The organism is Pseudorhodoferax sp. Leaf274 (genome assembly GCF_001422445.1).
GTDB lineage: Bacteria > Pseudomonadota > Gammaproteobacteria > Burkholderiales > Burkholderiaceae_C > Pseudorhodoferax.
Map to the genome: position 1 here is coordinate 392322 of NZ_LMNA01000030.1, position 57276 is coordinate 449597.

Consider the following 57276-nt stretch of genomic DNA (forward strand, 5'->3'; position numbering starts at 1 on the left):
CGTAGGGCAGGTAGCTGAGGTGCCCAGCTTCATGGCGCGCGAGNCAGCGCGGCGGTGCTGGTCTTGTTGATGCGGCCGAAGATCGGCAGCGGCAGGGCCACGCCCGTGCCCGGCAGCGTGACGCCGACGGCGCTGGCGCTGGTGGGGTAGGCGCTGGTCATGCCGGCGTCGCTGTAGACCTCGTAGGGCAGGTAGCTGGAGGTGCCCAGCTTCATGGCGCGCGAGCCGATGCCGACCGAGCCGCCCTGGCCGGCGTTGTTGCCGCCGCTGACGGTGATGGACAGCGACAGGACATCGGGCGAGCACAGGATCTGGGTGGCGCCCGCGCCGCCGGCACCGCCGGAGGCGGTGGCGGCCAGGATGCCGGTGAAGGTGGCCGGCTGGGTGCCGAAGTCCAGGGTGCCGAAGTTCACGCCGGTGGAGCCRGCGCCCGGGGCGCCGGAGACGATGCAGCCGGCYTGCAGCACCATCTTGGTGTTCAGCTGGCCGGCCATGCTGCCCGATGCGAAGGCGGGGATCGCGGCGAAGGCCAGGGTGCTCAGGGCCAGGGCGATCTTGGTGGACATCTTGCGCATGGGGAACCTCGTGTCGGGTGGTGGATCGGGCCGGTTCGTCGTGAACCGATGGGCCTGATTGTTCGGCTTGCCGCCTCCCACATCCTGTAGAGACCGTGACGGATTGCGGCAGGGTTGTTCACGTTCCGTTCACATTTGCGGGCAGCCGGGCAGGGCGTCCGGATGACCGTCGAAGCCGCCTTTCGAGGCCGCTACCGCATGGGCGGGACGCCGCGGCCACGCCGCCCGCGCCGTACCGCCTCGGCGGGATGCCCACCGCGCACCCGACTGCCTACAGTGCGAGCCCTCACCCTCTGCCTCAACACGCTCGCCGGCCGTCGGACACCCGCCCTGTGCCGTCGCCCGACATCAGCTGGCGTCCTGAACCGGAGTCGCCCCCATGTCCATGTTCCCGATCCTGCCGAAGCCCGCGCTGCGCCGGCGCGCCACCCTGGCCCTGGGCGCGGCCGTGCTGGCGCTGTCCGCATGCGGAGGGGGGGGCGACGACCCGCCGCCGGACGGTGGGACGACCCCGCCACCCGGGGTGGTCACGCCGCCCGTCACGCCCCCGGCGCCCACCATCACCCTGCAGCCCGTGGCCGCCACCGCCACGGAAGGCGCGCAGGCCAGCTTCGACGTGGCCGCCACCTGCAGCAGCGGCACGCTCACCACGCAATGGCAGCGCAACAACGGCGCGGCCGGCGACTTCGCCGCGATCGCCGGCGCCACCGCGCCGAGCTACCGCCTGGCCACCGCGCTGGCCGACAACGGCGCGCAGTTCCGCGCCACGCTGTCCTGCGGCGCAGACAGCGCCACCAGCAACGTGGCCACGCTCACCGTCAACGCCGCGCCACCGCCAGCCGGCCCGCTGCTGGCGCCGCTGGCGGTCAACGGGCTGCGCGACCAGGCCGACATCGGCAGCGCGCGCGGCATCGTGCGCGAGGCCTCGGGCAGCTTCGCCTTCGTGTCGGGCAACACCGTGCGCCGGCTGGCGGCCGACCTGTCGTCCATCACGCTCGTCGCGGGCGAAAGCAACGGCGGCGTACCGGGCGCCACCACCGACGGCACCGGCACCGCGGCGCGGTTCAACAACCCGATGGGCATCGCCGCGGACGGCAACGGCAACCTGTACGTGACCGAAGAGCTCGGCCACACCATCCGCCGCATCACGCCCGCGGGCGTGGTGACGACGCTTGCCGGCGCGGCAGGGACGGCCGGCATGGCCGATGGCGCGGGGGGCACCGCGCGCTTCTTCGCGCCGCTGGGCATTGCGTGGGGCCCCGATGGCGACCTGTACGTGGCCGACAGCGGCAACGCCCGCATCCGGCGCGTGAGCCTGTCCGGCGCCGTCTCCACCTACGCCGGCAACGGCGGCTTCGGCTCGGTCGACGGGCCGGCCGCCAGCGCGCAGTTCAGCGTGCCCACTGGCGTCGCCGCGGCGGCCGACGGCACCGTGTACGTGAGCGAGTTCGGCCGCGTGCGCCGCATCGCGCGCAGCGGCGCCAGTGCCGGCAACGTCGACACCTTTGCCGGCAAGGGCCCCGTGCTGCTGAACGACAACGCCGACGGCACCGGCACCGCGGCCGGCCTGCCCACCGCGGGGTTCCTGGCGCTGCAGGGCGACACGCTGTACCTGCGCGACGGCATCGGCCTGCTGCGCGCCATCGACACCGGCACGGCGGTGGTGACCACGGCGGCCGGCAGCCGGCCCCCGACGCCCGAGTACAACGCCACGAACGAGTACCCGCGCCTGGTGGACGGTCCCCCGGGCCGGTCGCGGCTGGGCCGGTTCCGTGGCGGCGTGGCCCCGGTGGGCGATGGCAGCTTCATCCTCACCGACAGCGAGGCCGGCGCGGTGCGCCGGGCCGACGCCACGGGGCTCGTCACCACGGTCGCGATGGCCAATGCGTTCGAGAGCGGCGCCCAGGCGCGCGGCGGCACCGGCGTGCTGGCGCAGCAGCCGCTGGACGGCCCGGGGATCGGCTTTGCGCCGGTCGCGGCCGCGCCCGATGGCAGCGTGGTCATCAGCCAGGCCAACAGCCTCGTGCGCCGCATCGCCGCCGACGGCAGCGTCAAGACCCTGGTCGGCCTGCCCACCAACCGCTGGAACCTCGACGGGACGGGCAGCGCCGCGCTGCTCAATGCCGCCACGGCGCTGGCCGTCGATGCCACGGGCAACATCTTCTTCTTCGACGCCTTCAACATCCGCCGCATCGACGGCACCAACACCACCACACCGGTGGCCGGCGCGGCGTACTTCGGCATCCCCAGCCAGAGCGCGCCACCACCGGAGAACGGCGCCGCCGACGGCGCCGGCACGGCGGCACGCTTTTCCTCGGTCGAGGCGCTGGTCACCGGGGCGGGCGGCGAACTGTTCGCCGCCGACAACCCGAACCGGGCCATCCGGCGCATCGACGCCGCCGGCAACGTGAGCACGTATGCCGGCGCGCTCGGGCAGCAAGGCACCGCCGACGGCCCGGCCGCCACCGCGCGTTTCAGCGGCCCGGTGGGCCTGGCGCGCACGCCGGACGGCGTGCTGTGGGTGCTCGACGGCAGCCGCGGCAATACCGCCCCAACGCTGCGCCGCATCGCACCGGACGGCACCGTCAGCAGCTTCGCCAGCCTGGCCTCGCGCATCGCCGTCGACCCGGCCGGCACGCTCTACGCCATCACCAGCGCGGGCGACCTGGCCCGCGTCGACACCGCCACGGGCGGCTTCACCACGCTCATCCCGCGCGGCACCGCCGTCACGCTCGGCGCCAGCCCGACGCTGGGCGGCACCGGCGCGCTGGTGGCCCCGGGCGTGAGGCGGCTGGTGTTGATCTCCGACGGGCAGCTGCTGCAGGCGACGCTGCCTTGACGCACCCGACCGGCGGCCTGCGATGCATCCGTTCTCAGCGGATGATGGACACGAGCACGCTGCAGTGCGCGTGCTCGATCAGCGCGCCGGAGATGGCGCCCTGCCACCAGCGCGCCGCCCAGTTCTCCAGGTGCTTGTGGCCGACGACGATCAGGTCGGCCTCGATTTCCTTGGCGCGGCGCGTGATCTCGGTGACCGAGTCGCCCGTCACCACCTCGCCGCCCACGTGGTGCCCGGCCGCGCGCAGCCGGGCCAGGCCGGCATCGAGCACGGCCTGGTGGCGCCCGCGCTCGCGTTCCTCGGCGGCCTGGTCGTAGACGCCCACCTCCAGGCCGATGGAGCCCACGTGCAGCGGCATCACGGCGATCAAGGTCAGGGCCGCACCGCTCAGGTGGGCCAGGTCGCCGCAGTCGAGCAGGGCCTTCTGGCCGGCTTCTGACCCGTCATAGGCGAGCAGGATGCGCTTGTACATGGCGGAACTCCCTGGGTTGTGGTGGGCGCAGTCTAGGCAAGCGCTGCGGCGCCGTCGAATCCGGGAATGCCCTTGTCGCCATTGCAGGTGTAGGCTTGGTCCTGCACCCGGGGCAGGCCGGCGCCGACGACGGCAGCGGCGCGGCAACGACGTGCCGGCCCGGCGTGCTGGCCTATGGTCGCGTCTTGCTGTGCGAAGCCGCACAAGAACCTACGAGAACGAGGCCTTGCATGACCGTTTCCTCTCGTCCTGAGCATGCCCCTGCGGTCCCGCAGGAGCGCGAAGGGCTGCTGCGGCGCTTCGTTGCGGTGCGGGCCCATTCGCTGGCCTTGGCCGCGCCGCTGTCGCCCGAGGACCAGTGCGTGCAGTCCATGCCCGACGCGAGCCCGACCAAGTGGCATCTGGCGCACACGAGCTGGTTCTTCGAGGCTGTGGTGCTGCACCCGCTGCACCCGTCCCCGCCGGGCTACGAGGCCTTCGACGCGCGCTTCTCCTACCTGTTCAATTCCTACTACGAGGCATTGGGCCCGCGCCATCCGCGGCCGCAGCGTGGCCTGCTCACGCGGCCTTCGGCAGACGAGGTCGTGGCCTACCGCCGCCATGTGGACGCGGCCGTCGAGCGCTTCATCGCCGAGGCCGACGCCCAGGCCTGGCAGGCTGCGGCGCCGCTGCTGGAATTGGGCCTGCAGCACGAGCAGCAGCACCAGGAACTGCTGCTGACCGACGTGCTGCACGCACTGTCGTGCAACCCGCTGCTGCCGGCCTACGCGCCGGCCGAGACCGCGGCGCTGCGCCTGGTGCGCGAGCAGCCCGAGCCGCTGCGCTGGCTGCGCCGGCCCGAGGCCATCGTCGAGGTCGGCCACGACGGCGACGGCTTCTCGTTCGACAACGAAGGCCCGCGCCACCGCCGCCTGCTGCCGGCCTACGAGATCGCCGAGCGGCTGGTCAGCTGCGGCGACTACCTGCGCTTCATCGAGGACGGTGGCTACCGCCGGGCCGGCCTGTGGCTGTCCGACGGCTGGACCCAGGTGCAGGCGCAGGGCTGGCAGGCGCCGGCCTACTGGCTGGCGCCGGGCGATCCGCGCGCACCGGCGGCCGACTGGCAGGTGTTCGGCCTGGCCGGCGTGCAGCCGCTGGACCCGGCGGTGCCGGTGATGCAGCTGAGCTTCTACGAGGCCGCGGCCTATGCCGAATGGGCCGGCGCCCGGCTGCCGACCGAATTCGAATGGGAGGCCGCGCACGGCGCGCCGGGCCTGCGCGACATGGCGGGCAAGGTCTGGCAGTGGACGCGTTCGTCCTACGAGCCCTACCCGGGCTTCAGGCCGCTGGCCGGCGCCGTGGGGGAATACAACGGCAAGTTCATGGTCGGCCAGATCGTGCTGCGCGGCGCCAGCCTGGCCACGCCGGCAGGCCATGCGCGGCCCACCTACCGCAACTTCTTTCCGCCGCACGCGCGCTGGCAGTTCTCGGGACTGCGGCTGGCGCGCGATCCGCAAGCCCCCGCACCCCAGGACCAGGAGACCGCCGAATGAGCTTTGTCATGCAACCCTCGATACAACCCTATCTGCGCGTGGTGGGCAGCGAGGCCGGCTCCGGCTTCCGCGCCGACATGCACGCCGCACTCGGCGCGGCCCGGCGCAGCATCTCGCCCAAGTACTTCTACGACGCGCGCGGCTCGCAGCTCTTCGACGCCATCTGCGAACTGGTCGAGTACTACCCGACGCGCACGGAGCTGGGCCTGCTGCGCACCCACGCCGGCGAGATCGCGGCGCTGGCCGGCCCGCAGGCCGAGGTGGTGGAGTTCGGCGCCGGCTCGCTGCGCAAGGTGCGGCTGCTGCTGGACGCGCTGGACCGCCCGGCCGGCTATGTGCCGATCGACATCTCGGGCGAGCACCTGGCGCAGGCGGCGCAGCAGCTGCGCGGCGACTACCCCGGCCTGGCGGTCCAGCCCGTGGTGGCCGACTACACCCAGCCCCTGCAGTTGCCCGCCGGGCCGCACAAGACCGGCATGCGGCTGGGTTTCTTCCCGGGTTCGACCATCGGCAACTTCGACCCCGAGCAGGCGCTGCGTTTCCTGCGCATGGCCGCGCGCGTGCTGCGCGGCGGCGCGCTGCTGCTGGGCGCCGACCTCGTCAAGGACCCGGCCGTGCTGCATGCCGCCTACAACGACGGGGCGGGCGTCACCGCCGCCTTCAACCTGAACCTGCTGGCGCGTGCCAACCGGGAACTGGGCATGGACTTCGACCTGGACGGCTTCGCGCACGGCGCCTTCTACAACAGCCCGCGCCGGCGCATCGAGATGCACCTGGTCAGCCGCCGCGCCCAGCGCGTGCAGCTGGACGGCCAGGCCTACCTGTTCGAGGAAGGCGAGACGCTGCACACCGAGAACTCGCACAAGTTCAGCGTCGACAGCCTGCGCGCGCTGGCCGTGGAGGCAGGCTTCACGCCGGGGCCGGTGTGGACCGACCCCAACCGCCTGTTCAGCCTGCACTGGCTCGCGTCTCCGGCATGATGGGGCTTTGAAGGAGAACGGCATGAAAGCTGTCTGGAACGGCAAGGTCCTTGCCGAAAGCGATGACCTGGTGCTGGTCGAAGGCAACCAGTACTTCCCGATGGAATCGCTGAACCGCGAGCACGTCACCTACAGCAACCACAAGAGCACCTGCCCCTGGAAGGGCCAGGCCAGCTACTTCTCGCTGCTGGTCGATGGCGAGCTGAACCAGGATGCCGCGTGGTACTACGCCGATCCCAAGCCCGCGGCGGCCGAGATCAAGAACCGCGTGGCGTTCTGGAAGGGCGTGAAGATCGAACCGTGAACCGCGGTGGCGCGTGCGCGCCGGTCCCGGCGGGCCTCAGGGTCCGGCGGTGACGACGCGGTTGCGCCCCTCGCGCTTGGCGCGGTAGAGCGCCGCGTCCGCGCGCCGCAGCAGTTCGCCCGGCTCCGACAACTGCAGCGCGGCATCGACCGTGGCGACGCCCACGCTGACGGTGATGCGCCCGGCCGCAGCCGTGCCCAGGTCCAGCGCGCCCACCTGGCGGCGCAAGGCTTGGGCCAGCAGTGCAGCCTCCTCCGCGCCAGCGCCGGGCAGCAACAGGACGAATTCTTCCCCTCCCAGCCGGGCGGCCAGATCCCCGGCGCGCTGGGCCAGGCGTGTCATTTCGGCTGCCACGCGCTGCAGCACCTCGTCACCGACGTGGTGGCCATGCGTGTCGTTGAATTGCTTGAAATGGTCGATGTCGACCAGCAGCAGGCTCAGCGGCGCCGCGCCGCGCTGGACCCGGCGGAACTCCAGTTGCAACACCTCGTCGAGTTTGCGGCGGTTGGCCAGGCCGGTCAGCGGATCGGTGGTGGCCAGCGCTTGCAGCCGGCATTGGGCCTGCGCCAGCGCGTCCTCCACCGCCTTGCGCGCGGCGATGCCGCGCAGGTTGACGACGCGCCTGTCCTCGAGCCCACTGCAATCCCCCGGGAGATGCCTGGCACGTGCCTCCACCCAGACGAAGGAGCCGTCCTTGTGCAGCGCCCGGACGCGGTAGTCCTGCTGCGTCTGGCCGCGGCGCACCGAGCGCAGGGCCTTGGCGATGACCGGCACATCGTCGGCATGGCAGAACTCCGCGAGCGCGCGCCCCAGCACCTCGCGCACTTCCCACCCGAGCAACTCGGACAGCGCGGGCGAGGCGTAGGTGGTCACACCGTGTTCGACCGACAGGATGATGTCGCTGGAGAATTCCGCCAGCAGCCGGTAGCGCCGCTCTGCCTCCTCCAAGGCGACCTGCTGGCGCTGCAGGTCGGTGATGTCGGCATGCTCGAAGCAGCCGCGCCCGTCCGCTGTTCCGCGCTGCTCGATGACGCGCACGAAGCGCTCGCCGGGCAGGGCCAGCACGAAGGGGGCGCCTGAGAAACGCTGGTTGTCGCGCAACGTGGCCATGCTCGCGACGAACGCGGCGTCGCCCTCGCGACCGGTCCAGGCGGCGCGGTAGATGCTCTCGAACCTGCGGCCCAGCGCGGCCTCGGCCGTGTCCAGGTCGTACAAGTCCAGGAAGGCCTGGTTGGACCACATCACGCGGTCGGCGACGTCCACGATCACCACGCCGGCGGCCAGGCGCTCCAGCACGGCCATGGCATCGATCTCGGCCAGGCGGCGCGTGCTGCTCACGTGTTCGGACGGGATGGTGGCCAGCGCCGCCACCTTGCGCCACACCCGCAGCCGTCCGAACCGGCCGATCTCGAACGAGGAGACGCGCACGCGGGCGTCCTGGTGGTCGAACTCGTAGGGCCGGCGCTGGCTGCGGTGGCGCGCGATGCCCTCGGCGATGTAGCGGTCGATCGAGGCGCGTTCTTCCCCGCGCAGCCTGCCGTCGTAGAACCTGCGCAGGTTCTCGGCATAGGCTTCGCCGACGTGGATCTTGCCGATGTGCTCCGGAAAGATCGACAGGAAGGTCTTGTTCCACGCCAGCGTACGGTCGTGCTCGTCGAAGGCGCAATAGGCCACTTCGAGCCCGTCCAATGCCACGCCAATCGCCTGCAGCAGTGCGTTTTTCAAGGCAGCCGGTTCCGTTACTTTTGTGCAACTTGTCCAGGCGCAAGATTAACAGCCCCCCTGCGCGCGCCGCGCGCCGTGTTGATGCAGAAAGCCCACGCTGCGGCGCTGTCCGACACGCCGGGGTTGCGCAGCCGCAACCGCGGCTGCCGCCTTCAGCGCGCCGCGCCCTGCCGCAGCGTGGCCAGGCCGATGCCGGCCGCGTCGAAACCGCCGTCCACCGCCAGCAGCTGGCCGTTGACGTAGCTGGCCGCCGGGCTGCACAGGAAGCCGACCGCTTCGGCGATCTCCTCGGGCGTGCCGTAGCGGGCCAAGGGGATCACGTCGTGGTAGTCCTGGCGGATGGCTTGGCTGTGCACCTGCTTGGCCATCTCGGTGTCCACCGGGCCCGGCGCCACGCAGTTCACGCGAATGCCCTGGGTTCCCAGTTCCGTGGCCTGCTGTTTGGTCAGATGGATCAGCGCGGCCTTGCTGGTGCCGTAGGCCACGCGCAGCGTGCTGGCCCGCAGCCCCGAGATCGAGGCGATGTTGACGATGGCGCCGCCGCCTGCCGCCAGCATGTGCGGCACGCAGGCCTGGCTGCACAGGAAGGGGCCGTCCAGGTTCACGGCCAGCACGCGGCGCCAGTCGTCGTACGCGGTCTCGCCGATCGGCTTGAAGATGGCGATGCCGGCGTTGTTGACCAGCGCGTCGATGCGGCCGAAGGCCCGGGCCACGCCGTCGATGGCCGCCTGCACCTGGGCCGGGTCGGACACGTCGCAGGGCAGGCCCAGCACCGCCCCGGAGGTGTGGGGCGCGGCCAGGCCGGCCACCGTGCGCTGCAGCGCTTCGGCCTCGAGGTCCAGCAGCGCGACGCGGTGGCCGCGCGCAAGGAACCAGCGCGCGACGGCCAGCCCGATGCCGCGGGCGCCGCCCGTGACGACGGCAACGGGCGCGGTGGGGGAAATGGGGGAAAGGGGTGTGTCCATGTTGTCTCCGGAAAGTGGTGGCCGCGCTTATACCCCCGCGCCCATAGAATAAGAACAACTCTCAACAACTCCCATGCACGCACCTGCCGTCACCCGCCCGCAACTCGTAGCGCGCATCGCCGCCGCCGTCCTGGGCGGCTATGCCTTTTCCTGGGGGCTCGTCGCGCTTGGAATGGCCGGCCTGTTCGCGCTGGGCATGCCGTTCCACGATGCCGAGCACCTGACCGCCATGCTCGCCATGCTGGCCTATCTGGTGGTGTTCCTGTGGGCCTTCGCGGCGCGCAGCCTGCCGCGCGTGTGGCTGGTGCTGGCGGGCGGCGGGGCGGTGATGGCGGGCGCGGCCTCGCTGCTGCAATCCGCGCTACTGCGCTGAAAGGGCCGACGATGTTCCCCAATTTCCGCCTCGCCATGGCCTGGCTGCACACCTGGTTCGGGCTGGTGCTCGGCTTCGTGCTGATGGTCGTGTTCTTCTTCGGCGCGCTGTCGGTGTTCGACCGCGAGATCGACCGCTGGGCCATCCCGGCCTCGCGCTTCGCGCCGCAGCCCATGCCGTCCTTCGACCGGATGCTCAAGCCGATCTTCGCGGGCATGCAGCCGAACAAGGAGAACGTGGCACTGCTGCAGGGCCGGGTGGACGGCCCCATTCCCGAGCGCTTCGACACCGTGCGCAGCTGGGGCGCCTACACCACCCACCGCGATCCGGTGCTGGGCATCTTTGCCAACTACGAGGTGCCGGGCGCCAAGGACCCTGAAGAAGGCGTCTGGGGCACCCGCACCATCGATCCGCGCAGCGGCGCCGCGCTGCCGGACGACCGGCTCAAGATCGGCAGCCAGTTCTTCTACCCGCTGCACTACAGCCTGAACCTGAACTGGATGAGCCTGGGCACCTGGATCGTCGGCTTCGCCGCGCTGACGATGCTGGCCGCGCTGGTCAGCGGCGTGGTGATGCACCGCAAGATCTTCCGCGAGTTCTTCACCTTCCGCCCGAAGAAGGCAACGCAGCGCAGTGCGCTGGACCTGCACAACATGACGGGCGTGGTGGCGCTGCCGTTCCACTTCTTCTTCGCCTTCACGGGGCTGGTGATCTTCGCGGGCATCTACTTCCCGGTCGGCCCCACCCAGCTGAACCCGCTGCACGAGCTGCACGAGAAGCTCGAAGCCCAGGAGACCGGCCTGCCGCACGAGCGCGCGGGCGTGGCCGCGCCGCTGGCCTCGGTGGATGCCATGGTGGGCGAGGCCCAGCGCCGCTGGCGCGACAAGGGCATGGGCGGCGAGGTCGGCTTCCTGTCGTTGCAGCACGTGGGCGACGCCAACGGCTATGTCAGCGTCTACCGCGCGGGCACCGACCGCATCGCGCTGGTGGGCGAGGGCATCCACTTCAAGGCCTCCACCGGCGCGCTGCTGCGCGAGGACCCGCCGCAGAGCGCGGTCGACAGCGTCAACGAGTTCCTGACCGGCCTGCACCTGCAGCACTTTCGCCACTGGCTGCTGCGATGGTTCTACGTGCTGGGCGGGCTGGCGGGCTGCGTCTGCATCGCGACCGGCTTCGTCTTCTTCGTCGAGAAGCGCAAGAAGCAGCACGCCAGGCAGGGCATCCAGGGCGTGCGCACGGTCGATGCGCTGGCCGTGACCACGGTGACGGGCATGCTGGTGGCCGCGCTGGGCATGCTGATCGCCAACCGGTTGCTGCCCGACAGCCTGCCGGCCGGCTGGCCGGCGCGCGGCGACCTGGAGCGCTATGCCTTCTGGGCCGGCTGGACGTTGGCGCTGGTGCATGCGCTGTGGCGCAGCGCCCCCGTGGCCCAGGGCCGCAGCAACCCGGCCTGGCGCGAGCAGTGCGTGGCCGTGGCCGGGCTCGCGGTGCTGGCCGTGGCGCTGAACTGGCTGACCACGGGCGACCATCTGTGGAAGACCCTGGGCGCGGGCTACTGGCCGGTGGCGGGCGTCGACCTGTTCCTGCTGGCCGGCGCGGGCATCGCCGTGCTGGCCGCGCGCAAGCTGCGCCGCCGCACCGCGGGCCAGGCCGCCGGCGCTGGCCTGGCGCGGGAGACCCTCCATGCGTGATGCCTTGCTGCTGGGCGCGGCGGTGCTGTCGGCGCTGGCCGGCATGGGCTGGCTCGCGCTGGCCATGGAGGTGCATTGGCAACAGGTCTGCGGGGCTGGCGCGCCGCCGCCCGCCGGCGCGCAGTGGCTGCGCGTGCCGGGCGCGGTGGCGCTGGCCGGCTCGCTGGTGCTGTGCCTGGCGGTCGACCATGCGTCGATGGCCGCGCTGGTCTGGGTCATGTCGCTGGCCGCCGCCGCGTTGTGCGTGGCCGCGGCGCTGACCTGGCGGCCGCACTGGCTGCGCGTGCTGGTGCCCGGCGCGGGCCGCCCCGCACGGGCCTGACGGCATCGCTCCACACCGCTCCACGTCGCTCCACACGGTGGCAACATGCATCCCCTGGCTCCGCCGGGGGCCATCCTGGATTTCCACATGACCACGCCTTCGTTCGTCCCTCCGCTGACCCCGCCCGACCAGGTGGTTGCCACCGTGCACCGCCAGGGCTATGCCGTGCTCGCGGCCGCCACCGTGGGCGCGCTGGCCGGCTGCACGGCCGAGGCGCTGCGCGTGCTGGAGCCGTCCTGGTCCGACCTGCCGCCCGACGCCTACCTCAAGGACGGCGGCCGCTACCGCCGCCGCCGCCACGCCAGCTTCATCGCCGACGGCGGCCAGCTGCAGGCGGTGCCGCACCGCGCGCACTGGCAGCCCGTGGCCTACAACGCGCTGCACGGCGGCATGGAGCGCTGGTTCGAGCCCATGCTGGCCGCCGACCTCGTGCAGCCGGCCTGGCAGCAACTGGTGCTGGGCCTGGCCGGCCTGTGCAGCAGCCTGCGCGGCGGCGCGCCCGCGCGCTGGTACGTGGAGGCGCACCAGTTCCGCATCGACACCACCGACGGCATCGGCCGGCCCACGCCGGAGGGTGCGCACCGCGACGGCGTGGACTTCGTGGCCGTGGTGCTGGTGAGCCGGCAGGGCATCAAGGGGGCGGAGACGCGCGTGTTCGAGGCCGACGGCCCCAACGGGCAGCGCTTCACGCTGACCGAACCGTGGTCTCTTCTGTTCCTGGACGACGCGCGCGTGATCCACGAGTCCACCCCGATCCAGCCGCTGGACGCGGGCGGGCACCGCGATACGCTGGTGCTGACGTTCCGGTCCAAAGGCTTCCAGGACGCCTGAGGCTGCGGCCGCGGGGTGCCGGCACGGGCGCCTGCCGGTGCCACTGCAGGCGGCGGTGGGCCGCGATGGCCGTCACGCAACCGCAGCCGACCAGGTTGATGGCGGAGATCAAGGCCAGCGGGCCGTCGTGCGCCACCATCGCCGCATAGGCCAGCGCGCACAGGTTCGAGACGGTCCACGAGCCCCAGGTCAGCAGCGACAGCGTGCGCGCGCCCTCGGTGTCGCGCCACACGGCGCGGATCTGCGGCAGGTAGGTGACCACGCGCACGGCGTTGGTCGACAGGTAGAGCCAGACCACCGCGTTCAGCGTCGGCGACAGGGCTTGCAGGTGGTCGATGGCGGCCATCGTCGGGTTCCTCGCATTCGGCAAGGGGCGAGTCTGTGTCGCGGCCCGGGGCCGCGCATCCACAAGGCGTGGGAATGTCGCGCGTCCCTACCGTGTTTGCGGGATGCCCTGCGTGGCCGTGGCCCGGGTCCGGCGCAGCTTCAGTCGTCCGGCTCCCCTTGCAGCAGGCGCAGGCCGATGCGGTGCGTGAGCGCCTCGTAGGTGATGGGCGGCTGCACGTGGGCGCCAGCGCTGTTGGGCAGCCAGTGCGCCCAGGCCCGGTTCGTGCTGGCGTCATAGACCAGCTTGAACATCGCCTCGGGCACCCAGACCCGGCCCGGCCCCAGCCGCGCGGGCTGCGGGCCGAACACCGGGCCGGTGACCACGTAGACATCGCCGCGGGCGCGGCGGACGTAGCGGCGCGTGTCCTGCTCGATGCGGTTCCACGGCCCCTGGTTGGCGGCCGGCACCTGCGGGACCATGTTGGCCAGCGAGAAGCTCTGCGCGAAGCCTTGCGCCTGCGTCATGTCGCCGGCCGGCACCACGTGCCCGCGGTCCATGCGCTGGCCGTCGGGCAGCGCGGTGCGATAGTCCTGCAGCGTGGCGCGCTCGGCGCGTGGCAGCCGGGCCTCCTCGTAGAACGGGTTGCGGCCGCGCTGGTGCTTCGCCGCGCCCTCGAAGTCGCGGCGGTTCAGCCGCTCGACGGCATAGACCGGCGTCTTGCTGGTGGCCGAGTAGAGGATGGCGAAGCCGTCGAAGCACAGCGGCCGCGTCGCCTGCGCGAAGCCCTGCGGCAGCTGCGGCACATGGCGCTGCGGAAACAGCGCCAGGCAGCCCTCGAATGCGGCCTGGGCCGGCATGCCGGCCAGGGCCAGCCACGCCAGCGCCAGGCCTGCACGCCAAGCCCGCCTCACAGCACGAAGCCGAAGGTGGCCGCCAGCGCGCCCAGGCCCGCGCTGCAGACGGCCAGGGCCCTGGCATCGCGGTGGTTGTCGAGCTGGCGTTCGCGCCAGGCGGCGTGCAACAGGAAAAGGGCGACGAGCCCGAGCAATGCGGTGTAGGCGTTCATGGGAATGGGAGCAAAAGGAAGGGCAGGGGCGCGCCTTCGGGCGGCCCCGTGCCAGGGAAAGTCGGAGGGAAATCGGCGCGCCGGGCCAAGGCCGGGCGCGCGGCGCGTCACGCGCGTGACGGCGGTGCGCGGGCGCGGTAGCCCGCCAGCACCGGTGCGCCGGCGCGGCCGGGCGTGGCGATGCAGGGGCGTGGCTGCGGGCCGGCCGGCAGCAGCGTGGGCGCCCGGCCGCCGGCCAGCATGTCGTCGGCCGACAGGCTGGCCGTGCGCGGTGCGTGCTGGCGCTGGGCGAGCGCGTCGGCGCGGTCTCGCCGCGCGGTGTCGCCATGCCAGTGCGCGGCCGATGCCTCGACGTGCAGCGCCGGGGCATCCCCGCCCTGCAGGCCGCCGAGCAGCAACTGCAGCAGCAGCCACAGTCCCAGCGTGGTCCGTGCGGCGGTCACGCGGGCCGGGACTGCCGCGGGCGGCGGGTCGGGGGTGGCGGCAGGATCAGGAACTCCGGCAAGGCATGGCGGCGGCGATGGTAGGTGCAGCACTGGCGCGGCCGGGCATTTCCCTTCGAACATCCGCCAAATGGCGGACGCGCCGCAGCGCATGCGCGCGACACCGTGCGCGCGCCGGGAGTACAAGTGGCGCGCTGTCCGCCGGGTGGGGGCCCGTCCACAGCGCGGGAGGAACTGCATGCAGATCGGAACCGTGGTGCGCCGTGCGCTGGACGCTGCGCGGCATCTGGATGGCGCGGCGCCGCCGTGGCAGGCGGTGCTGGAGGGCCTGGCCGAGCTGACGGGCGCCGATTCGGCCACCTACACGGCGTTCGACGGCGCCGGCGGCTTGCTGGCCTTCGAGATCCGCGGCGGCGATGCCGCGGCCCAGCGTGCGTATGTGGACCACTACCACCCGCACGACATCATGAGCCCGGTGGCGCGCGGCGCCGCCGCCGGCACCTGGCTCGACAGCGCGCAGTTCTATTCCACCGCCAGCCTGCAGCGCAACATGTTCTATGCCGACTTCATGTGCAAGCACCGGCTGCGCCAGATGCTGGCCTTCATGACCGAGGTCTCTGCGGGCCGGCTCAGCGCGGTGTGCGTGCAGCGCAGCCTGGTGGACACGCGCATCGGCGACGTGCTGGCGGCCGCGCCCATGCGCGCGTTGACGCAGGCGGTGGGCGAGGCGTTGGCGCGCGAACGCACGCGCGCGGTGCAGGCCCTGGCCGTGGTGGAGGCCGCGCTGGACTCGTTCGGCGAAACCGTGCTGCTCGTGGCGCGTTCGGGCGCGCTGGTCCATGCGCCCGGGCCGGCCGCCCAGGCCTGGTTCAGCCGGCCCGGGGCGCTGGTGCCGCGCGGCGGCCTGCTGCAGCACCGTGAGCCGGCCCTGCAGGCCGCCTGGCTGGTCGCCGTGCAGCGGGCCGCGGGCGGCGAGGCCGTGGCGCTGGCGCTGCCGGCCGGCCAGGGTGCGGCGCACCGGCTGGCGCTGGCCCGTGCGCCGGCTGCACTTGCCGGTGCCGAGGCGCTGGTGCTGGTGCGTGTCGCCGCCGACCGGCAACGCAAGCCGGTGCAGGCCGAACTGCTGCGCCTCGCGTTCGGGCTGACCACGGCCGAAGCCGCCGTGCTGGCCGCACTGGCCGAGGGGGTGGCGCCGGTCGACTACGCGGCGCGCCACGGCGTGGCGATCAGCACCGTGCGCACGCAGATCGCGGTGCTGATGGCCAAGATGGGCTGCTCGCGCCAGGTCGACCTGGTGCGCAAGGCCTGCGCGCTGGGCTGATCAGGCGCGTCCGTACAGCAGGGTCAGCGCGGCCAGCCGCTCGGCGTGCTCGGGCCGCACCATGTCCCAGCCGAAGCGCCAGGCCCAGTGGCCTTCGCCCTCGCCGGGCAGGTTCATGCGGTGCTCGGCGCCCAGGCCCAGCACGTCCTGCAGGGGTGCGATGGCGGTGTCGGCCACGCTGGCCCAGGCCAGGCGGATCAGCGCCCAATGGATGGCGGGCGTGATCTGCTCGACGCCCTGGCCCATGTAGGCCGCGGCCTGTTCGCGCTCGGCCATGCCGGCCGTGGCCCACCAGCCGCGCGTGGTGTCGTTGTCGTGCGTGCCCGTGTAGACCACGGTGTCGGCCTCGTGGTGGTGCGGCAGGTAGGGGTTCTGCGCCTTGCCGTCGAAGGCGAAGTGCAGCACGCGCATGCCGGGCAGGTTGGCGCCGCGGCGCAGCGCGTCCACGTCGGGCGTGATGATGCCCAGGTCCTCTGCGATGATGGGCAGCGGGCCCAGCCCGTCGGCGATGGCGTCGAACAGCGCCGGCCCGGGGCCGGGAACCCAGCGGCCGTGGATGGCCGTGGGCTCGCTGGCCGGGATCTCCCAGTGCGCCGCGAAGCCGCGGAAATGGTCGATGCGCACCACGTCCACGAGCGCGAAGGTGTGGCGGATGCGCGCCGTCCACCAGGCATAGCCCTCGGCCGCATGCGCGCTCCAGCGGTACAGCGGATTGCCCCAGCGCTGGCCGGTGGCGCTGAAGTAGTCGGGCGGCACGCCGGCGACCACGCTCAGGTGGCCGTCGGGCTCCAGCTCGAACAGGTCCTGCCGGGCCCAGACCTCGGCGCTCTGCGGCGCGATGAAGATCGGTGCGTCCCCGACGATGGCCACGCCCTTGCCATTGGCGTAGGCCTTCAGGCGCCGCCATTGCACGAAGAACTGCCACTGCACGAAGCGCCAGAACGCGATGCGTTCGGCGTGCAGCGCGGCGGCCTCGGCCAGCGCGGCCGGCACGCGGCGCGCCAGCGGCGCCGGCCAGTCGGCCCAGTCGCGCCCGGGATGGGCTTCGCTGAGCGCCATGAACAGCGCATAGTCTTCCAGCCAGGGCGCGTGTTCGACGCAGAAGGCCTGGTGCGCCGTGCGCTGCGCGGGGCGCGCGTCCGTTGCAAAGGCCTGGGCCGCCTGCGCGAGCAGGGCCATGCGCCAGGGCACCATGGCGGCGAAGTCGATGCGCAGCGCGTCGAAGGCCGGCGGCTGCGCCAGGGCGGCCTCGGGCAGCCAGCCCTCGGCCGCCAGCGCGGCGAGGTCGATCAGCAGCACGTTGCCCGCGAAGGCCGAGGGGCTCATGTATGGCGAGTTGCCGGGGCCGACGCCGCCGAGCGGCAGGATCTGCCAGAGCTTCTGGCCGGCCGTGGCCAGCCAGTCGACGAAGTGGTGGGCCGCGGGGCCGAGGTCGCCGGCGCCGTGCGGGCCGGGCAGGCTGGTGGGGTGCAGCAGGATGCCGCTGGCGCGGGGTAGTCGCATGGAACGTCAGTCGAGTTGGATGTTGGCGCCCTCGGCGGCCAACAGGGAAATGCTCAGCGCAGGCAGCGCGTAGGCCTGCTCGCCCTGGTCGTACCAGCGCGAGCGGCCTTCGGGTCGGGCAGTGTCCAGCCAGCAGCGCCAGACGCCGGCAGGCAGCAGGAAGGCGGTGTCTGCCGTGCCGCCGTTGACCAGCAGCAGCAACGGCGCCCTGGCGCGGCCGGGCTTGCCGATCAGGCAGCCCAGCACGCGCTGGCCGGCGTCCTGCCAGGCGTCGCCCGTCAGCAGGCTGCCGTCGGCCTGCAGCCAGGTCAGGTCGTGCAGGCCCAGCGGGTCCGACAGGCCGCTGTACCAGCGGGCACCGAACGGCAGGGCCTGGCGGCGCAGGGCCAGCACGCGCGCGGTGAAGGCGAGCAGTGCGGCGTCGGCCCGGGACCAGTCGATCCAGGTGGTGGCGTTGTCCTGGCAGTAGGGGTTGTTGTTGCCGCCCTGGCTGTGGCCGAGCTCGTCGCCGGCGGCCAGCATGGGCGTGCCCTGGGCCAGCAGGGCGGTGGCCAGCAGCGCACGCTGCAGCCGGGCGCGCAGCGCCAGCACCTGCGCATCCGTGCTGGGGCCCTCGGCGCCGCAGTTGAAGCTCAGGTTGTGGCCATGGCCGTCGCGGTTGTTCTCGCCGTTGGCGGCGTTGTGGCGCTGGTCGTAGGCCATCAGGTCGGCCAGCGTGAAGCCGTCGTGCGAGACCACGTAGTTGACCGATTCGCCCGGCGCGCGGTTGCGTGGCTGGTACAGGTCGGACGAGCCGCACAGCCGCAGCGCGAACTCGCCGCGGTGGCCGGCCGGGCGGCCTGCGGCGGCCTGGGTCCAGAAGCCGCGCATGCTGTCGCGGAACTTGTCGTTCCACTCGATCCAGCCGCGCGGGAAGTTGCCGACCTGGTAGCCGCCCGGGCCGATGTCCCAGGGCTCGGCGATCATCTTCACGCGCGAGAGCACGGGGTCCTGCGCCACGGCCGTGAAGAACGGGCCGCCAGGCGCGAAGCCGCTGTCGCCGCGGCCCAGCACGGGGGCCAGGTCGAAGCGGAAGCCGTCGACGTGCATGTCCGCCACCCAGTAGCGCAGGCTGTCCATCACGAGCTGCAGCACGCGCGGTGCGCGGATGTCCAGCGTGTTGCCGCAGCCGGTGTGGTTCTCGTAGAGCGCCTTGTGCTCGGGCGGCAGCCGGTAGTACAGCGCGTTGTCCAGGCCGCGGAAGGACAACGTGGGGCCGGTCTCGTCTGTCTCGGCCGTGTGGTTGTAGACCACGTCCAGCAGCACCTCGATGCCGGCGGCGTGCAGCGCCGCCACCATGGCGCGGAACTCGGTGCGCTGGGCAGAACCGCCCTGGCTGCTGGCCAGGCGTGGCGAGGGGCAGAAGAAGCCCAGCGTGTTGTAGCCCCAGTAGTTGGTGAGGCCCATGTTCACAAGCCGCTGCTCGTCGAGCGCGTAGTGCACGGGCAGCAGGCTCACGGCCGTGACGCCGAGCTGCTGGAGATGTGCGATCGACGCCGGGTGCGCCAGGCCCGCGTAGCTGCCGCGCAGGGCCTCGGGCACGGCGGCGTTGCGTGCCGAGAAGCCCTTGACGTGGACCTCGTAGAACACGCTGTCCGCCAGCGGCGTGCGCGGCGGCTCGTCGCCGGCCCAGTCGTGCCCGTCGTGCACCACGCGGGCTTTGAGCGCATGGGCGGCGTTGTCGGCCTGGTCCATGTGCAGCGGGTGGCGCAGGTCGGCGCCGAAGTGCTCGTCGCGCCACTCGAAATCGCCCACGATCTCGCGCGCGTAGGGGTCCAGCAGCAGCTTGAACGGGTTGAAGCGGTGGCCGCGCTCGGGCCGCCAGGGGCCGTGCGCGCGCAGGCCATAGACCAGGCCGGGCAGGGCGCCGGGCAGGTAGCCGTGCCAGACGTCGTTGCTGTGGCCGGGCAGCGCCACGCGGGCGATCTCCTGCCGGCCGGTGTCGTCGTACAGGCACAGCTCGATGGCCTGGGCGTGCTCGGAGACCACCGCGAAGTTGATGCCCTTGCCGTCGAAATGCGCGCCCAGCGGCCAGGGCTGGCCGGGTTGCAGGGCGTGGGCGTCGGGTCGTTTCATCGCCGCAGCCCTCGGGGAGCGGCGGGGTTTCTTGCCGTCAAGGCGTCCACTCCAGGAAGACGGTGGACAGCGGCGGCAGCGTGAGCAGGACGGAATGCGTGTGCCCGTGCGACGGGATCGGCTCCGTGCCCGCCACGCCCCAGGGCGTGCCCGCGTTGCTGCCGCCGTAGTGCACGGAATCGGTGTTCAGCCGTTCGTGCCAGCGGCCCGGCCGCGGCACGCCCAGCCGCCAGTCGCGCCGCACCACGGGCGTGAGGTTGCACACCACCAGCATGGTCTGCCCGTCCTCGCGGCCGTGGCGCACGAAGGCGAAGATGCTGTGCTGGGCGTCGTTGGCCTCGATCCATTCGAAGCCGGCGGGCTGGCTGTCCTGCGTGTGCAGGGCCGGGTGGTGGCGCAGCACGCGGTTGAGGTCGCGCACGAGCGACTGCACGCCCGCGTGCAGGCCGTCGCCCAGCAGGTGCCAGTCCAGGCTGGCCTCGTGGTTCCATTCGCGCGCCTGGCCGAACTCGCAGCCCATGAACAGCAGCTTCTTGCCCGGGTGCGCCCACATGTAGCCGTACAGCGCGCGCAGGTTGGCGAACTGCTGCCAGCGGTCGCCCGGCATGCGCGTGAGCAGCGAGCCCTTGCCGTGCACCACCTCGTCGTGCGAGAAGGGCAGCACGAACTGCTCGCTGTAGGCATACACCATGCTGAAGGTCAGCTCGTGGTGGTGGTGGCGCCGGTGCACGGGTTCGCGGCCGAAGTAGCGCAGCGTGTCGTTCATCCAGCCCATGTTCCACTTGTAGTGAAAGCCCAGGCCGCCCGCGAAGGTGGGGCGCGAGACGCCGAGGAACGAGGTCGATTCCTCGGCCACGGTGGTGGCCTCGGGCCGCTCGAGGCCGACCACCTCGTTCATGCGCTTGAGGAAATCGATGGCCTCCAGGTTCTCGCGGCCGCCGTGCCGGTTCGGGATCCACTGGCCGTCCTGGCGGCTGTAGTCGCGGTAGAGCATGGAGGCCACGGCGTCCACGCGCAGGCCATCCACGCCGTGGCGCTCCAGCCAGTACAGCGCGTTGCCGACCAGGAAGTTGCGCACCTCGGTGCGGCCGAAGTTGTAGATCAGCGTGTTCCAGTCCTGGTGGAAGCCCTCGCGCGGGTCGGCATGCTCGTACAGCGCCGTGCCGTCGAAGCGGGCCAGGCCGTGCGCGTCGCTCGGGAAGTGCGCGGGCACCCAGTCCAGCAGCACGCCCAGGCCCTGGGCATGGGCCTTGGCGACGAAGCGCGTGAAGCCGGCCGGATCGCCGAAGCGCGAGGTCGGCGCGTACAGGCCGATGGGCTGGTAGCCCCAGGAGCCGTCGAAGGGGTGCTCGCTGATGGGCAGCAGCTCCAGGTGGGTGAAGCCCATGTCCAGCGCGTACGGGATCAGCTCGGCCGCCAGCTCGTCCCAATCGAGCCAGCGGTTGCCGTCCTCGGGCTTGCGGCGCCAGCTGGCCAGGTGCACCTCGTAGATGCTGATGGGCGCATCGATGGCGTTGGCGGCCTGGCGTTCGGCGCTGGCCGGCACCACGGCCGGCAGCGTGGCGACCTGGCTCGCGGTGTCGGGGCGCAGCTGCGCGGCCAGCGCGTAGGGATCGGCCTTGAGCGGCAGCAGGTTGCCGCTGGCGTCCTCGAGCTCGTACTTGTAGAGCGCGCCGGGGCCCGCGCCGGGCACGAAGGCTTCCCACAGCCCGGCGCCGGGCCGGGCCTGCATGGGGTGCGCGCGGCCGTCCCAGGCGTTGAAGTCTCCGACCACGCTGGCGCGCCGCGCATTCGGCGCCCAGACCGCGAAGCGCGTGCCGGCCACGCCCTGGTGCGTGAACGCGTGCGCGCCCAGCACCTCGTACGGGCGCCGGTGCGTGCCCTCGGCCAGCAGCCACAGGTCGGTTTCGGAGATCAGGAAGCTTGCGTGCTGTGGGCCGGGGGTGGGTGTGGTCATGGTTTCGGTTCGATGCGCCAGATCTGGCGGGCGTATTCCCTGATCGTACGGTCAGAGGAGAACACCCCCATGCCCGCCACGTTGGCGATGGCGCGCTGGCACCATGCGGCCGGCTGGCGGTACAGCGCATCGACCTCGCGCTGCGTGGCCACGTAGCTGGCGTAGTCGGCCAGCAGCATGTAGTGGTCGCCGCCCCACAGCAGCGCGTCGACCAGGCCCCGGTAGCGGCCCGGCTCCTCGGGCGAGAACTGGCCGCCGGTGATGGCGTCCAGCACGGCCTTGAGCTCGGGCTGGCCCTCGTAGTGGCGCATCGGCTGGTAGCCGCTGGCACGCAGCGCCTGCACCTCGGGCGTCTTCAGGCCGAAGATGAAGATGTTGTCGTCGCCCACGGCCTCGCGGATCTCGATGTTGGCGCCGTCGTCGGTGCCGATGGTCAGCGCGCCGTTGAGCGCCAGCTTCATGTTGCCGGTGCCCGAGGCCTCGGTGCCGGCCGTGGAGATCTGCTCCGACAGGTCGGCGCCGGGCATGATGGTCTCGGCCACCGAGACGCCGTAGTTGGGGATGAACACCAGCTTGAGCAGGTCGCCCACGCGCGGGTCGTTGTTGATCACGCGGCCGGCGTCGTGGATCAGCCTGATGATGTTCTTGGCCATGTGGTAGCTGGACGCGGCCTTGCCCGCGAACAGCACCACGCGCGGCACCCAGCCCTGGCCGTCCGGGCCCTTGGGGTCGGCCAGGATGGCCTGGTAGCGGCCGATCACGTGCAACACGTTGAGCAGCTGGCGCTTGTACTCGTGGATGCGCTTGACCTGCACGTCGAACAGCGCGTCCGGGTTGACCTGCACGCCGGTCGTGCGCGCGATGAGCGCGGCCAGCCTTGCCTTGTTCGCGCGCTTGACGTCCATGAACTCGGCGCGCACCTCGGGGTTGCCGGCCAGCGCGGCGAGCTTGTGCAGCTCGTCCAGGTTGCGCCGCCAGCCGTGGCCGATGTGGCGGTCCAGCAGGCTCGACAGGCCCGGGTTGGCCTGAGACAGCCAGCGCCGCGGCGTGACGCCGTTGGTCATGTTGGTGAAGCGCTCGGGCCACAGCGCGGCGAAGTCCGCGAAGATGGTCTGCACCAGCAGGTCGGAATGCAGCTTGGACACCCCGTTGACCTTGTGGCTGCCGACGATGGACAGGTTGGCCATGCGCACGCGGCGCTCGCCGGTCTCGTCGATCAGCGACAACCGCGACAGGAAGCCGTTGTCGCCCGGCCGGTGCAGGGCCGCGAAGTCCAGGAACTCCTTGTTGATGCGGAAGATGATCTCCAGGTGCCGCGGCAGCACGTGCTGCATCAGGCCCACGGGCCAGGTCTCCAGCGCCTCGGGCATCAGCGTGTGGTTGGTGTAGCTGAAGGTGCGCCGGCACAGGGCCCAGGCCGGCGTCCAGTCCATGCCGTGCTCGTCCACCAGCACCCGCATGAGCTCGGCCACGCCGATGGCCGGGTGCGTGTCGTTGAGGTGGATGGCCACCTGGTCGGCCAGGTTGGACAAGGTGCCGTGCTCGTCCAGGTGGCGGCGCACCATGTCCTGGATCGAGGCGGCGACGAAGAAGTACTCCTGCTTCAGGCGCAGCTCGCGGCCGGCCGGCGTGCTGTCGTTGGGGTAGAGCACCCAGGAGATGTTCTCGTACTCGTTCTTGGCCGTGGCGGCGCGCTGGTAGTCGCCGGTGTTGAAGGCGTTCAGGTCGATGTGCGCGGGCGCCGTGGCCTTCCACAGCCGCAGCGTGCTGACCTTCTTGGTGCCGTGGCCCGGGATCACCAGGTCGTAGGCCTTGGCCGCGACCTCGCCGGCCGGGCGCCAGATGGCCTTGCCGTCCACATGCTCGACCCAGCCACCGAAGCGCACCGGGTAGCTCAGCTCCCAGCGCGGGAACTCCCAGGGCGTGCCGTCCTTGAGCCAGGGGTCCGGGTGCTCGACCTGGGCGCCGTTCTGGATCTCCTGCGCGAACATGCCGTACTCGTAGCGGATGCCGTAGCCGAACGAAGGCAGGCCCAGCGATGCCATGGAGTCGAGGAAGCAGGCCGCCAGCCGGCCCAGGCCGCCGTTGCCGAGCGCGGCATCGGGCTCGTGGTCGGCCACTTCCTCCATGGCCTTGGCGTGGGCGCCCAGGGCCTCGGCCGCGCCGTCGTTCTGCCCCAGCGCGGCCAGCGCGTTGGACAGCGTGCGCCCGATCAGGAATTCCATCGACAGGTAGTACACGCGGCGTGCCCGCGCGCCGCGGTCGGCCGCCTGGGTCTGCACCCAGCGCTGCGACAACTCGGCCCGCGCGGCCTGCGAGACGGCGTGCATGAGCTCGGTGGAACTGGCAGCGGCCGGGGCCACGCCCACGGTGTGCAGCAGGTGGTCTTCGGTGCGGGTGGCGAAGCTGTGGCCGAAGGTGGAGGGTGTTGGGCTCATGGCGTTCCTTTTCTTGTCCCGTGGGTGCCGCGAAGGGCAGGTGGCGAGGCGTCTCGGCGCAAGCAGGGTCTGTGCCAGCCGACGCGAGATTTCTTCGGCGTGGCGCTGTATACGCCGCGACTGCGGCTATCCTAAGCGCCCGTCCATGACCTTATTGTGAGCGGCCGTGACAACGGCAGGAGACCCCATGAATTCGAACGACCTGGCCCAGCAACTGGATCTGCCCAAGCGGGCCATCGCACTGGTGCTGGCAGGTGGGCGCGGCAGCCGCCTCATGAACCTGACCGACCGGCGCGCCAAGCCGGCCGTGTACTTCGGCGGCAAGTTCCGCATCGTCGACTTTGCGCTGTCGAATTGCCTGAACTCGGGCATCCGCCGCATCGGCGTGATCACGCAGTACAAGAGCCACAGCCTGCTGCGCCACGTGCAGCGCGGCTGGGGGTTCCTCAAGACCGAGATGAACGAGTTCGTCGACCTGATGCCCGCGCAGCAGCGCGTGGACGAGGAGAGCTGGTACCGCGGCACGGCCGATGCCGTCTACCAGAACCAGGACATCCTGGCGAGCTACCGGCCCGACTACATCGTGGTGCTGGCCGGCGACCACATCTACAAGATGAACTACGCCATCATGCTGGCCGACCACGTGGCCAAGGGCCGCGACTGCACGGTGGGCTGCATCGCCGTGCCGCGCGCCGAGGCCACGGCCTTCGGCGTGATGGCGGTGGACGAGAACAGCATGATCACCGACTTCCTCGAGAAGCCGGCCGATCCGCCGCCGATGCCGGGCCGCCCCGACATGGCGCTGGCCAGCATGGGCATCTACGTGTTCAACGCGCGCTTCCTCTACAAGGAGCTCGAGCGCGACATGGCCGACCCCGACTCCAGCCACGACTTCGGCAAGGACATCATTCCACGCGCGGTCAAGAACGCGCAGGCGGCGGCGCACCCGTTCGAGCTCTCGTGCGTGAACATGCGCGTGGGCGAAGAGGCCTACTGGCGCGACGTGGGCACCATCGACGCCTACTGGGATGCCAACATCGACCTCACGGCCACCGACCCGCAGCTCAACATGTACGACACGCGCTGGCCGATCTGGACCTACCAGTCGCAGCTGCCGCCGGCCAAGTTCGTCCACAACGCGGACGACCGGCGTGGCTCGGCGGTCGAGTCGCTGGTCTCGGGCGGCTGCATCGTCTCGGGCAGCGTGCTGCGCTCGGTGCTGTTCTCCAGCGTGCGTGTGAACTCCTATTCCAGCGTGAACTGGTCGGTGCTGCTGCCGGGCGTGCAGATCGGCCGGCATGCGCGCATCACGCGCGCCATCGTCGACCGCGGCGTCTCGATCCCCGACGGCATGGTCATCGGCGAGGATGCCGGGCTTGACGCCGCGCGCTTCTACCGCAGCCCCAACGGCATCGTGCTCGTCACCCAACCCATGCTCACCAAACTCGGTTCATGAAGGTTCTGCAGGTTGCGGCGGAGGTCTATCCGCTGGTCAAGACGGGGGGCCTGGCCGATGTGGTGGGGGCCTTGCCGCAGGCGCTCGCGGCGCACGGCGCCGAGGTGCGCCTGCTGCTGCCCGGCCTGCCGGCCGTGCTGCGCGGCATCGCGGGCCTGGACGAGGTCTGCACGCTGGGGCCGATGTTCGGGGCCGGACGCGTGCGGCTGCTGCGCGGGCAGCTGGACGGCCTGCAGGCCGTCTATGTGGTCGAGGCCCCCTACCTGTACGACCGGCCCGGCAACCCCTACCTGGGGCCCGATGGCCTGGAATGGGCCGACAACCTGCAACGCTTTGCCCTGCTGGGCTGGGTGGCCGCGCACCTGGCGGCCGGCGAACTCGATCCCGCCTGGAAGCCGCAGGTGATGCATGCGCACGACTGGCATGCGGCCATGTCCTGCGCCTACCTGGCGGCGCGGCCCGTGCGCGATGTGGCCACCGTCTTCACGGTGCACAACCTGGCCTTCCACGGCCTGTTCGAGCCCACCGACTTCTTCCTGCTCGGGCTGCCCGCGCGCTTCATGGCGCCGTCGGCGCTGGAGTTCCACGGGCATTTCTCGTTCATCAAGGCCGGCCTCAAGTTCGCCACGCGCGTGACCACCGTCAGCCCCACCTACTCGCGCGAGATCCGCACGCCCGAGTACGGCAGCGGGCTGGACGGCGTGATCCGTGCGCGCGGCAACGAGGTCTCGGGCATCCTGAACGGCGTCGATCCGCAGGTCTGGGACCCCACCGCCGATGCCGAACTGCCCGCGCGCTACAGCGCCGCCGACCTGGCCGGCAAGGCCCGTTGCAAGGCCGCGCTGCAGCAGGCACTGGGGCTGGCGCCCGAGGCCGATGCGCCGTTGTTCGGCGTGGTCAGCAGGCTCACGTCGCAAAAGGGGCTGGACCTGGTGCTGGAGGCCTTGCCGGACCTCCTGGCGCAGGGCGCGCAGTTCGCCGTGCAGGGCACGGGCGACGCCGCGCTGGAAGGCGCCTTCCGCCAGGCCATGGCCCAGCACCCGGGCCGCGTGGCCGTGCGGCTGGGCTATGACGAGGCCTTCGCGCACCAACTCATCGCGGGCACCGACGCCATGCTGGTGCCCTCGCGCTTCGAGCCCTGCGGCCTGACCCAGCTCTATGCACTGCGCTACGGCACCGTGCCCATCGTGCGCCGCGTGGGCGGCCTGGCCGACACCGTGGTCGACGCGAACGACGACACGCTGGCGCGCGACGTGGCCACGGGTTTCCAGTTCGGCCCGGCCACGGCGGACGCCCTGGGCCGCACGCTGCAGCGCGCCGTGCTGGCCTACCGCCAGCCGGCGCTGTGGCAGCAACTGGTGCGGCGCGGCATGGCGCAGAACTTCTCCTGGGAGCCCGTGGCGCAGCAGTACCTGGCGCTCTACCAGGAAGCCATCGCCGCACTCTGAACGTGCTGTCGGCGCTGGCCATCGCCAACTACCGCTCGCTGCGCCGGCTGGTGCTGCCGCTGGGCCGGCTGACGCTGGTGACCGGGCCCAACGGCAGCGGCAAGTCCAGCGTCTACCGCGCGTTGCGCCTGCTGGCGGCCGTGGCCCAGGGTGGCGTGGTGCGCTCCCTGGCGCGCGAGGGCGGACTGGCCTCCACGCTGTGGGCCGGGCCCGAGCAGTTCAGCGCGGCGATGCGGCGCGGCGAGCAGCCCGTGCAGGGCACGAAGCGCCAGGGCCCGGTGTCGTTGCAGCTGGGTTTCGGTTCGGATGCGCCCGAAGGCTTCGGCTATGCCATCGACATCGGCCTGCCGATCCCGCGCAGCACCTCGGTGTTCAACCACGACCCGGAGATCAAGCGCGAGGCGGTCTGGAACGGGCCCTTCCTGCGCCCGGCATCCCTGCTGGTCGAGCGGCGCGGCGCCGCGCTGCGCATCCGCGGCGCAACGGGCTGGGAGCCGGTCGCGCGGCCGATCCCCGCGTTCGCCAGCATGATGACCGAGTACGCCGAGCCGCGCGCCGCGCCCGAGATGCTGAGCCTGCGCGAGCAGATGCGCGGCTGGCGCTTCTACGACCATTTCCGCAGCGATGCCGATGCGCTCGCGCGCGTGCCGCAGTTGGGCACCACCACCACCGTGCTCAGCGACGACGGCAGCGACCTGGCCGCGGCCTGGCAGACCATCCGCGAGATCGGCGACCACGCCGCGCTCGACGCCGCCGTGCAGGACGCCTTCCCGGGCGGGCGTGTGCAGGTCGAGGTGCAAGGCGAGCGCTTCGCGCTACGCATGCACCAGCATGGCCTGCTGCGCCCGCTCGACGCGGCCGAGCTGTCCGACGGCACGCTGCGCTACCTGCTCTGGATCGCTGCGCTGCTGACGCCGCGGCCGCCGGCCCTGCTGGTGCTGAACGAACCGGAGACCAGCCTGCATCCGGACCTGCTGCCCGCGCTCGGGCGCCTGATCGCGCAGGCGGCTCGCGCCTCGCAGGTCATCGTCGTCACGCACGCGCCGCGGCTGCTGGCGGCGCTGGACGGCGGCATGGAGGGAACGCAGCGGCTGCAGCTGCACAAGCCGCTGGGCGAGACGCAGCTGGCCGGGCTCGAGATGGACGGGATCCCGCGCTGGGAGTGGCTGGCGCGTTGAAGCGGGGCCGATGGCCAGGTGCCAGGCCCGGGTGCGAACACCGGTGGGAAGGCCGGGTGCGAAAGCCGGCAGCGATGCGGTGCGGCGCCGTCGGGCGATGCTGGGGTTTCCCCCATAATCGCCCGCACCGCAAGCCCCCCAGTTCAGGAGTTCCATGCAAGTTTCCGCGTCCATCTTCAAGGCCTACGACATCCGCGGCATCGTGCCGTCCAGCTTGAACGAGGCCGTGGCCGAAGGCCTGGGACGCGCGTTCGGCACCATCGCCCGGCGCGAGGGCGAGACCACCGTGGCGGTGGGCCGCGACGGTCGCCTGTCGGGCCCCAGCCTGTCGGCCGCGCTGGTCCGCGGCCTGGTGGCCGCCGGCGTGCAGGTCATCGACGTGGGCATGGTGACCACGCCCATCCTGTACTTCGCAGCGCACACGCTGTGCAAGAGCGGCATCCAGATCACGGGCAGCCACAACCCCAAGGACTACAACGGCTTCAAGATGATCATGGGCGGCCGGGCCATCTACGGCGACGAGATCCAGGCCCTGCGCAGCATGATCGAGGCCGAGGACTGGCTCGACGTGCCCGGCGGCAGCGTGCGCCAGGCCGATGTGCTGCCGGCCTACCGCGAACGCATCGTCGGCGACGTGAAGCTGGCCCGCCCGCTCAAGGTCGTGATCGACTCGGGCAACGGCATCGCGGGTGCATCGTCGCCCGAGATCTTCCGCGCGCTGGGCTGCGAGGTGACCGAACTCTTCAGCGAGGTCGACGGCAACTTCCCCAACCACCACCCGGACCCGAGCAAGCCCGAGAACCTGCACGACCTGATCGAAGCCCTCAAGACCACGGGCGCCGAACTGGGCCTGGCCTTCGACGGCGACGGCGACCGCCTGGGCATCGTCACGCGCGAGGGCAACAACATCTTCCCGGACCGCCAGATGGCCTTGTTCGCGCAGGACGTGCTCTCGCGCGTGCCGGGCGGCACCATCCTGTTCGACGTCAAGTGCTCGCAACGGCTGGCCCCGGCCATCGAGGCCGCCGGCGGCAAGGCGCTGATGTTCAAGACCGGCCATTCGCTGATCAAGGCCAAGATGAAGGCCATCGAGGCGGAGGGCGGCCAGGCGCCGCTGGGCGGCGAGATGAGCGGCCACATCTTCTTCAAGGAACGCTGGTTCGGCTTCGACGACGGCACCTACGCCGGCGCGCGGCTGCTGGAGATCCTGAGCCGGTCGCCCGACGCCAGCGCCGTGCTCGACGCGCTGCCCACGAGCTTCTCCACGCCCGAGCTCAACGTCGGCTGCGCCGAGGGCGAGCCGCATGCGCTCGTGGCGCAGCTCGTCGCCGCGGCCAGGTTCGACGCTCCCGCGACCGTCAACACCATCGACGGCCTGCGCGTGGACTGGCCGGATGGCTTCGGCCTGATCCGTGCGTCCAACACCACCCCGGTGCTGGTGCTGCGCTTCGAGGGCCAGACCGAAGCGGCGCTCGAGCGCATCCAGGCGCAGATGATGGCGCTGCTGCGTTCGGCCAAGCCCGACGCGCAGATCCAGGCGGCCGCGCATTGAGCCTGGTCGTCGGGGCCCTGGCGTGAGGATCCTCATCGTCAAGCTCTCGTCGCTGGGCGATGTGGTCCAGGCCATGCCGGTCGTGAGCGACCTGCGCGCGGCGCTACCGCACGCGACGATCGACTGGGTCGTCGAAGAGTCGTTCGCCCCGCTCGTGGAGTGCGTGGTCGGCGTGGAGCGCGTGCTGCGCTTCGCCGGGCGCCGCTGGCGCAAGTCCTGGCTGGACGCCGCGACGCGGGCCGAGCGGACCGCCTTCCTCACCGCACTGCGGGCCGTGGCGTACGACGCCGTGCTCGACATCCAGGGCCTCATCAAGTCGGGGATGGTGGCGCGAAGGGCCCGCATCTCAGCCCAGGGCTTTCGCGCGACCTACGGCAACCGCAGCGAGGAGTGCGGCTACGAGTGGCCCACGCGCTTCTTCGCCAACCGCCTGGTGCCCATGCCGCGGCGCGTGCATGCGGTGCAGCGCTACCGCGTGCTGGCCGCCGGCGCGCTGGGCTATGAACTCAGGACGCCGCCCGTCTATGGCCTGCGCGTGGACCGGCCGGCACCGGTGCGGGCCGTGGTGCTGGCCCATGGCACGACGCGACCCGACAACGAATGGCCGCAGGCGCACTGGGCCGCCATCGGCCAGCGGCTGGCGGCCGACGGCTTCGCCGTCTGGCTGCCGCATGCATCGGACACCGAGCTGCGCCTGGCCACCGCGCTGGCCGCGAGCATCGGCACCAGGGCCCGCATCTGGCCGCGGCTCTCGCTGGTCGGCGTGCTGCAGGAGATGGCGGCGGCCACCGGCGTGATCGGCGTGGACTCCGGCCTCAGCCACATGGCCGTGGCGCTGGACCTGCTGCACGTGCAGATCTTCAGCTACCCGCGCGCCTGGCGGGCCGGGCCCGTGGGCCATGCGCACCAGGTGCCCGTCGGCGGCGAGCGCGCGCCCAGCGTGGACGAGGTCTGGGCCGCCTGGCAAGGCGTGCTGGCCGCCACGCCCAGGCCGGTGCCGCACTGATGCTGCTGCGTTTCTACGGCTGGCTGACCTGGCTGGCGCAGCCGCTGCTGCGGCGCAAGCTGGCGCGGCGGGCCGCCGCCGAGCCGGGCTACGGCCAGTGGACGGAAGAGCGCTTCGGCCGCTACACCCGGCCGGCCTCCAGCGGCTGGGTCTGGGTGCATGCGGTCTCGCTGGGCGAGACGCGTGCGGCTGCCGTGCTGGTCGCCGCGCTGCGCGAGCGCCTGCCCGGCATGCGGCTGCTGCTGACGCACGGCACGGCCACGGGCCGGGCCGAGGGCGCGCGGTTGCTGCGGGACGGCGACCTGCAGGCCTGGCAGCCCTGGGACACGCCGGGCGCCACCGCGCGCTTCCTGGCGCAGTTCAGGCCGCAGGTCGGCATCCTCATGGAAACCGAGATCTGGCCCTGGTTGATCGAGAACTGCCGGCGTGCCGGCGTGCCGGTGGTGCTGGCCAATGCGCGCCTGTCCGAGAAGTCCTTGCAGGGCGCGCAACGCGTGCCCCTGCTGCCGCCCGCCTATGCCGCGCTGGCCGCGGCGTACGCGCAGACCGAGGACGATGCGGCGCGGCTGCGCCAGGCCGGGGCACGCGTGGCCGGGGTGTTCGGCAACCTCAAGTTCGATGCCGCGCCCGATGCGGCGCAGCTGGCGCAGGGCCGCCAATGGCGTTCCGCGGCTGGCAAGCCGGTCGTGCTGTTCGCCAGTTCGCGCGAGGGCGAGGAGGCGGCCTTGCTGGCGCTGCTGCAGGCCGACGCAGCCGCGGCCGGCGCCGTGCAATGGCTGATCGTGCCGCGCCATCCCCAGCGCTTCGATGCGGTGGCGGATCTGGTCCGCACGCATGGCTTCGCGGTGGCACGGCGCAGCGGGTGGGGCGATGCGCCGCCGGCCGGCTCCGGCGCCATCTGGCTGGGCGACTCGTTGGGCGAGATGGCGCTGTACTACGGCCTGGCCGAGATGGCTTTGCTGGGCGGCAGCTTCGAGCCCCTGGGAGGCCAGAACCTGATCGAGGCCGCGGCCTGCGGCTGCCCCGTTCTGATGGGGCCGCATACCTTCAACTTCGCCGAGGCGGCAGCGCTGGCCGAGCAGGCCGGTGCGGCATTGCGGGTGGCCGATCTGCGGGACGCTGTCGGCCAGGCGCAGCGCCTGGCCCGGGACTTGCCACTGCGCGAAAAGGCGGCCCAGGCGGCACTGGGCTTCGCCGCGGCGCACCGTGGCGCCGCGGCGCGCACGGCCGATGCCATCACGTCACTGCTGGGGCTCGGCCTGCGGCCATAGCCGGGGAAAGTCAAGGCGCTGAGCTGGGCCGTGGCCAGGCCGTCGCCCAGGCCCGGCATGGCTTTGAAGTCGGCCCGCTCTAGTTCGCCCCGGGGGGGGGCGAACAGGTAGCGTCAGTCCTCGACGAAGGCCTCCTCGCGCTTGGACTTGACCGAGGGCAGCAGCACCACGATCAGCAGCACGGCCGCAATCGCCAGCAGCGAAGCCGACAGCGGGCGCGTGACGAACACGCTCCAGTCGCCGCGCGAGAGCAGCAGCGCGCGGCGCAGGTTCTCTTCCATCATCGGCCCCAGGATCAGGCCCAGCAGCAGCGGCGCCGGTTCGCAGCCCAGCTTGTGGAACAGGTAGCCGACGATGCCGAAGATCGCGACCATCCAGATCTCGAAGCTGTTGTTGTTCTCCGAGTACACGCCGACCGCGCAGAACAGCACGATGGCAGGGAACAGCCACCGGTAGGGAATCGTCAGCAGCTTGATCCAGACGCCGATCAGCGGCAGGTTCAGGATGATCAGCATGGCGTTGCCGATCCACATCGAGGCGATCAGGCCCCAGAACAGCTCGGGGTTGCTGGTCATCACCTGCGGGCCCGGCTGGATGTTGTGGATCGTCATCGCGCCCACCATCAGTGCCATCACGGCGTTGGGCGGGATGCCCAGCGTCAGCAGCGGGATGAAGGAGGTCTGCGCGCCGGCGTTGTTGGCCGATTCGGGACCGGCCACGCCGCGGATGTTGCCCTGCCCGAACGGCACTTCGCCGGCTTTCAGCTTGGTGCGCTTCTCGATGGTGTAGGACGCGAAGGCCGACAGCAGGGCGCCGCCGCCGGGCAGAATGCCCAGGGCCGAGCCCAGCGCGGTGCCGCGCAGCACGGCGGGCGTCATGCGCTTGAAGTCTTCCCTGGTCGGCATCAGGCCCGTGACCTTGGCCGTGAAGACCTCGCGCTCGCTTTCGGACTTGCCCAGGTTGGCGATGATCTCGCCATAGCCGAACACGCCCATGGCGATCGCGATGAAGCTGATGCCGTCGGTCAGTTCGGGGATGTCGAAGCTGTAGCGGGCCACGCCCGAGTTCACGTCGGTGCCGACCAGGCCGAAGGCCAGGCCCAGAAGGATCATGGCGATGGCCTTGAGCAGCGAGCCCGAGGCCAGCACCACGGCGCCGATCAGGCCCAGCACCATCAGCGAGAAGTACTCGGCCGGGCCGAACTTGAAGGCCACCTCGGTCAGCGGCGGTGCGAAGGCCGCCAGGATCAGCGTGCCCACGCAGCCCGCGAAGAACGAGCCCAGGCCGGCCGCGGCCAGCGCGGGCCCGGCCCGCCCCTTGCGCGCCATCTGGTAGCCGTCGATCACGGTCACCACCGAGGAGGCTTCGCCGGGCAGGTTGACCAGGATGGCCGTGGTGGAACCGCCGTATTGCGCGCCGTAGTAGATGCCGGCCAGCATGATCAGCGCCGCCACCGGGGGCAGAGCGTAGGTGGCGGGCAGCAGCATGGCGATGGTGGCCACCGGGCCGATGCCGGGCAGCACGCCGATCAGCGTGCCCAGCAGGCAGCCGACGAAGGCATAGGCGAGGTTCTGGAAGGTGAACGCGACGCCGAAGCCGATGGAAAGGTTGTCGATCAGATCCATGGAATGTTCTTGTCGTTGTGGTGGATCAGGCGATGAAGGTCGGCCAGATCGGGAAGTTGAGCTTGAGGGCCAACTCGAAGGCCACGTAGCTGCCGATGGCCAGCACGGTGGCCAGGATGGCCACGCTCTTCCTGTTGAACTGCTCGCCCGCCATGCTGGCGATGAAGGTCAGCGCGTAGATCGCGACGATCAGGCCCATGGCCGGGATGCCGAAGGACGGCAGGCCCGCCAGCAGCACGCCGAAGGCCAGGTTGGCGCCGATGATGTAGCACAGCGGCTTCCACGCGATCTTGCCGATCGGGTCGCCGTCGGCGCCGCCGTGGCGCAGTGCGTTGAGCATGATCAGCGAACCGAGGATCGCGATCAGCACGCCCACGATCAGCGGAAAGTAGCCCGGGCCCATGCGTGCGGCACTGCCGACGGTGTAGCTCGTCGCGCCCCAGGCGAACGCGACGCCGAACGCACTGAACATGGCGCCCGAAAAAAAGTCTCTCTGGCTCTTGATTCCCAAAATTGCCTCCTGCGTGTGGGGGAACGGCGCCATGGCGGCGCGCGGGGCGATCGTAGGAAGCCGGCCTGCCGCCGTGCATGACCAGAAGATGAACGTTTGGTTAGGTGGGGCCGGCGGTCAGCCGGCGGGCAGTTTCAGGCGCGCGCGCAGGCCGGGCGCGGCGTCCTCGAACACCAGGCTGGCGCCGTGCAGCTGTGCGATGGCGCGCACGCTGGCCAGGCCCAGGCCGGTGCCGGGCAGGCGTTCGTCGAGCCGGAAGAAGCGCTGGCCCAGCCGTGCCAGCGCGGCTGCGGGCACGCCGGGCCCGTTGTCGCGCACCGTGAGTTCGACCTGGCCATCGCGGGCGCGCACGGCCACCTCCACCTGGGCGCCGGGCGTCTGCGCGCTGTACTTGAGCGCGTTGTCGACCAGGTTGGCGGTGGCGCTGGCCAGCAGGTCGCGGTCGCCCAGCACCTGGGCCGGGTCGTGGCCCACCAGACGCAGCGCGCAGCCCTGGTCTTCGGCGACGGCGGCGTAGAGCTCGACCACGTCGGCGGCGATGGCGTGCAGCGACTGCGGCGTGAACTGCTGGCGCTGCGCGCCGGCCTCGGCCTCGGCGATCTGCAGGAGCTTGTGGAACACGGTGTTGAGCTGCTCGAGCTCGCCGATGGTGGCGGCGCTGGCCGCGCGCAGTGCCGCGGCATCGCTGCCCTCGCGCTGGGCGTCGTGCAGGCGCGCCAGCGCGCGCGTGAGCGGCGTGCGCAGGTTGTGGGCGATGGTGTCGGAGACGTGGCGCACGCCCTGCATCAGGCCTTCGATGCGGTCCAGCATGCGGTTGATGTCGTGCTCCAGCAGCGCGAACTCGTCGTCGCGCTCGGAGGGTTGCACGCGTTCGGCCAGCCGGCCGGCCGCCACCTGGGCCGCGGTGTTGCGCAGCGCGCCGATGCGCTGCTCCAGCAGGTCGCGGAACAGGTAGGTGCCACCGACCACCAGCAGCAGCGCGAGGAAGGTGGCGGCCTTGATCGCGTCGCCCACGAGCTCGGCCATCTGCAGCTGCTCGCTGCGGTCGTGGCCGACCACCAGGCGCGAGCCGTCCGGCAGCTTGCGCGTGGTCAGGTAGCCGGGCGAGGGATGGCCGCTGCGCAGCAGCGTCTGCTCCTCGATGTCGCTGCCCGAGCTGGGCGGATCGGCAAAGTGCGTGCTGCCGGCGATGCGCCGGCCCTCGGCGTCCAGCAGCACGAGCAGTTCGCGGTCGGAGTCCTCGCCGTCGCCCAGCGATTCCTCGATGGCCTGCACCAGCGCCTCGCGCCCACCCTGGTCGAAGCGCGCCTCCAGCTGCTGGGTGGTGCCGGCGATCTGGCGCAGCGTGCGCTGCTCCAGCAGCACCACGGTGCGGATGTAGAACACCGCCAGCGTGATGACCATGATCAGCATGCTCATGCCGGCGAAGGCCAGCGCGAGGCGGAACGCGGCGGAATGCCGCCAGGCGCGCTTGCTCTGCCTCATGCCGGCGGCTGTGCCGCCAGCTGGTAGCCGGCGCCGCGCACGGTGTGGATCAGCGGCGACGTGTGGCCGTGGTCGACCTTCTTGCGCAGGCGGTTGATGTGCACGTCGATGACGTTGGTCTGCGGGTCGAACTGGTAGTCCCAGACCGATTCGAGCAGCATGGTGCGCGTGAGCACCTGGCCGGTGTGGGCCATCAGGAAGGCCAGCAGGCGGAACTCGCGCGGCTGCAGCGCAATGGGCTGGCCGGCGCGCTCGACGCCGCGCGTCATGAGGTCGATCCTGAGGTCGGCCACCTGCAGGTGGCGCACCTCGGGCGCGCTGCCCGAGCGGCGCACCAGGGCTTCGAGCCGCGCCGCCAGTTCGGAGAACGCGAAGGGCTTGGTCAGGTAGTCGTCGCCGCCGGCCTTCAGGCCGCGGATGCGCTCGTCGACGGCGCTGAGCGCGCTGAGCACCAGCACCGGTGTCTTCTTTCCCAGCCGGCGCAGCGTGGCGAGGATGGCCAGGCCGTCCACGTCGCCGGGCAGCATGCGGTCGAGCACGACCACGTCCCAGTGTTCCTCGACCGCGCGGGCCAGGCCGGTCACGCCGTCGCGGCAGTGCACCACGGCATGGCCCAGTTCACGCAGGCCGTTGCCGATGTAGCGGGCGTGTTCGGGCTCGTCCTCGATGACCAGGCAGCGCCACATCAGGTGGCGGCAGAGGGATCGGGCTGCAGCGCGCTGTCGACGGCGCGGCGCTCGTCGAACACGAAGCAGCCGCCGCGGTAGTGCTTGCCGTCGGTCTCCTCGAAGTACTTGAGGATGCCGCCTTCGAGCTGGTAGACGTGCGTGAGACCGCTCGCGCGCATGAGCATGGCGGCCTTCTCGCAGCGGATGCCGCCGGTGCAGTAGCTCACCACGGTCTTGCCTTCGAGCTCGGCCTGGTGCGCGGCCAGCGCGGCCGGGAAGTCGCTGAACTTGTCGATGCGCCAGTCGATGGCGTTCTCGAAGCCGCCGCAGTCCACCTCGAAGGCGTTGCGCGTGTCCAGCGTGACGACGGGGCGGCCCTCGTCGTCCATGCCGGCGTCGAGCCAGCGGCGCACGGTAGCCGCCGGCACGGCAGGGGCGCGGCCACCGTCGGCGCTGAAGTCGGGGCGGATCTGCGGCTGGTCCATGCGGATGATCTCGCGCTTGACCTTGACCAGCATCTTGCGAAACGGCTGCGCGTCGGACCAGCTTTCCTTGGGCGCGATGTCGGCGAAGCGCGCGTCGGCATGCAGCAGCGCGACGAAGGCGCGCACATCGGCCTCGTGGCCGGCCACGAACAGGTTGATGCCTTCCTCGGCGAGCAGCACGGTGCCCTTCAGGTGGCGCTCCGTGGCGCAGGCCAGCAGCCGTTCGCGCAGTTCGGCGGCATCGGGCAGGGGGACGAATTTGTAGGCGGAGATGTTCAGGATCGCAGGCACGGGCACGATTATCCTAGGCCGATGACCGCACTCATGTTTCTGCCCTGGTACGACTGGCTGGCCCTGCTGTGGTTCTTCGGGCTGTGGCTGGGCTATGCGCGGTTTTCGGGGAGCACGCAGCAGGCCACGCTGCTGCAGACCACCAACCGCTACCGGCGCTACTGGATGGAGCAGGCCACGGCGCGCGACCCGCGCGTGCTGGACGGCATCATCGTGCAGGGGCTGTCGAGCAGCCCCTCCTTCTTTGCGTCGACCACCATCATCATCATCGGCGGCCTGCTGGCGTTGCTGGGCGCCACCGACAAGGCCTCGGAGTTCGTGCGCGAGATCCCGTTCGCGGTGCGTACCTCGGTGCTGGTGTTCGACCTCAAGGTGATGCTGCTGGCCAGCATCTTCGTCTACGCCTTCTTCCGCTTCACCTGGTCGATGCGGCAGTACACCTTCGCGGCGCTGGTGATCGGCTCCATGCCCGACCCCGGCGATTTCGCGGCCGGCAAGTTCGACCGCAAGCACTTTGCCGACCGCGCCGGCAAGATGCTGGGCATGGCGGCCGAGACCTTCAACGGCGGCGTGCGGGCCTACTACATGTCGTTCGCAGCCACGGCCTGGTTCTTCTCGTCGCTGGCCTTCGCGGTGGCGACGGCCGCGGTGGTGCTGATTCTGTACAGCCGGGAATTCCGCTCCGAGGTGCTGCACGTGCTGCGCGACTGAACCGCCGGTTCAGTCAGGCATCCAGGTTGCCCTGCACGCGGCGCAGCAGCGCGAGCAGCTGGGCCTTTTCCTCGTCGGCCAGGCCCACGACGGCCTGGGCCTCCAGCGCCTTGGCCTGTGCCCGCAACGCACGCTGGATCGCTAGGCCCTCAGCCGTGAGCTGCAGCCGCACGTTGCGCCGGTCGGCCGCGTCGGCCTCGCCCTGCAGCAGGCCGCGTTCGCGCAGGCCCTTGATGAGCCGCGCCAGCTGGGCCTTGTCGCGACCGGTGTGCTGCGCAAGATCGCTCTGCGTGGCGCCGGGGCGGCGGGCATAGAAGCCCAGCACCTTGCTTTCCATGTGCGTGAGTTCGTGCTCCCCCTGGCGCAGGGCCTGGAACAGCTGCGAGCGGAACTGGTGCATGACGTGGTGCACCAACTCCAGAACCTCGTCGTCGGCAGGGTCTTGGCGACCGTGACGGTTGACCTTATCAACTGATTCGCGCATGATTGGGGACATTATCAACCATCTCCAAGATATCCAATGACTTCTGAAACCATTGCGCCGCGCCAGGTGCACCGTGTCCGCCACGAAATCAAGCGCCGCGAGCTGCAGGTGGCGCGCGTCGAGACCCTGAGCCCGCAGATGCGCCGCGTGGTGTTCCACGGCGAGGCGCTGGCCGATTTCGTGAGCGCTTCGTACGACGACCACGTCAAGGTCTTCTTCCCGACGGCCGATGGCGCGGTCGCCCGCGACTACACGCCGCGCCGGTACGACCCCGCCGCGCGGGAACTGGCCGTCGACTTCGCGCTGCACGGCGACGGCCCCGCCGCCGACTGGGCACGCCAGGTCCGGCCCGGCCAGCCGCTGACCGTGGCCGGGCCGCGCGGCTCCTTCGTCGTGCCGCTGGACTTCGACTGGTATGTGCTGGTCGGCGACGAGACCGCCTTGCCGGCCGTGGCGCGGCGGCTGGAGGAATTGCCGGCCGGCAGCCGCGCCATCGTGCGCCTGCACGTGGCGCCAGCCGACCGGCAGGCGCTGTCCAGCGCCGCCACGCTGGACCTGCAGTGGCTCGACAGCGACGAGTCGCTGCTCGACGCCGTGCGCGCGCTGCAGCTGCCCGCCGGCCATGGCTACGCCTGGTGCGCGGCCGAAGCGGGCGTGGCCGCCAGCGCCCGCCGCATCCTGGTGGACGAGAAGGGCCACGACCGCAAGGCGATCCGCGCGGCGGCCTACTGGAAGCGCGGTGCCATCGCCCACCACGAGAACCTGGAAGACCAGGGCTGAAGGTCTCCCGCCGTGGGGGATTTGCGGGGGAGAGGGGCTCCTAGAATCCCCCGATGTTCGTTCACCTGCGCATCCACACCGAGTTCTCCGTCGTCGACGGCACCAACCGCATCGACGAGCTGGTTCCCAAGGCCGCGGCCGACGGCCAGCCCGCCCTGGCCATCACCGACCTGAACAACCTGTTCGGGGCCATCAAGTTCTACAAGAGCGCCCGCGGCAAGGGCGTCAAGCCCGTCATCGGCGCCGAGGTGCAGATCGAGGGGCTGGGCCAGGATGCCGCCGCCACCTCGCGCGTGCTGCTGCTGGTGCAGAACACCCAGGGCTACCTGAACCTGTGCGAGCTGCTGGCGCGCGCCTGGACGCAGAACGTGCAGCGCGCCCAGGCCGTGGCCAGGCTGGCCTGGCTGCAGGAGCTGAACGCCGGGCTGATCTGCCTGTCCGGCGCGCAGGCCGGCCCGGTCGGCCAGGCCCTGGTGCAGGGCGACGCCTCGCGCGCCGGCGCGCTGGCGCTGCAGCTGGCGGGCGTGTTCCCGCACCGCTTCTACATCGAGATCCAGCGCGCCGGCCGGCCCGACGACGAATCGCACGTGGTGGCGGCCGTGGGCCTGGCGGGCCGCTTGAACCTGCCGGTGGTGGCCACGCACCCGGTGCAGTTCACGCTGGAGGACGACTACGAGGCGCACGAGGCCCGCATCTGCATCGCCGAGGGCGAGATCCTGGCCAACCAGCGCCGTGTGCGGCGCTTCACGCGCGAGCAGTACTTCAAGAGCACGGCCCAGATGCAGGCGCTGTTCGCGGACGTGCCTTCGGCGCTGGCCAACACGGTGGAGATCGCCCGGCGCTGCAACCTCACGCTGGTGCTGGGCAAGCCGCAGCTGCCCAACTTCCCGATCCCGCTGGTCGATGGCAGGCAGATGACGGTGGAGGAGTACTTCCGCCACGTCTCGCACGAGGGGCTGGAGGAGCGCCTCGCCCACCTGTACAAGGACACCGCCAAGCGCGACGCCGAGCGGCCGCGCTACGTGGAGCGGCTGGAGTTCGAGATCAACACCATCCTCAAGATGGGGTTCCCGGGCTACTTCCTGATCGTGGGCGACTTCATCAACTGGGCCAAGCTCAACGGCTGCCCGGTCGGCCCGGGCCGGGGCTCGGGCGCAGGGTCGCTGGTGGCCTATGCGCTCAAGATCACCGACCTCGACCCGCTGCACTACAAGCTGCTGTTCGAGCGTTTCCTGAACCCGGAGCGGGTGTCCATGCCCGACTTCGACATCGACTTCTGCCAGGGCAACCGCGACCGCGTGATCGACTACGTCAAGCAGAAGTACGGCAAGGAGGCGGTGAGCCAGATCGCCACCTTCGGCACCATGGCCGCGCGCGCGGCCATCCGCGACGTGGGCCGCGTGCTGGACATGAGCTACACGTTCTGCGACGGCATCAGCAAGCTGATCCCGAACAAGCCGGGCATGTCGGTCACGCTGCAGTACCCGCCCGAGAAGAAGAAGGACGGCGACAAGAACAACTACGCCATCGAGATGGAGCCGGTGCTGGCCCAGCGCATCCAGGACGAGGAGGACGTCAAGACCGTCATCGAGTACGCCCAGGCGCTGGAAGGCATGACGCGCAACATCGGCATGCACGCCGGGGGCGTGCTGATCGCGCCGGGCAAGCTCACCGACTTCTGCCCGCTGTACCAGCAGCCCGGCAGCGAATCGGCCGTGAGCCAGTACGACAAGGACGACGTGGAGGCCATCGGCCTGGTGAAGTTCGACTTTCTCGGCCTGGCCACCCTGACCATCCTGGAGATCGCGCGCGAGTTCATCGTCCGCCGCCACAAGGGCCAGGAAGGCTTTGCCTACGAGAACATCGCGCTGGACGACAAGCCGACCTACCGCTTGTTCCAGGAGGGCAAGACCGAGGCCGTGTTCCAGTTCGAATCGCGCGGCATGCAGGGCATGCTGCGCGATGCCAAGCCCACGCGGCTGGAAGACCTGATCGCGCTGAACGCGCTGTACCGCCCGGGGCCGATGGACCTGATCCCCAGCTTCGTGAACCGCAAGCACGGCCGCGAGGAGGTGGAGTACCCGCACCCCATGGTGGCCGAGATGCTCAGCGAGACCTACGGCATCATGGTCTACCAGGAGCAGGTGATGCAGACCGCCCAGATCCTGGGCGGCTACTCGCTGGGCGGCGCCGACATGCTGCGCCGGGCCATGGGCAAGAAGAAGGCCGAGGAGATGGCCGAGCACCGGCAGATCTTCCGCGCCGGTGCGGCCAAGAACGGCATCGGCCAGGAGAAGGCCGACGAGGTCTTCGACCTGATGGAGAAGTTCGCGGGCTACGGCTTCAACAAGTCGCACGCCGCCGCCTACTCCCTGCTGGCCTACCACACGGGCTGGCTCAAGGTGCACTACACGGCCGAGTTCTTCTGCGCCAACATGACCGTGGAAATGGACGACACCGACAAGCTCAAGGTGTTGTACGAGGACGCGCTCAAGATGGGCCTGACCTTCGAGTTCCCGGACGTGAACCGCGGCCGCCACCGCTTCGAGCCGGTCACCGACAAGATCATCCGCTACGGCCTGGGCGCCATCAAGGGCACGGGCCAGCAGGCCATCGAGGCCATCGTGGCGGCGCGCGAGGAGGGCGGGGAGTTCAAGAGCCTGTTCGATTTCTGCCTGCGGGTGGACCGCACGCGGCTGAACAAGCGCACGCTGGAGGCGCTGATCAAGGCCGGCGCCTTCGACAACCTGCAGCGCAACCGCGCCGCGCTGGTGGCCTCCATCGACCGCGCCTTCGAGTTCGCCAGCGTGAGCGCGGCCAACGCCAACCAGGTCGGCCTGTTCGACATGGTGGATTCGCACGCGTCCAGCACGCAGGAGCCCGACCTGGTCGAGGCCACGCCCTGGGGCATCAAGGAGCAGCTGACCTTCGAGAAGACGGCGGTGGGCTACTACCTCTCGGGCCACCTGTTCGACGAGGTCGCGCGCGAGGTGCGCCAGTTCGTCAAGCGCGGCCTGGGGGACCTGATCGACACGCGCGAGCCGCAGCTGTTCGCCGGCATCGTGACCGACCTGCGCGTGATCAACGGCCAGCGCGGCAAGCTGGCGCTGTTCAAGCTGGACGACAAGTCCGGCGTGGTCGAGGCACGTGCAGACGAGGCGCTGATCAATCAGCACAAGGACACGCTCAAGGACGACGAGATGATCGTGGTCATGGGCAAGCTCATGCCCGACCGCTTCAGCGGGGGGCTGCAGATGACGGTGCAGCAGGTCTGGGACCTGGCCGGCGCGCGCTGCCGCTTCGGCAAGTTCCTGCGCATCAAGGTGGACCGCACGAACGGACACAAGCCGCCCGCCATCGGCCAGCTGCTGCAGGACTACCCGGCGAAGACGGAGATGTCCGAACACGGCGAGTTGCAGCGCGGCCTGCCGGTGCGGCTGTCGATGGTGTTCCCCGGCTTCATGGCCGAGGACGTGGTGCGGCTGGAGGACCGGCGGTGCTTCCCGACCGATGCCGCATTGGCCGGACTGCGGGCGCAGGCGCACGAAGGGCAGGCGACCGTCGTGTATGAATGAGGCGGCCGCATGACGCGCGTGTGACTGACACGAAAACGTCATGAACCGACGGGACACTCCGGCTACATTCGCTGCCCTTTCTGAGTGCTGAGCTCCATGCCACTTTCCCCCGATTCGAGCAAGCCTGAAGCTGCCGCAGCGCCGCTGTCCTTGCTCGACCGCGACCACAGCATCCTGGCGTTCAACGAACGCGTGTTCGACTGGGCCCGCCGCGACGACGTGCCCTTGCTGGAGCGGCTGCGCTACCTGTGCATCGTGTCGTCCAACCTGGACGAATTCTTCGAAGTGCGCGCCGCAGCGCACCTGGAGGCACACAGCGTGCGCACGGCCGGTAGCGTGTACACGCCCGAGTCGTACCGCGCGCTGTCCGAAGCGGCGCACGACCTCGTGGCGCGCCAGTACGCTTTGTTCAACGACGTGCTGGCACCGGCGCTGGCGCGCGAGCAGATCCAGATCCTGTCGCACTCCGAGCGCGACTCGGCCCAGCGCGCCTGGGTCCACCAGTACTTCGAGCGCGAGGTGCGTCCGCTGCTGGTGCCCACCGGGCTGGACCCGGCGCATCCGTTCCCGCTCGTGGCCAACAAGTCGCTGAACTTCATCGTGCAGCTGACCGGCCGCGACGCCTTCGGCCGCGAGAACGACATCGCCATCGTCAAGGTCCCGCGCGTGCTGCCGCGGGTGATCCGCGTGCCTGACAAGCTGTCGGGCGGGCGCACGCTGGCCGTGCTGCTGTCCAGCGTGATCCGTGCCCATCTGTCCGAGCTGTTCCCGGGCCGCCAGGTCGGGCAGTTCTCGCAGTTCCGCGTGACGCGCCATTCCGATCTCGCGGTGGACGAGGAAGAGGTCAACAACCTGCGCACCGCGCTGCGCCAGGGCCTGGAATACCGCCACTACGGCCAGGCCGTGCGGCTGGAGGTGTCGGCCAGCTGCGACGTGCACCTGGCCGACTTCCTGCTGCAGCAGTTCAAGCTGCCGGAACTGGCGCTGTACCGTGTGCACGGCCCCGTGAACCTGGCGCGGCTGACCCAGCTCGTCGACTTGGTCGACACGCCGCGGCTGATGTTCCCGGAGCACAAGCCGGTCTGGCCGCTGGGCTTTCCGGTCGATGGCTCGCTGTTCGAGCGCCTGCGCGAGGGGGATGTGCTGGTGCACCAGCCCTTCGAAAGCTTCGACTCGGTGCTGGCGCTGCTGCGCGAGGCCGTGCACGACCCCGCCGTGCTGGCCATCCGCCAGACCATCTACCGCACCGGCAGCGACCCCGAGCTCATGGGCCTGTTGCGCGAGGCGGTGCGCCGCGGCAAGGAGGTCATGGTGGTGGTGGAGCTCAAGGCCCGCTTCGACGAGGAGGCCAACATCAACTGGGCCGAGATGCTGGAAGGCATCGGTGCGCAGGTGGTGTACGGCGTGGTGGGCCTGAAGACGCACGCCAAGATGCTGCTGATCACGCGGCGCGAGGGGCGCAAGCTGCGCCGCTACGGCCACCTGTCCACCGGCAACTACAACCCGCGCACGGCGCGGCTGTATACCGACCTCAGCTACTTCACGGCGGACGACAAGCTCACGTCGGACATGGAGCAGGTCTTCGTGCACATCGCCGGCCAGAGCCGGCTGGCGCACATGGCACGCCTGCTGGTGGCGCCGTTCCACCTGCAAAAGGCCATGCTGGAGCGCGTGGCGGCCGCGGGCGAGGCGGCCGCGGCCGGGCAGCCGGCGCGCATCATCGTCAAGACCAATGCGCTGACCGACGAGCAACTGGTGCGGGCCCTGCTCAAGGCCGGCCAGCAGGGGGTGCGCATCGACCTCATCGTGCGCGGCGCCTGCATCCTGCCGGCGCAGCTGCCGGGCGTGTCCGACAACATCCGCGTGCGCTCGGTCGTCGGCCGCTTCCTGGAGCACACGCGCGTGTTCTATTTCCGCCAGGGCGAGGAAGAGCAGCTGTTCCTGTCCAGCGCCGACTGGATGAGCCGCAACATGCTGCGGCGCATCGAGCTGGCCTGGCCGGTGACCGATCCGAAGCTGCGCCAGCGCGTCATCGACGAATGCCTGGTGCCGTACCTGCACGACGGTTGCGACGCCTGGGCGCTGGGGCCGGACGGACGCTACACGCGCGCCGAGGACTGCATCGGTCCCGATGGGCTGCGCCACAGCGCGCAACTGGCCCTGGCGCAACGTTTTGCCTATTCGAGGGGACTGTGATGGACCTGATCTTCTGGCGCCATGCAGAAGCGCACGACGAAAGCGCCGATGGAACAGACCTGGCGCGCGAGCTGACGCCGCGCGGCCACAAGCAGGCCAGCCGCGTCGCGAACTGGCTGGATCGCCAGTTGCCCGATGGCGCCCGCGTCATCTGCAGCCCGGCGCAACGGGCGCTGCAGACCGCCGACGCGCTCGGGCGCAAGTACAAGGTGCGGCCCGAGATCGCGCCCGAGGCCTCCGCACAGGCCCTGCTGGACGCCGTGCAGTGGCCGGGCGGCAAGGGCGTGGTGGTGGTCGTCGGCCACCAGCCGACCCTGGGGCAGGCCGTGGCCCAGTTGCTGCAGGCCCAGATCGCGGAGATGCCCATCCGCAAGGGTGCGGTCTGGTGGCTGCGCACCCGTGAACGCGACGGCCAGCGCCAGACCGTCGTCGTCGCCGTCCAGGCGCCCGAGACCGTCTGACCGTCCTTCACGCCCGCCCGCCGGGTCGTGAATTCCCGGGCCAGCGTGGCCGTTTTGCGACCGATAGAATGGTCCGCATGGCCACCAAAATTCCCTCCAAACCTGCGCAGCCGGGGCCGAAGCCTGCGGCGCCGGACGACGGCGGATCGGTCGTGCTCGAACGGCGCACACAGAAGACCAAGCCGCCGCAGATGTACCAGGTGTTGATGCTCAACGACGACTACACCCCGATGGAGTTCGTGGTCGTCGTCATCCAGGAATTCTTCAGCAAGGACAAGGAGACGGCGACGCAGATCATGCTCAAGATCCACCTGGATGGGAAAGCAGTCTGCGGCGTGTATTCGAAAGACGTGGCGGCCACCAAGGTCGACCAGGTCCTGGAGGCGGCTCGTCAGGCGGGTCACCCGCTCCAATGCGTCAGCGAGCCTGTGGGATGACGGGTTGAAAAGCCCGGCCCCACACCCAAGTAGAGCGCACGTTATCAGCATGGTGTCAAAGGAATCTTCATGATCGCCCAGGAATTGGAAGTCAGTTTGCACATGGCCTTCGTGGAAGCGCGCCAGCAACGCCACGAGTTCATCACGGTCGAACACCTGCTGCTTGCCCTGCTGGACAACCCCAGTGCCGCCGAGGTACTGCGAGCCTGCTCGGCCAACATCGACGACCTGCGCAAGTCGCTGACGAATTTCATCAAGGACAACACGCCGCAGGTGGCGGGCACCGACGATGTGGACACCCAGCCGACGCTGGGTTTCCAGCGCGTGATCCAGCGCGCCATCATGCATGTGCAGTCCACCGGCAGCGGCAAGAAGGAAGTCACCGGCGCCAACGTGCTGGTGGCGATCTTCGGCGAGAAGGATTCGCACGCCGTCTATTACCTGCACCAGCAGGGCGTGACGCGCCTGGACGTGGTGAACTTCATCGCCCACGGCATCAAGAAGAGCGATCCGCCCGAGCCGACCAAATCGAGCGACGCCCAGCCCGAGAGCGAGGAGGGTGCGGCCGAGAAGAACGAGAAGGCCTCGCCGCTGGAGCAGTTCACGCAGAACCTGAACCAGATGGCCAAGGAGGGCAAGATCGATCCGCTGATCGGCCGCGAGTACGAGGTCGAGCGCGTGATCCAGATCCTGTGCCGTCGCCGCAAGAACAATCCGCTGCTGGTGGGCGAGGCCGGTGTCGGCAAGACCGCCATCGCCGAGGGCCTGGCCTGGCGCATCACCCAGAAGGACGTGCCCGAGATCCTGGCCGAGGCCCAGGTCTACTCGCTCGACATGGGTGCGCTGCTGGCCGGCACCAAGTACCGCGGCGATTTCGAGCAGCGCCTCAAGGGCGTCCTCAAGTCGCTCAAGGACCGGCCCAACGCCGTGCTGTTCATCGACGAGATCCACACGCTGATCGGCGCCGGTGCGGCGTCGGGCGGCACGCTGGATGCGTCCAACCTGCTCAAGCCGGCGCTGTCCAGCGGCCAGCTCAAGTGCATCGGCGCGACCACCTTCACCGAGTACCGCGGCATCTTCGAGAAGGATGCTGCGCTGTCCCGGCGCTTCCAGAAGGTCGACGTGGTCGAGCCCACGGTCGAGCAGACGGTGGAAATCCTCAAGGGCCTGAAGTCGCGCTTCGAGGAGCACCACAACGTCAAGTACGCGGCTGCGGCGCTGCAGGCAGCGGCCGAGCTGTCGGCCAAGTACATCAACGACCGGCACCTGCCCGACAAGGCCATCGACGTGATCGACGAGGCCGGCGCGGCCCAGCGCATCCTGACGGCGTCCAAGCGCAAGAAGACCATCGGCAAGACCGAGGTCGAGGAAATCGTGGCCAAGATCGCGCGCATCCCGCCCGCGAACGTGTCCAACGACGACCGCGGCAAGCTGCAGACGCTGGAGCGCGACCTCAAGAGCGTGGTGTTCGGCCAGGACAAGGCACTCGAGGTGCTGGCGTCCTCGGTCAAGATGGCGCGCTCGGGCCTGGGCAAGGGCGACAAGCCGATCGGCAGTTTCCTGTTCAGCGGCCCCACGGGCGTCGGCAAGACCGAGGCCGCCAAGCAGCTGGCCTACATCATGGGCATCGAGCTGATCCGCTTCGACATGTCGGAGTACATGGAGCGCCATGCCGTGAGCCGCCTGATCGGCGCGCCTCCGGGCTACGTCGGTTTCGACCAGGGTGGCCTGCTGACCGAAGCCGTCACGAAGAAGCCGCATGCGGTGCTGCTGCTCGACGAGATCGAGAAGGCGCACCCGGACATCTTCAACGTGCTGCTGCAGGTCATGGACCATGGCAGCCTGACGGACAACAACGGACGCAAGGCCGACTTCCGCAACGTCATCATCATCATGACGACGAACGCGGGCGCCGAGACCATGAACAAGGCGACCATTGGCTTCACGAACCCGCGCGAGGCCGGCGACGAGATGGCGGACATCAAGCGCCTGTTCACGCCCGAGTTCCGCAACCGGCTGGACGCGACGGTCAGCTTCAAGGCGCTGGACGAGACGATCATCCTGCGCGTGGTCGACAAGTTCCTGCTGCAGCTGGAAACGCAGCTGGCCGAGAAGAAGGTGGAAGTCACCTTCACCGACGGCCTGCGCAAGTACCTGGCGCGCAAGGGCTTCGATCCGCTCATGGGTGCGCGGCCGATGCAGCGCCTGATCCAGGACATGATCCGGCGTGCGCTGGCCGACGAACTGCTGTTCGGACGCCTGACCGACGGTGGCCGCCTGGTGGTCGACATCGCCCTGTCCAAGGACGAGAAGGGCGTGGAGACCGGCGAGGTGCAGCTGGACATCCAGCCGCTGCCCAAGAAGGAAGGCCGGGCCAAGCCCGAGGCCGAGGAAGCCACGGCCGGTTGAGGCCGGCAAGCCACAGAAAGCCGATCCGAAAGGGTCGGCTTTTTTGTTGCCGCGTGGCCACAGGGCGACCGCCCATCACATTAAGTTGACCGCGCAAGTCTTTGATGTTGTGTGAGCTTTTCGGAGTGGATACACTCCCGCATTCCTGGCGGTTTCAGTAGGTGGGCGCATGACTTCTTCTCGTTTTTCCGGCGTGCCTCGGCTCGCGCAAATGCTTGTCGTGTTCTCTTGCCTGTTGATGCTGGCGATGCCGCAGGCCGACGCCGCACCGCGCAAGAAAAAGGTGGTGGCCGAGAAGCGGCAGGTGGTCGAGCGCAAGACCGTGGCCGCCGCGCCCAAGCGCCGTGTGAAGGTCAGCGTGCAGGGCCGCCCGCGCATCGAGACGCCGCGTGCCGCCATCATTCCCGTGCGCCCCTCGTTCGGCCAGATGGCCGGGCTGCATGGCGCGGACGACCCGCTCGACCTGAAGTCCAGCGTGGCGCTGGTCATCGACCAGGAGACTGACGAAGTCCTGCTGCGCAAGAATGAGAACGCCGTGTTGCCCATCGCCTCGCTGACCAAGCTCATGACGGGCGTGATCGTCAACGAGGCACAACTGCCCATGGACGAGATGCTCACGATCACGCAGGACGACGTGGACACCGAGAAGTGGAGCCGCTCGCGCCTGGTCGTGGGTTCCAGCCTGAGCCGCGGCGAACTGCTGCACCTGGCCCTGATGTCCAGCGAGAACCGCGCCGCCCACGCCCTGGGCCGCACCTTCCCGGGCGGCATGGCGACCTTCGTGAGCCGCATGAACGCCAAGGCCGTGCAGTTGGGCATGAAGGACACGCGCTACGTCGAGCCGACCGGTCTGTCGCCCAACAACCAGTCGAGCGCGCACGACCTGGCCCTCCTGGTCGGTGCCGCCTACCGCGAACCGCTGATCCGCGAGCTGTCGACCTCGCCGAGCTACGCCGTCGACATCGGCCGCCGCACGCTGCAATACAACACGACCAACCGCCTGATCAAGAACCCTGACTGGGACATCGGCCTGCAGAAGACCGGTTTCATCAACGAGGCTGGCCAGTGCCTGGTCATGCAGGCCAGCATCGCCGGCCGCAAGCTGATCATGGTGTTCCTGGATTCGGCCGGCAAGCTCAGCCGCCTGGGCGATGCCGAGCGGGTGCGCAAGTGGGTGGAGGCCAGCACCGCTGCCGCCATCACCGCGGGCGGCCACGGCGCTGCGGTGCTGGTGCCCGTTTCCGCGCACCGCTGAGCCCGCCGCGGGCTCCGGCGCCTGTTCAGGCGCTGTTGTTGCCCGCGTGGTAGCCGAGCGCCGCCGAGATCTCGTTGGCCGTCTGCTGCAGCTTGGGCAGCCATGATTCGTCCAGCCGGTCTGCTGGTGACGAGATCGATAGGCCAGCGACGAGCCGGGACTGGTCGTCGTAGATCCCTGCGGCCATGCAGCGCACACCCAGCTCCAGTTCCTCGTTGTCGCGCGCCACGCCGGTCGTGCGGGCCTTGGCCAGTTCGCGTTCGAGCAGGGGCAACTGCGTGAGGCTGTTGCGCGTGTGGCCCGCCAGGCCCGTGCGCGTGGCGTAGGCGCGCACGCGCTGGGCATCGTCGGCCGCCAGGAACAGCTTGCCGACGGAGGTCAGGTGCAACGGGGCACGGCCACCGATGGCGCGGACCACCTGCATGCCCGAACGCTCGGACAGCGCGCGCTCGATGTAGACGATTTCGTCGCCCTGGCGCAGGCTCAGGTTCACGGGTTGCTGGATCAGCCGGTGCAGTTCGCGCATCGGTGCCAGTGCCGCATCGCGCACGCTGAGCCGCCCCTTGACGATGTTGCCCAGCTCCAGCAGGCGCATGCCGAGCCGGTAGGTGCCCGGCTCCGGCCTGTCGACGAAACGGCCCGTGGCCAGGTCGTTCAGGATGCGGTGCGTGGTCGAGGGATGCAACCCGGTCTTCTCGCTGATCTCCTTGAGCGACATCGCCTCTTCGCGCGCGGCCAGCACATCGATCAGCGCGAACATGCGCTCGATGACCTGGACCGTGGGGGTGCCGCCGGCCTGCTGTTCGTTCTTCTTCATGGCTGGGCAGGGCCGTCCTGCCAATGGCCATCGATCAGGAGTTGGTGGGGATGGAAGCGGGCTTTGTAGTTCATCTTGTCGCTTTGGCCGATCCAGTAGCCCAGGTAGACATGCGGGAGGCCGAGGCTGCGCGCCTGCTCGATCTGCCACAGCACGCTGTAGGTGCCGTAGCTGGCATGGGCTTCGGGTTCGTAGAAGGTGTAGACGGCCGACAGGCCGTCGTTCAGGATGTCCAGGATGGACACCATCTTGAGGCGGGCCGGCTGCCCATCGGCCGCGGGCTCGTGGAACTCGACGAGCCGCGAATTGACGCGGCTTTGCAGCAGGAACTGGGTGTACTGGTCGATGCTGTCGTGGTCCATGCCGCCACCTGCATGGCGCCCGTTCTGGTAGCGCAGGTAGAGCTGGTAGTGCTCCGGCACGAAGCACAGCTTGAGCACGCGCACCTGCAGGTTCGCATGACGTGCCAGCGCCCGGCGCTGGCTGCGGTCGGGCCTGAAGCCGCCGGCCAGCACGCGCAATGGCAGGCAGGCCTGGCAGCCGTCGCAGTGCGGCCGGTAGGTGAACATGCCGCTGCGCCGGAAACCCTTCTGCACGAGCTCCGAGTAGGTGTCGCTCTGGATCAGGTGCCCCGGCGTCGCCACCTGCGACCTGGCCTGCCGTTCCGCCAGATAGCTGCACGGATACGGCGCCGTCGCGTAGAACTGCAGCGTCTGCAGGGGGAGATCGTTCAGGTGGGTCACGCCGTACGGGACACTGGAGTGAACAGTGCGGACCAGTATACGGGGTCGAATAACCAGGGCGGCTCTGGCGCCAGGGCGTCCTGCCGCAGTCGAGACACGAAGTCCGCGCGCGCCATTTCGGCCGCGCCCAGCGAGGCCAGATGGCGCGTGTTCTGCTGGCAGTCGATCTGCACGACGCCGTGCTGGCGGCACCAGGCCACGAGGGCGGCCAGCGCGATCTTCGAGGCATCGGTGGCGCGCGCGAACATGGATTCGCCGAACACGGCCCGGCCCAGGCCCACGCAGTACAGGCCGCCGGCCAGCTGCCCGTCGACCCAGGTCTCCACGCTGTGCGCGCTGCCCGCGGCGTGCAGGTCTTCGTAGGCGCGCACCATTTCCGGCACGATCCAGGTGCCCGCCTGGCCTTCGCGCGGGCTGCCGGCGCAGGCGCGCACGACCGCGCCGAACGCGCTGTCGAAGCGCACCTCGCAGCCCGGCGTCGCGACGAAGCGCTGCAGCGTCTTGCGCAGGGAGCGGTGCAGCCGGAAGGCGCCGGTCTGCAGCACCATGCGCGGGTCCGGGCTCCACCACAGGATGGGCTGGCCCTCGCTGAACCAGGGGTAGACGCCGGTGCCGTAGGCGGCGCGCAGGCTGTCCACGTCCAGGCTGCCGCCCGCCGCGAGGAGGCCGGGGGCAGGGTCCTGCGGACCCCAGGCCTGGACCACCGGCGGCAGGGGCTCGCCGGGTGCCAGCCAGGGCAGTGTGGGGCGGCGCGGTGTCATGGCAGGGGCCGGCCAGCCACGCCCGGCGGAAGTCCGGGCTGGACGAATGGCACGCCCGTCAGCCGCACGGGGCCCGCCTGCAATCGATGATGCGCAAGTTGATGCTCAATTGTGTTGAGGCAGCCGCGCCACGGCGGGGCGCCTGCTGCGTTGTAGGTTCGTTCTGCACAAATAATGGCATATCACGTCACCGAACTGGCGCTGCAAGCCAGTGACGCTTCATTTTCCGGCCGCCCGATCGCGCATGCGTCGAGCGCGTAGCCGAGGACAAGGACTCAAACCAATGGCGATGGACCTCGTGGGGGATCTGCTGGCCCGGCTGGACCAGCTCAATGCAATCGGTACCGCCTTGTCCAAGGAGCGCGACACCGATGCCTTGCTGGAAGGCATCCTCATCGCGGCCAAGAACATCACCCATGCCGACGGCGGCACCTTGTACCGCATGACCGAGGACGGCGGAGCGCTGCGGTTCGAGATCATGCGCACCAACTCCCTGGAACTGTTCCTGGGCGGCACCACGGGCCGCGCCATCGAGTTCCCCGCGCTGCAGCTGGTCAATCCCGACGGCAGCTTCAACGACAGCATGGTGGCGACCTACGCCGCCATCCACGACCGCACCGTCAACATCGCCGACGCCTACGCGGAAGAGGGCTTCGACTTCTCGGGCACGCGCGCCTTCGACAAGCGCACGGGCTACCGCTCGCAGTCCTTCCTCACCGTGCCGATGAAGAACCACGATGGCGAAGTCATCGGCGTGCTGCAGCTCATCAATGCGCAGGAGCCGGACCTGGGCCGCGTCGTCACCTTCTCCGAGGCCGACCAGCGGCTGGTGGAGTCGCTGGCCTCGCAGGCCGCCATCGCGCTGTCGAACCGGCAACTGGTCATCCAGCTGGAGGAGCTGTTCGAGTCGTTCATCCACCTGATCAACATGGCGATCGACGACAAGTCGCCCTACACGGGCGGCCACTGCAACCGCGTGCCCGAGCTGACCATGATGCTGGCCGACGCGGTGGACGCCACCGAGGACGGCCCGCTCGCCAGCTTCAAGATGAGCGAGCGCGACCGCTACGAGCTCAAGATCGCCGGCCTGCTGCACGACTGCGGCAAGATCTCCACGCCGGTGCATGTCGTGGACAAGGCGACCAAGCTACAGACCCTGTTCGACCGCGTCGTCCTGCTCGACACCCGCTTCGAGGTGCTGCGGCGCGATGCGGAGATCGCCGCGCTCAAGCGCCAGCTGGCACTGCGGCCCTGCGTCGATCCCGTCGCGGAGGCGCAGGCCGCAGCGGCCTGCACCACCGAGCAGGCTGCGCTGGACGAGGAGCGCGACTTCATCCGCAAGCTCAACCGCGGCACCGAGTACTTCGACGAGGGCACGGCCGCGCGCCTGCAATCCCTGTCCGAACGGCGCCGCTGGTCCGGCCCCGACGGCCTGGAGCTGCCGTTCCTGACCGCAGACGAGCTGGAGAACCTGTCGATCCGCCGCGGCACGCTGACCGCGAAGGAGCGCGACATCATCAACTACCACATCGTCGCCACCAACCGCATGCTGGAGCAGGTGCCCTGGCCCAAGCACCTGCGCAACGTGCCCGAGTTCGCCGGCGGCCACCACGAGCGCATGGACGGGCGCGGCTATCCCAAGGGCCTGATGCGGCACGAGATGTCGGTGCAGGCGCGCATGCTGGGCATCGCCGACATCTTCGAGGCGCTGACCGCGGCGGACCGCCCCTACAAGCCCGGCATGAAGGTGTCCAAGGCGCTGGAGATCATGGTGCGCTTCAAGAAGAACGGCCACATCGATCCCGACCTGTTCGACGTGTTCATGCACCAGGGCGTGTACCGGCGCTATGCCGAACGCTTCCTGGACGCCGACCAGATGGACGTGCGGCCCGCCGCCACGCCGGCGCCGGACACGGTGGCCTGATCAGCCCAGCTTCTTCACCAGCACCTGGCTGCGCCGGTCCCAGTTGTACTTGCGCTTGCGGGCCTCCGGCAGCCACTCGGGGTCGACCGGCTGGAAGCCCCGCTTGATGAACCAATGCATGGTGCGCGTGGTCAGCACAAAGATGCTGTTGAGCCCGGCCTGGCGCGCGCGGTACTCGATGCGCTTCAACACCTTCTCGCCGTCGCCCTGGCCCTGGCTCTGCGGCGACACCGTGAGCGCCGCCATTTCTGCGGTCTTGGCTTCGGGGTAGGGGTACAGCGCCGCGCACGCGAAGATCACGCCGTCGTGCTCGATCACCGTGTAGAGGTGGGCGTCGCGCTCGATCTCGGTGCGGCTGCGCTTGACCAGCGTGCCGTCCTTCTCGAAGGGTTCGATCAGCTGCAGGATGCCGCCCACGTCGTCGCTGGAGGCCTCGCGCACGCTTTCCAGCTTCTCGTCGATGACCATGGTGCCGATGCCATCGTGCACGTAGATCTCCAGCAGCAGCGCGCCGTCCAGCGCGAACGGCAGGATGTGGCTGCGCTCCACGCCGGCCTTGCAGGCCTTCACGCAGTGCTGCAGGTAAAAGCCCGTGTCGGTGGGCTGCAGCGGGGTGGGCAGCGTGGCCAGCAGCTGCTCGGCCGCGGCCAGCGGCAGCTCGGTGTCGATGGGGTTGTCGTCGGACGCCGGTTCGCCCGGCTGCATGCGGATGCCCGGCACCTCGGTCAGGAAGATCAGCTTGTCGGCCTGCAGCCCGGTGGCCACGCTGGTCGCCACTTCTTCCATGGTCAGGTTGAAGGCCTCGCCCGTGGGCGAGAAGCCGAACGGCGACAGCAGCACCAGCGCGCCCATGTCCAGCGTGCGCAGCAGGCCCGCCACGTCGACCTTGCGCACCGAGCCCGAATGCTGGAAGTCCACGCCGTCGACGATGCCCACCGGCCGCGCGGTGATGAAGTTGCCCGAGATCACGCGCACCGTGGCGCCGGCCATCGGCGTGTTGGGCAGGCCCTGGCTGAAGGCCGCCTCGATCTCGTAGCGCAGCTGGCCGGCCGCTTCCTGCGCGCAGTCCAGTGCCACGCCGTCGGTGATGCGGATGCCGTGCGAGAAGCGCGCCTGGTGCCCCTTGGCGCGCAGCTGCTCGTCCACCTGCGGCCGAAAGCCGTGCACCAGCACGATGCGCACGCCCATGGCCTGGATCAGCGCCAGGTCCTGCGCGATGGACTGCAGCTTGCCGGCGGCGATGGCCTCGCCGGCGATGCCGACCACGAAGGTCTTGCCGCGGTGCGTGTGGATGTACGGCGCGACCGAGCGGAACCAGGGGACGAAGGTGAAATTGAAAACAGCGGACATGGGCGGCGGGTCTGCGCTTGGGGCGGGGCAGTGCAGGGCGTGCACTGGGATAATCCCGGATTCTCTACGAAGTCCCTGCGCGGGACGCGCGCCCTCTCCTTATGCCCGAAGCCTCCGCGGCGCCCCCGGCGCCAGCCTTCACGCTGAACTTTCCCGAGTCGCTGCCCGTCTCCGGACGCCGCGACGAGATCCAGGCCGCCATCGCGGCGCACCAGGTCGTGATCGTCTGCGGCGAGACCGGCTCGGGCAAGACCACGCAGCTGCCCAAGATCGCGCTGGCGATGGGGCGCGGCAAGGCCAACGCGCCGGCCGGGCAGGGCCGGCTGATCGGCCACACCCAGCCGCGCCGGATCGCCGCCAGTTCGGTGGCCAAGCGCATCGCCGAGGAACTGAAGACGCCGCTGGGCGAGGTGGTGGGTTTCAAGGTGCGCTTCCAGGACCGGCTCTCGCGCGGCGCCTCGGTCAAGCTCATGACCGACGGCATCCTGCTGGCCGAGACGCAGACCGACCCGCTGCTGAAGGCGTACGACACGCTGATCATCGACGAGGCGCACGAACGCAGCCTCAACATCGACTTCCTGCTGGGCTACCTGCGCCAGATCCTGCCGCGCCGGCCCGACCTCAAGGTCATCGTGACCTCGGCCACCATCGACGCAGACCGCTTCGCCCAGCATTTCAGAAGTGCCCAGGGCCCGGCGCCGGTGATCATGGTCTCCGGGCGCATGTTCCCGGTGGAGCAGCGCTGGCGCCCGTACGAGGAGTCGCGCGACTACGGCCTGAACGAGGCCATCGCCGACGGTGTGGATGAGCTGTGGCGCGACCCGCGCCAGGGCGGCGACATCCTGGTCTTCCTGCCTGGCGAACGCGAGATCCGCGAGGCCGCCGACCACCTGCGCGGCCACCTGCAGCACCAGCCCCTGCTGCGCGACGCCCAGGTGCTGCCGCTGTTCGCGCGCCTGTCCCAGGCCGAGCAGGACGAGATCTTCGTGCTGCGCGGCAAGCGCCGCATCGTGCTGGCCACCAACGTGGCCGAGACCTCGCTGACCGTGCCCGGCATCCGCTACGTGATCGATGCCGGCACCGCGCGTGTCAAGCGCTACAGCCTGCGCAGCAAGGTCGAGCAGTTGCTGGTCGAGCCCATCAGCCAGGCCGCGGCCAACCAGCGCGCCGGCCGCTGCGGCCGCGTGGCCGACGGCATCTGCATCCGGCTCTACGGCGAGGACGACTTCAACGGCCGCCCGCGCTTCACCGACCCCGAGATCCTGCGCAGCTCGCTGGCCGGCGTGATCCTGCGCATGAAGTCGCTGCACCTGGGCGAGGTGGAGGACTTCCCCTTCGTCGAGGCACCGTCCAGGCGGGCCATCACCGACGGCTACCAGCTGCTCAACGAACTCGGCGCGGTGGACGACAACAACGTGCTGACCGCCGTCGGCGCCGAGCTGGCCCGGTTGCCGCTGGACCCGCGCGTAGGCCGCATCATCCTGGCCGGCCGCGAGCGCCAGGCCTTGAGCGAGGTGCTCATCATCGCCTCGGCCCTGTCGGTGCAGGACGTGCGCGACCGGCCCATGGACGCGCAGGCCCAGGCCGACCAGCAGCACGCCAAGTTCGACGACGAGAAAAGCGAGTTCAGCGGCTACCTGCGGCTGTGGGACTGGTTGGCCCAGGCCCGCGGCGGCCATGCCGGCCCCGACGGCGCAGCCACCCACAAGCTGACGAACCGGCAGCACGAACAGCTGCTGCGCCAGAACTTCATCAGCATCCGCCGCGTGCGCGAGTGGCGCGACATCCACAGCCAGCTGCTGACCGTCGTGACCGAACACCGCTGGAAGCTCAACGACCAGCCCGCCAGCTACGAGCAGCTGCACAAGGCCATGCTCGCGGGCCTGCTCGGCAACATCGGCTTCAAGCCCGAGGACGAAGACCTCTACCTCGGCGCGCGCGGCATCAAGTTCCACCGCCATCCGGGCGCCCACCTCAAGAAGAAGCCGGGCCGCTGGATCGCCGTGGCCGAACTCGTGGAGACCACGCGGTTGTTCGGCCGCGGCATCGCCAACATCGAGCCGCAGTGGCTGGAAGAGGTCGGCGCGCACCTGCTCAAGAAGCAGCTGCTCGACCCGCACTGGGAGAAGAAGGACGCCGAGGTCGTGGCGCTGGAGCGCGCCACGCTCTATGGCCTCGTGGTCTACAACAACCGGCGCATGCCCTACAGCCGCGTGGACGCGGCCGGCGCGCGCGAGATCTTCATCCGCCAGGGCCTGGTGGCCGGCGAGTGGGAGACCAAGCTGCCGTTCGCCGCCGCCAACGCGCGCACCATCGCGCAGGTCGAGGCGCTGGAACACAAGTCGCGCCGGCAGGACGTGCTGGTCGACGAGGAACTGATCTACGCCTTCTACGACGCCCAGCTGCCCCCCGAGGTGCACAGCGGCCGGCTGTTCGAGGCCTGGTGGCGCGATGCCTCGCGCACCAATCCCAAGCTCCTGCAGCTCACGCGTGAAGAACTCATGCGCCACGAGGCCGCCGGCATCACGACCGAGACCTTCCCGCGCACCGTGCGCCTGGGCGGCGTGGACTGCGCGGCCAGCTACCTGCACGAGCCCGGCAACCCGCGCGACGGTGT

The 57276-nt window shown here is 70.3% G+C and carries 46 protein-coding genes and 1 pseudogene (2 of these 47 running past the window's edge); 25 read left to right on the forward strand and 22 right to left on the reverse strand.

All coding sequences use genetic code 11. The features are described from left to right. Together ASF44_RS31375 and ASF44_RS28565 are read right to left on the reverse strand one after the other, a co-directional pair. Positions 1–43 carry part of the coding region annotated (locus tag ASF44_RS31375) for a spore coat protein U domain-containing protein (RefSeq protein ID WP_235579381.1) on the reverse strand (this coding region is incomplete at its 5' end). 185 nt of the annotated region lie to the left of the window's left edge, so 43 of the 228 annotated nt are shown. A 1-nt stretch (position 44) separates the two neighbouring features. Next, positions 45–575 (reverse strand): annotated as a pseudogene (locus ASF44_RS28565) (spore coat protein U domain-containing protein); the annotation flags it as partial. Positions 576–954: 379 nt separating this feature from the next. Here ASF44_RS28565 and ASF44_RS28570 point away from each other — a divergent pair. Next, positions 955–3414 (forward strand): hypothetical protein, encoded by a 2460-nt coding sequence (locus tag ASF44_RS28570; protein WP_056902649.1) that lies wholly within the window; start codon positions 955–957, stop codon positions 3412–3414. 34 nt (positions 3415–3448) lie between these two features. Here ASF44_RS28570 and ASF44_RS28575 read toward each other — a convergent pair whose 3' ends face one another. Next, positions 3449–3886 (reverse strand): universal stress protein, encoded by a 438-nt coding sequence (locus ASF44_RS28575; protein WP_056902650.1) that lies wholly within the window; start codon positions 3884–3886, stop codon positions 3449–3451. Positions 3887–4116: 230 nt separating this feature from the next. Between ASF44_RS28575 and egtB the strand changes: the two genes are divergently transcribed. The 3 genes from egtB (at position 4117) to ASF44_RS28590 (ending at position 6702) form a co-directional block, all read left to right on the forward strand. Beyond that, positions 4117–5418, forward strand: a complete 1302-nt coding sequence (gene egtB / locus ASF44_RS28580; protein WP_056902651.1) for an ergothioneine biosynthesis protein EgtB — start codon at positions 4117–4119, stop codon at positions 5416–5418. A gap of 77 nt (positions 5419–5495) precedes the next feature. Next, positions 5496–6398, forward strand: a complete 903-nt coding sequence (gene egtD / locus ASF44_RS28585; RefSeq protein WP_082525155.1) for an L-histidine N(alpha)-methyltransferase — start codon at positions 5496–5498, stop codon at positions 6396–6398. A gap of 22 nt (positions 6399–6420) precedes the next feature. Beyond that, a complete protein-coding gene (locus ASF44_RS28590; RefSeq protein WP_056902653.1) occupies positions 6421–6702 on the forward strand; it encodes a DUF427 domain-containing protein in 282 nt (93 codons plus the stop codon). A gap of 36 nt (positions 6703–6738) precedes the next feature. Here ASF44_RS28590 and ASF44_RS28595 read toward each other — a convergent pair whose 3' ends face one another. Then, positions 6739–8427, reverse strand: coding sequence for a diguanylate cyclase (locus ASF44_RS28595; protein ID WP_056902654.1), 1689 nt, complete (start codon positions 8425–8427; stop codon positions 6739–6741). A gap of 152 nt (positions 8428–8579) precedes the next feature. After that, the gene (locus tag ASF44_RS28600) at positions 8580–9392 is read right to left on the reverse strand and encodes an SDR family NAD(P)-dependent oxidoreductase (RefSeq protein WP_056902655.1); all 813 of its coding nucleotides are present in this window, start codon (positions 9390–9392) and stop codon (positions 8580–8582) included. A 73-nt stretch (positions 9393–9465) separates the two neighbouring features. Here ASF44_RS28600 and ASF44_RS28605 point away from each other — a divergent pair, with 73 nt between their 5' ends. The 4 genes from ASF44_RS28605 (at position 9466) to ASF44_RS28620 (ending at position 12609) form a co-directional block, all read left to right on the forward strand. After that, the gene (locus ASF44_RS28605; protein ID WP_056902656.1) at positions 9466–9765 is read left to right on the forward strand and encodes a hypothetical protein; all 300 of its coding nucleotides are present in this window, start codon (positions 9466–9468) and stop codon (positions 9763–9765) included. 11 nt (positions 9766–9776) lie between these two features. Then, positions 9777–11456: a PepSY domain-containing protein gene (locus ASF44_RS28610; RefSeq protein WP_056902657.1), complete on the forward strand. Its 1680-nt coding sequence runs from the start codon at positions 9777–9779 to the stop codon at positions 11454–11456. Continuing rightward, positions 11449–11778 (forward strand): DUF3325 domain-containing protein, encoded by a 330-nt coding sequence (locus ASF44_RS28615; protein WP_056902658.1) that lies wholly within the window; start codon positions 11449–11451, stop codon positions 11776–11778. Before ASF44_RS28610 ends, ASF44_RS28615 begins: the two co-directional genes overlap by 8 nt. Before the next feature lie 87 nt (positions 11779–11865). Continuing rightward, positions 11866–12609, forward strand: a complete 744-nt coding sequence (locus ASF44_RS28620; protein WP_056902659.1) for a 2OG-Fe dioxygenase family protein — start codon at positions 11866–11868, stop codon at positions 12607–12609. 486 nt (positions 12610–13095) lie between these two features. Here the strand turns inward: ASF44_RS28620 and ASF44_RS32455 are convergent, their stop codons facing one another. The 3 genes from ASF44_RS32455 to ASF44_RS32465 all read right to left on the reverse strand — a co-directional run bounded on the left by ASF44_RS32455 (position 13096) and on the right by ASF44_RS32465 (position 14446). Next, positions 13096–13848, reverse strand: a complete 753-nt coding sequence (locus tag ASF44_RS32455) for a DNA/RNA non-specific endonuclease (RefSeq protein WP_162243884.1) — start codon at positions 13846–13848, stop codon at positions 13096–13098. After that, the gene (locus ASF44_RS32460; RefSeq protein ID WP_162243885.1) at positions 13845–14003 is read right to left on the reverse strand and encodes a hypothetical protein; all 159 of its coding nucleotides are present in this window, start codon (positions 14001–14003) and stop codon (positions 13845–13847) included. The genes ASF44_RS32455 and ASF44_RS32460 overlap by 4 nt, the downstream gene beginning before the upstream one ends. A 107-nt stretch (positions 14004–14110) precedes the next feature. Further along, on the reverse strand, positions 14111–14446 hold the full coding sequence (locus tag ASF44_RS32465; RefSeq protein ID WP_082525114.1) for a hypothetical protein: 336 nt from the start codon (positions 14444–14446) through the stop codon (positions 14111–14113). A gap of 238 nt (positions 14447–14684) precedes the next feature. Here ASF44_RS32465 and ASF44_RS28630 point away from each other — a divergent pair, with 238 nt between their 5' ends. Next, entirely contained in the window at positions 14685–15767 is a 1083-nt protein-coding gene (locus ASF44_RS28630) for a LuxR C-terminal-related transcriptional regulator (RefSeq protein WP_056902660.1), read from the forward strand. Here the strand turns inward: ASF44_RS28630 and malQ are convergent, their stop codons facing one another. Genes malQ through ASF44_RS28650 form a run of 4 tightly spaced genes read right to left on the reverse strand, consistent with a single transcriptional unit; the run spans position 15768 to position 23780 of the window. After that, positions 15768–17270 carry a 4-alpha-glucanotransferase gene (gene malQ, locus ASF44_RS28635; RefSeq protein WP_056902661.1) on the reverse strand — a complete coding sequence of 501 codons (1503 nt, stop codon included), beginning with the start codon at positions 17268–17270 and terminating at the stop codon, positions 15768–15770. Between the two features lie 6 nt (positions 17271–17276). Next, on the reverse strand, positions 17277–19385 hold the full coding sequence (glgX, locus tag ASF44_RS28640) for a glycogen debranching protein GlgX (protein WP_056902662.1): 2109 nt from the start codon (positions 19383–19385) through the stop codon (positions 17277–17279). Between the two features lie 37 nt (positions 19386–19422). Continuing rightward, positions 19423–21342, reverse strand: coding sequence for a 1,4-alpha-glucan branching protein GlgB (glgB, locus tag ASF44_RS28645; protein WP_082525115.1), 1920 nt, complete (start codon positions 21340–21342; stop codon positions 19423–19425). After that, positions 21339–23780 (reverse strand): glycogen/starch/alpha-glucan phosphorylase, encoded by a 2442-nt coding sequence (locus ASF44_RS28650; protein ID WP_056902663.1) that lies wholly within the window; start codon positions 23778–23780, stop codon positions 21339–21341. The genes glgB and ASF44_RS28650 overlap by 4 nt, the downstream gene beginning before the upstream one ends. 187 nt (positions 23781–23967) lie before the next feature. Here ASF44_RS28650 and glgC point away from each other — a divergent pair, with 187 nt between their 5' ends. The 6 genes from glgC (at position 23968) to ASF44_RS28680 (ending at position 31691) form a co-directional block, all read left to right on the forward strand. Continuing rightward, complete coding sequence (glgC, locus tag ASF44_RS28655; RefSeq protein ID WP_056902664.1) at positions 23968–25236, forward strand: glucose-1-phosphate adenylyltransferase; 1269 nt, start codon at positions 23968–23970, stop codon at positions 25234–25236. After that, positions 25233–26684: a glycogen synthase GlgA gene (glgA, locus tag ASF44_RS28660; RefSeq protein ID WP_056902665.1), complete on the forward strand. Its 1452-nt coding sequence runs from the start codon at positions 25233–25235 to the stop codon at positions 26682–26684. Before glgC ends, glgA begins: the two co-directional genes overlap by 4 nt. A gap of 2 nt (positions 26685–26686) precedes the next feature. Next, the gene (locus ASF44_RS28665) at positions 26687–27862 is read left to right on the forward strand and encodes an AAA family ATPase (protein ID WP_056902666.1); all 1176 of its coding nucleotides are present in this window, start codon (positions 26687–26689) and stop codon (positions 27860–27862) included. A gap of 154 nt (positions 27863–28016) precedes the next feature. Beyond that, positions 28017–29414, forward strand: coding sequence for a phosphomannomutase/phosphoglucomutase (locus ASF44_RS28670; RefSeq protein WP_056902667.1), 1398 nt, complete (start codon positions 28017–28019; stop codon positions 29412–29414). A 22-nt stretch (positions 29415–29436) separates the two neighbouring features. Beyond that, positions 29437–30420 (forward strand): lipopolysaccharide heptosyltransferase I, encoded by a 984-nt coding sequence (gene waaC / locus ASF44_RS28675; RefSeq protein ID WP_082525116.1) that lies wholly within the window; start codon positions 29437–29439, stop codon positions 30418–30420. After that, positions 30420–31691: a 3-deoxy-D-manno-octulosonic acid transferase gene (locus ASF44_RS28680; RefSeq protein WP_056902669.1), complete on the forward strand. Its 1272-nt coding sequence runs from the start codon at positions 30420–30422 to the stop codon at positions 31689–31691. The genes waaC and ASF44_RS28680 overlap by 1 nt, the downstream gene beginning before the upstream one ends. Before the next feature lie 113 nt (positions 31692–31804). On the opposite strand, the gene ASF44_RS28685 is transcribed toward ASF44_RS28680, so the two are convergent. From ASF44_RS28685 to ASF44_RS28705, 5 genes are all read right to left on the reverse strand, one after another. Further along, positions 31805–33316: a tripartite tricarboxylate transporter permease gene (locus ASF44_RS28685; protein ID WP_056902670.1), complete on the reverse strand. Its 1512-nt coding sequence runs from the start codon at positions 33314–33316 to the stop codon at positions 31805–31807. 25 nt (positions 33317–33341) lie between these two features. Then, entirely contained in the window at positions 33342–33827 is a 486-nt protein-coding gene (locus ASF44_RS28690; RefSeq protein WP_056902671.1) for a tripartite tricarboxylate transporter TctB family protein, read from the reverse strand. Positions 33828–33944: 117 nt separating this feature from the next. Next, a complete protein-coding gene (locus tag ASF44_RS28695) occupies positions 33945–35312 on the reverse strand; it encodes a HAMP domain-containing sensor histidine kinase (RefSeq protein WP_056902672.1) in 1368 nt (455 codons plus the stop codon). Further along, positions 35309–35998 carry a response regulator transcription factor gene (locus ASF44_RS28700; RefSeq protein WP_056902673.1) on the reverse strand — a complete coding sequence of 230 codons (690 nt, stop codon included), beginning with the start codon at positions 35996–35998 and terminating at the stop codon, positions 35309–35311. The genes ASF44_RS28695 and ASF44_RS28700 overlap by 4 nt, the downstream gene beginning before the upstream one ends. After that, positions 35998–36756: a sulfurtransferase gene (locus ASF44_RS28705; RefSeq protein ID WP_056903056.1), complete on the reverse strand. Its 759-nt coding sequence runs from the start codon at positions 36754–36756 to the stop codon at positions 35998–36000. The genes ASF44_RS28700 and ASF44_RS28705 overlap by 1 nt, the downstream gene beginning before the upstream one ends. Positions 36757–36777: 21 nt before the next feature. On the opposite strand from ASF44_RS28705, the gene ASF44_RS28710 reads away from it, so the two are divergent. Beyond that, the gene (locus tag ASF44_RS28710; RefSeq protein WP_056902674.1) at positions 36778–37467 is read left to right on the forward strand and encodes a DUF599 domain-containing protein; all 690 of its coding nucleotides are present in this window, start codon (positions 36778–36780) and stop codon (positions 37465–37467) included. Positions 37468–37480: 13 nt separating this feature from the next. Here the strand turns inward: ASF44_RS28710 and ASF44_RS28715 are convergent, their stop codons facing one another. Further along, positions 37481–37867 (reverse strand): MarR family winged helix-turn-helix transcriptional regulator, encoded by a 387-nt coding sequence (locus ASF44_RS28715; protein WP_235579382.1) that lies wholly within the window; start codon positions 37865–37867, stop codon positions 37481–37483. Positions 37868–37987: 120 nt separating this feature from the next. On the opposite strand from ASF44_RS28715, the gene ASF44_RS28720 reads away from it, so the two are divergent. The 7 genes from ASF44_RS28720 to ASF44_RS28750 all read left to right on the forward strand — a co-directional run bounded on the left by ASF44_RS28720 (position 37988) and on the right by ASF44_RS28750 (position 49064). Continuing rightward, positions 37988–38731 carry a siderophore-interacting protein gene (locus tag ASF44_RS28720; protein WP_056902675.1) on the forward strand — a complete coding sequence of 248 codons (744 nt, stop codon included), beginning with the start codon at positions 37988–37990 and terminating at the stop codon, positions 38729–38731. A 53-nt stretch (positions 38732–38784) separates the two neighbouring features. Next, positions 38785–42306, forward strand: a complete 3522-nt coding sequence (gene dnaE, locus ASF44_RS28725) for a DNA polymerase III subunit alpha (protein ID WP_056902676.1) — start codon at positions 38785–38787, stop codon at positions 42304–42306. Positions 42307–42402: 96 nt separating this feature from the next. Beyond that, positions 42403–44502 carry a polyphosphate kinase 1 gene (gene ppk1 / locus ASF44_RS28730; RefSeq protein WP_056902677.1) on the forward strand — a complete coding sequence of 700 codons (2100 nt, stop codon included), beginning with the start codon at positions 42403–42405 and terminating at the stop codon, positions 44500–44502. Then, the gene (locus ASF44_RS28735; RefSeq protein ID WP_056902678.1) at positions 44502–44963 is read left to right on the forward strand and encodes a histidine phosphatase family protein; all 462 of its coding nucleotides are present in this window, start codon (positions 44502–44504) and stop codon (positions 44961–44963) included. Before ppk1 ends, ASF44_RS28735 begins: the two co-directional genes overlap by 1 nt. A gap of 77 nt (positions 44964–45040) precedes the next feature. After that, positions 45041–45400, forward strand: coding sequence for an ATP-dependent Clp protease adapter ClpS (clpS, locus tag ASF44_RS28740; protein WP_156374753.1), 360 nt, complete (start codon positions 45041–45043; stop codon positions 45398–45400). Positions 45401–45469: 69 nt separating this feature from the next. Continuing rightward, positions 45470–47809 carry an ATP-dependent Clp protease ATP-binding subunit ClpA gene (clpA, locus tag ASF44_RS28745; RefSeq protein ID WP_056902680.1) on the forward strand — a complete coding sequence of 780 codons (2340 nt, stop codon included), beginning with the start codon at positions 45470–45472 and terminating at the stop codon, positions 47807–47809. A 211-nt stretch (positions 47810–48020) separates the two neighbouring features. After that, complete coding sequence (locus ASF44_RS28750) at positions 48021–49064, forward strand: serine hydrolase (protein ID WP_235579383.1); 1044 nt, start codon at positions 48021–48023, stop codon at positions 49062–49064. Between the two features lie 25 nt (positions 49065–49089). Here ASF44_RS28750 and ASF44_RS28755 read toward each other — a convergent pair whose 3' ends face one another. The 3 genes from ASF44_RS28755 to aat are packed head-to-tail and all read right to left on the reverse strand — an operon-like array spanning position 49090 to position 51385. Beyond that, positions 49090–49881: an IclR family transcriptional regulator gene (locus tag ASF44_RS28755; RefSeq protein WP_056902682.1), complete on the reverse strand. Its 792-nt coding sequence runs from the start codon at positions 49879–49881 to the stop codon at positions 49090–49092. Beyond that, complete coding sequence (locus tag ASF44_RS28760; protein WP_056902683.1) at positions 49878–50624, reverse strand: arginyltransferase; 747 nt, start codon at positions 50622–50624, stop codon at positions 49878–49880. Before ASF44_RS28760 ends, ASF44_RS28755 begins: the two co-directional genes overlap by 4 nt. Next, on the reverse strand, positions 50621–51385 hold the full coding sequence (gene aat, locus ASF44_RS28765) for a leucyl/phenylalanyl-tRNA--protein transferase (protein WP_056902684.1): 765 nt from the start codon (positions 51383–51385) through the stop codon (positions 50621–50623). Before aat ends, ASF44_RS28760 begins: the two co-directional genes overlap by 4 nt. A 283-nt stretch (positions 51386–51668) precedes the next feature. On the opposite strand from aat, the gene ASF44_RS28770 reads away from it, so the two are divergent. Continuing rightward, positions 51669–53309 carry an HD family phosphohydrolase gene (locus ASF44_RS28770; protein WP_082525118.1) on the forward strand — a complete coding sequence of 547 codons (1641 nt, stop codon included), beginning with the start codon at positions 51669–51671 and terminating at the stop codon, positions 53307–53309. Here ASF44_RS28770 and argA read toward each other — a convergent pair whose 3' ends face one another. Next, positions 53310–54659, reverse strand: coding sequence for an amino-acid N-acetyltransferase (gene argA / locus ASF44_RS28775; protein ID WP_056902685.1), 1350 nt, complete (start codon positions 54657–54659; stop codon positions 53310–53312). It abuts the gene before it with no gap. A gap of 101 nt (positions 54660–54760) precedes the next feature. Between argA and hrpA the strand changes: the two genes are divergently transcribed. Further along, a protein-coding gene (gene hrpA / locus ASF44_RS28780) for an ATP-dependent RNA helicase HrpA (protein WP_056902686.1) crosses the window boundary here: on the forward strand, positions 54761–57276 show its 5' portion. The gene runs 1357 nt beyond the window's last position; the window shows 2516 of its 3873 coding nt (coding positions 1–2516); it begins with the start codon at positions 54761–54763; its stop codon lies off the right edge, out of view.

What these genes read in the sequence shown, in the direction of transcription:
- ASF44_RS28570 (WP_056902649.1), top strand. Translation starts at nt 955, where the DNA reads ATGTCCATGTTCCCGATCCTGCCGAAGCCCGCGCTGCGCCGGCGCGCC.
- ASF44_RS28575 (WP_056902650.1), bottom strand. Translation starts at nt 3,886, where the DNA reads ATGTACAAGCGCATCCTGCTCGCCTATGACGGGTCAGAAGCCGGCCAG.
- egtB (WP_056902651.1), top strand. Translation starts at nt 4,117, where the DNA reads ATGACCGTTTCCTCTCGTCCTGAGCATGCCCCTGCGGTCCCGCAGGAG.
- egtD (WP_082525155.1), top strand. Translation starts at nt 5,496, where the DNA reads ATGCACGCCGCACTCGGCGCGGCCCGGCGCAGCATCTCGCCCAAGTAC.
- ASF44_RS28590 (WP_056902653.1), top strand. Translation starts at nt 6,421, where the DNA reads ATGAAAGCTGTCTGGAACGGCAAGGTCCTTGCCGAAAGCGATGACCTG.
- ASF44_RS28600 (WP_056902655.1), bottom strand. Translation starts at nt 9,392, where the DNA reads ATGGACACACCCCTTTCCCCCATTTCCCCCACCGCGCCCGTTGCCGTC.
- ASF44_RS28605 (WP_056902656.1), top strand. Translation starts at nt 9,466, where the DNA reads ATGCACGCACCTGCCGTCACCCGCCCGCAACTCGTAGCGCGCATCGCC.
- ASF44_RS28610 (WP_056902657.1), top strand. Translation starts at nt 9,777, where the DNA reads ATGTTCCCCAATTTCCGCCTCGCCATGGCCTGGCTGCACACCTGGTTC.
- ASF44_RS28615 (WP_056902658.1), top strand. Translation starts at nt 11,449, where the DNA reads ATGCGTGATGCCTTGCTGCTGGGCGCGGCGGTGCTGTCGGCGCTGGCC.
- ASF44_RS28620 (WP_056902659.1), top strand. Translation starts at nt 11,866, where the DNA reads ATGACCACGCCTTCGTTCGTCCCTCCGCTGACCCCGCCCGACCAGGTG.
- ASF44_RS32460 (WP_162243885.1), bottom strand. Translation starts at nt 14,003, where the DNA reads ATGAACGCCTACACCGCATTGCTCGGGCTCGTCGCCCTTTTCCTGTTG.
- ASF44_RS28630 (WP_056902660.1), top strand. Translation starts at nt 14,685, where the DNA reads ATGCAGATCGGAACCGTGGTGCGCCGTGCGCTGGACGCTGCGCGGCAT.
- malQ (WP_056902661.1), bottom strand. Translation starts at nt 17,270, where the DNA reads ATGCGACTACCCCGCGCCAGCGGCATCCTGCTGCACCCCACCAGCCTG.
- glgX (WP_056902662.1), bottom strand. Translation starts at nt 19,385, where the DNA reads ATGAAACGACCCGACGCCCACGCCCTGCAACCCGGCCAGCCCTGGCCG.
- glgB (WP_082525115.1), bottom strand. Translation starts at nt 21,342, where the DNA reads ATGACCACACCCACCCCCGGCCCACAGCACGCAAGCTTCCTGATCTCC.
- ASF44_RS28650 (WP_056902663.1), bottom strand. Translation starts at nt 23,780, where the DNA reads ATGAGCCCAACACCCTCCACCTTCGGCCACAGCTTCGCCACCCGCACC.
- glgC (WP_056902664.1), top strand. Translation starts at nt 23,968, where the DNA reads ATGAATTCGAACGACCTGGCCCAGCAACTGGATCTGCCCAAGCGGGCC.
- glgA (WP_056902665.1), top strand. Translation starts at nt 25,233, where the DNA reads ATGAAGGTTCTGCAGGTTGCGGCGGAGGTCTATCCGCTGGTCAAGACG.
- ASF44_RS28670 (WP_056902667.1), top strand. Translation starts at nt 28,017, where the DNA reads ATGCAAGTTTCCGCGTCCATCTTCAAGGCCTACGACATCCGCGGCATC.
- ASF44_RS28680 (WP_056902669.1), top strand. Translation starts at nt 30,420, where the DNA reads ATGCTGCTGCGTTTCTACGGCTGGCTGACCTGGCTGGCGCAGCCGCTG.
- ASF44_RS28685 (WP_056902670.1), bottom strand. Translation starts at nt 33,316, where the DNA reads ATGGATCTGATCGACAACCTTTCCATCGGCTTCGGCGTCGCGTTCACC.
- ASF44_RS28695 (WP_056902672.1), bottom strand. Translation starts at nt 35,312, where the DNA reads ATGAGGCAGAGCAAGCGCGCCTGGCGGCATTCCGCCGCGTTCCGCCTC.
- ASF44_RS28700 (WP_056902673.1), bottom strand. Translation starts at nt 35,998, where the DNA reads ATGTGGCGCTGCCTGGTCATCGAGGACGAGCCCGAACACGCCCGCTAC.
- ASF44_RS28710 (WP_056902674.1), top strand. Translation starts at nt 36,778, where the DNA reads ATGACCGCACTCATGTTTCTGCCCTGGTACGACTGGCTGGCCCTGCTG.
- ASF44_RS28715 (WP_235579382.1), bottom strand. Translation starts at nt 37,867, where the DNA reads ATGCACCAGTTCCGCTCGCAGCTGTTCCAGGCCCTGCGCCAGGGGGAG.
- ASF44_RS28720 (WP_056902675.1), top strand. Translation starts at nt 37,988, where the DNA reads ATGACTTCTGAAACCATTGCGCCGCGCCAGGTGCACCGTGTCCGCCAC.
- dnaE (WP_056902676.1), top strand. Translation starts at nt 38,785, where the DNA reads ATGTTCGTTCACCTGCGCATCCACACCGAGTTCTCCGTCGTCGACGGC.
- ppk1 (WP_056902677.1), top strand. Translation starts at nt 42,403, where the DNA reads ATGCCACTTTCCCCCGATTCGAGCAAGCCTGAAGCTGCCGCAGCGCCG.
- ASF44_RS28735 (WP_056902678.1), top strand. Translation starts at nt 44,502, where the DNA reads ATGGACCTGATCTTCTGGCGCCATGCAGAAGCGCACGACGAAAGCGCC.
- clpS (WP_156374753.1), top strand. Translation starts at nt 45,041, where the DNA reads ATGGCCACCAAAATTCCCTCCAAACCTGCGCAGCCGGGGCCGAAGCCT.
- clpA (WP_056902680.1), top strand. Translation starts at nt 45,470, where the DNA reads ATGATCGCCCAGGAATTGGAAGTCAGTTTGCACATGGCCTTCGTGGAA.
- ASF44_RS28750 (WP_235579383.1), top strand. Translation starts at nt 48,021, where the DNA reads ATGCTTGTCGTGTTCTCTTGCCTGTTGATGCTGGCGATGCCGCAGGCC.
- ASF44_RS28755 (WP_056902682.1), bottom strand. Translation starts at nt 49,881, where the DNA reads ATGAAGAAGAACGAACAGCAGGCCGGCGGCACCCCCACGGTCCAGGTC.
- aat (WP_056902684.1), bottom strand. Translation starts at nt 51,385, where the DNA reads ATGACACCGCGCCGCCCCACACTGCCCTGGCTGGCACCCGGCGAGCCC.
- ASF44_RS28770 (WP_082525118.1), top strand. Translation starts at nt 51,669, where the DNA reads ATGGCGATGGACCTCGTGGGGGATCTGCTGGCCCGGCTGGACCAGCTC.
- argA (WP_056902685.1), bottom strand. Translation starts at nt 54,659, where the DNA reads ATGTCCGCTGTTTTCAATTTCACCTTCGTCCCCTGGTTCCGCTCGGTC.